The organism is Arenibacter certesii DSM 19833, assembly GCF_000429545.1.
Classification (GTDB): domain Bacteria; phylum Bacteroidota; class Bacteroidia; order Flavobacteriales; family Flavobacteriaceae; genus Arenibacter; species Arenibacter certesii.
This window is the reverse complement of the sequence record NZ_AUCB01000010.1, coordinates 115343-165493: the sequence shown is the minus strand read 5'-3', so window position 1 is coordinate 165493 and position 50151 is coordinate 115343. Positions and strand designations below refer to the sequence as shown.

The following is a 50151-nucleotide window of genomic DNA, read 5'->3' as shown; positions in this document are numbered from 1 at the left end:
CCACCAGCTCCCAATCTCTTTGCACGGCTTGCCCCGTGGCCTTGTCCAGCCAACGGCGGCGCTTAATGTGGAGAAAGACTGATTTTCCCCGTAATGGGAAATCCTGGACGACGATCTCCTTATGAAAGCCATGGCCTATTAAAATGCGGTGTTGTTCCTCTTTAGGGCTATCCTCTTTTTCTTCAAAATATAAATGAAGGGTACCCTCTTCTGTTTTATGGGAGACAAGATTAAAGTGGGTTATTAAAAGTTCCGGCAGTATAAGCTTTAATAGGTCGATAGATAATTCCAATGCTGTTCGTTTTACTGCAAATATCGAACTCCTATTTCAATTCACACACAACTTTTGAGCTTGATCCCTTTTGTTTTGTAGGAGCTTCCACGTGCCCTGTTTTTGTTGCTGTCCCATTCCCTTAAAAGTGTACACCTTTTTAAACTGATCTCTGAACGTTTTTGATTGACGGTGATACGGGCAAAAATATTCAATTGCTCCGCATTGCTTCGTGATTTCCTAGTATAGAAAATCACGGCAAAGGTAGTGTTTGTCTGCATTGTTGATGTCTTTGGTTAAACAAAAATGTTTTAAAGACAAAAGTCAAATCGTTTTTAAAGTCCTTTAAATCTACGACAATTTTGGTAAGAAAGTGCACACCTGATTGTACACCTTTTAGTTGTTATTATATGATATCAAGTGATACCATTAAAAACAAAAAAACACTGATAATCATACGATTAACAGTGTTTTAGTTTGTCCTATTGCTAGGTTTGTCGGGGTGGCAGGATTCGAACCTGCGACCTCCTGCTCCCAAAGCAGGCGCGATGACCGGGCTACGCTACACCCCGAAATGGTCACCCATTATGATTCTTCAAAAAAAGCGGAGAGACAGGGACTCGAACCCTGGCGACAGTTACCCGTCGACAGATTAGCAATCTGCTCCGTTACCACTCCGGCACCTCTCCCATAATCTTCAAGATCGTGCATCAAAATGCGGTTGCAAATGTATGGGTTCATTTAGGATTAACCAACTATTTTTGAAACTTTTTTTTAAAAATTTTTTATTCGGGATATTCTACCCTCAAATGATAAATGTTTATCAGCTTCTGTTTCAGCACTTTCTTAATGGTTTCTATCTCTTTGAAGGTAATATTGGCATTTAAAAATTGATTCTCCGCAATCTGCCCATTCACTATTTTTTCCACAAAATCGTTAATTACAAGAAAAGAAGGGTTCTTTAAACTCTTGGAAGCCGCTTCCACAGAATCTGCCATCATCAAAATTGCAGTTTCTCTTGAAAAGGGCGCAGGACCAGGATACCTAAAATCCTCTTCGTTTACCTCTCCCCCTATTTCCTCTTGTAGCGCTTTTTGCTTTTTATAAAAATAATACACCATAGATGTTCCATGATGCGTCCGTATAAAGTCGATTACACGATCTGGGACGTTGTTTTTACGCGCTATCTCTATTCCTTGGATGACATGGTCTATAATTATTTTGCCCGACTCTAAAGGGTCTAAATCGTCGTGAGGATTTACATTGGTAATCTGGTTCTCTGTAAAATAGGTGGGATTATTCATTTTACCTATATCGTGGTAAAGCGCACCTACCCTAACCAACATGGCATTGGCCCCAATTTCATTGGCAGCAGCTTCAGCTAAATTAGCCACCTGCAATGAATGATGAAAAGTTCCTGGAGCCCTATTAGACAGTTCTTTCAGTAATTTGGAATTGGTATCCGACATTTCTAATAAGGATACATCAGAGACCAAACCAAATATTTTTTCAAAAACGTAAATCAAGGGTTGTACAAATAAGGTAATCATTCCGTTCAACAGAAAAAATCCAAATGCCATCCATTGAATATTATCTATATTCCCTTCATGGATCATATGAAATGCAAAGTATCCTACTATATAAATTAATGTAATCTGGCCTACGGATATAAATAGATTGGCCCTTTTATACAATTCAGACACCGATAAAATGGTGACAATCCCTGCTAAAGTTTGAAGGAAAATATATTCAAAACTATTAGGCACCACAAACCCTAAAATTAAAACGGTAAGCACATGTACAAACAGCCCTAACCTTGCATCAAAAAAGGTTTTTAAGATTAATGGCAAAATACATAACGGAACCACAAATACTAATCCTTCATTGTATTTCACAATTATGGTTGTCGCAAAAACCATCAAAAGGATATTTACAACAATAAATGTAATTTTGGTGTTGTCCTGAAAAACCTCGAGTCGATATTTTTTGAGGAACAGGAAAAGCATGGTTAATACCATAGCCACCAAAATAGTATACCCAATTAGCACATAATATTGATTGTTCTTACCCCACAATTTAGATTCATATTCGCTTTTTAAGGACTCTAACACCCTTAAATCCTCTTCTTCTACCACCTCCCCTTTGGCAATAATTAGTTTTCCTTCATCTATATTCCCCAAACTATAGGAAATTTTGGAGAATTCTGCCTCTAATTCTTTATTGGATAGGTCTTCGTTAAAACTTAGATTGGGCTTTATTGCATTGAAAAATAACTGCTGAAATTCCGGTTCAAATTTGGTAAGCTTCTTTTTTGCCAAAGTATTCTCCACCACCAGACTTACATCAGACAACTTATAGATGTTATTGATCCGTAATTTTTTGGCCTCGTTATTTTTCAGTAGATATAGACTGTTTCTATTGCTTGGACGTCCCACTTTAGAGAGGATACCATTATTATAAAGCTCCTCAACCATTTCCTTTGCAACCTGTTGAAATTGCCTTATTTGGAGATCGGAGAAATCAACGTCATCAAAAATTTGGGTAATCTCTATTTGAATGATACTATCTACCTCCTTGGCAACCTTTGTATCATAATCATAGTAGTCCACTCTACCAGCCCTAATTTTTTCTTTTTCACTATTAATTTCAGCTTCGCCCTTATTTATAGAAAAATCGAAAGGGGCGTAAAAATTATCGTACTGCCAGGGCTTACCCTTTTGAAACTCGTATTTAAATTTACCACCACGTGGAAAGAAAAACACAATAACAAATACCGTGAAAAAATAAAGAAAGTATTTATAAACCAGAGATTGGTTTTTATAAAGGCGATCTAGAAACTTGCGCATACCAAAAGTATATATTGTCAAAAATAGAGAATAATAAGTTAAATCTACACTTTCCGCGTATTACTCTCTTACTGGTGTTAATTATCTTTCTCATGATAAAGTTAAAAATTAACCACAAAGGATCTCCAGTTTACACCACAACATTAAATCATAAAAAATTAGATTATTACACGGTTGGCCATCTCATTGCGCATTATTTTATTAAATTCGCAAAGAACAAAAAATCTGAACTCAATGAAAGATGTTGTGATTGTTTCTCTGGCCAGAACCCCTATTGGAAGCTTTATGGGGTCATTATCCTCCATCCCAGCTCCAAAGCTTGGTGCTGTTGCTATTAAAGGCGCCTTGGATAAAATAAAATTAGACCCTTCTTTGGTAGAAGAGGTGATAATGGGGAACGTGGTGCAGGCAGGTGTAGGTCAGGCCCCAGCCAGACAAGCAGCACTTTTCGCAGGCATACCAGATACCGTACCCTGTACTACAGTGAACAAGGTGTGCGCCTCCGGTATGAAAGCAGTTATGCAAGCTGCCCAATCTATAGCACTGGGTGACAATGAGATAGTTGTAGCTGGAGGTATGGAAAACATGAGCATGGTCCCGCATTATATTCATTTAAGAAACGGACAAAAATTTGGGTCTGCCAGTCTAGAGGACGGATTACAAAAAGATGGTCTCGTAGATGCATATGATCAGAATGCTATGGGCACTTGTGCAGACGCCTGTGCTACGGAATACAAGTTTAGCAGGGAAGATCAGGATAATTTCGCTATACAATCTTACCAAAGATCTTCGGATGCTTGGAATAAAGGAAAATTTAGCAACGAAGTAGTTCCCGTAGAGGTACCTCAAAGAAGAGGTGAACCTATTTTGGTGGCAGAGGATGAGGAGTTTAAAAATGTAAAAATCGACAAGATACCGAGCTTACGTCCTGCATTCTCAACAGATGGAACGGTTACTGCTGCCAATGCTTCTACCATTAATGACGGTGCCGCGGCACTTATACTGATGAGCGCGGAAAAAGCAAAAGAATTGGGAATACCCCCACTAGCCACTATAAAGAGCTATGCAGATGCAGCACATGAACCAAAATGGTTTACTACTGCACCAGCAAAAGCACTCCCAAAAGCAATTACTAAAGCGGGAATTACTCTGGATGACGTTGATTTCTTCGAATTTAATGAGGCATTCTCCGTAGTTGGACTCGCTAATATGAAAATTTTGGGCCTAACTGACGACAATGTAAACGTTAACGGTGGTGCGGTATCTTTGGGACACCCCCTTGGCTGCTCTGGCGCCAGAATCATCATTACATTACTGAGTGTTCTGGAACAAAACAATGGAAAAATAGGAGCAGCTGCCATATGTAATGGTGGTGGAGGTGCTTCAGCAATAATCATAGAAAAAAATTAATAAGTTCTTGTAAAGCAAATCAATGCAGTACGGTATTTGCCACCTCAGTCTTGTCCCTGTACGTTCCATTCCTGACGATACTGGGGAAATGAAAACCCAATTGTTGTACGGGGAACATTTTAAAATCCTAGAACAACGTAAAAAATGGAGCAGGATCCGTATAGCGTTCGACAAATATGAAGGCTGGGTCAATAATCAGCAGTTTGTTCTTATTAACGAACGGCAGTATTTAGATATAGAGAACGCTGAAGACCCTAAAGTTTCATCTGATTTAATTTCATTTATTGAAACCGATAATAGCGTCCTACTGCCTATTGTTCTGGGTTCAACTATACTAAAACCCAACGTTTTAAACCATTATTTTGAAGGCTCTTGCTCTAATGGACTACAGGATAGAGGACAATTAATAGAAACGGCTTTGTTGTACCTTAACGCGCCCTTCTTATGGGGCGGTAAAAGCGCATTTGGAATAGATTCTTCCGGTCTTGCCCAAATGGTGTATAAAATAAACGGCTTCCGACTTCTAAGGGATGCCCAACAACAATCCACACAAGGGGAAGCATTAAGCTTTATAGAAGAGAGCGAACCAGGAGATTTGGCCTTTTTCGACAATGATGAGGGGGTTATAGACCATGTAGGAATTATTATGGACAACAACTATATTATCCATTCCCACGGAAAGGTAAGGTTGGACAGACTGGACCATGCCGGAATTTTCAGTTCAGAAGCCAACACCTACACTCATAGCCTAAGGGTAATAAAAAAGGTTATATAAATAAAAAGGCCGTCATTTTAAAATGACGGCCTTTTTTAGGTAATTTTCTTTGCGGTAATTACTCGCCCAATAGCTTTTTCACACGCATAAAATTCTCATTATCTCCTAATGCTCCATAAATATTTTTAAGTTGCGTTAAGATACCTTGATTATCAGGAGTTTCTTTAATAGCATCTTCTAATATAATGGCACCATCGCGGAACAAGCTATCTTTTTGTTCTTTTAGCTCGTCATATCTAGCGATATCCTTTTTAGAGTTACCAAGAGAATTCATCTCATCAATTAAACTATTCCCTTCATTTACATAAGTCGTAGAAAGGTTTAATTGAGCATTTACATAACCAGGGTTAATTTCAATAGCTCTCTTATAAGCTGCTCTTGCTTCCTCTATATTCCCTTGTTCCATATTAATTACTCCAATATTGTAGAAAAGGTCGGGATTGTCTGGAGCCACTTGCGCAGCCTCGGCCATTAAGGATTTAAATTGCTCCTTATCACCCATTTTATAATATAAATTGGCCTCGTTCAAAATTAGGTTAACATCTTTTGGATCTTTTGCTCTAGCATCTTTGTATGCATCTAAGGCTTTGTCATCCTGACCTAATTGGGTATAAATCAACGCAACATTCTTAACGATTTCCGTAGTCTTGGAAGGTGTTTTTTCGTCAATAGGATCTTTATAAGCTCCCGACTTCACCATAAGCTCTCTTTGAGTCTTATCCATTTCCTCAACCTCGCCTGTCTCTACATTGGTAGCCTTATAAACTATTCCGCTCCCGTCATAGTTAAGTTCTTTCAACTCGTTGTAATACTCAAGAGCCTGCTCAAAATGTCCACCATTCACTGCACTACTTGCTGCATAATAAAGGTAAACTGTATCCTTAGGGCTTAATTGGTATCCTAAATAGAGCTTTTCTGCTCCTTCTTTAAACTTTTCGTTGTTATTATCCTCTACGGCGGAATTTACCAAATCTACGGTCATAGTAGAAAGCTTTTCATTAGCCTCTTCAGTGTATTTGGCTTTTCCACTTGCTTTTTCAATCTCACCTACTTTTCTAAGTGAAGATATAGCTACGTCAAAGGCATCAGCTTCTCCTTTTTTTGCCAACTCTGAATACGCTTTACCCTTTAATAAATAATATTGGGCCTGCATTCTTTCGTCTGCACCTGCTATTAGAGATGAGGCACTTTCCAAAGCTGCTTTCGCTGCTGTTGCATCACCGGACTTTAAAGCCCTATCAGCGGTCTTTATTTCGCTTTTCTGAGAAAATCCTACTACGCTGCAAAACATAGCGGATAGTATTATAATGTTTGTTTTCATTTCAAAAATGTATTTATAGTAGTGTTTATAGTTATTCTTTTTGTTCCTCATTATTATCAAGAGTCGTGCCATCCTCGTCTTTAATGTCAACATCCAAGCCTTCTATATCTTCCAACTCTTCCTCGTCTTTCATCACTTTTGCTACTGCAGCAATGGAATCTTTCCCTTTTATATTTATGAGTCGAACTCCCTGAGTAGCGCGCCCCATAACCCTTAAATCCTCTACGCTCATCCTAATGGCGATGCCAGATTTATTGATAATCATAAGGTCATCCGAATCAGAAACGTTTTTAATGGCTACCAAGTCTCCTGTTTTTTCGGTAACAGAGATAGTTTTAACGCCTTTTCCGCCTCTATTGGTAATTCTATAATCCTCAATACTGGAACGTTTTCCATAGCCATTTTCGGAAACAACCAATATCTCCTCGTCAAAATTATGGACTGCAACCATACCTATCACCTCATCTTTATCACTGTCTAAGGTTATTCCCCTTACACCAGAGGCATTTCTACCCATCGGTCTAGTCTTACTTTCCTCGAACCTAATGGCCTTTCCAGATTTTAATCCTAAAAATATCTGACTGGCACCAGTTGTAAGTTTAGCTTCTAATAGCTCATCACCTTCCCTGATTCCAATTGCATTGATACCATTTTGTCTTGGCCTTGAATACTGCTCCAAAGAGGTCTTTTTAACAACTCCTTTTTTAGTAGCCATAATCACATAATGACTATTTACATATTCCTCATCCTTTAAGTCCTTAGTAGAAATGAAGGCTTTTACAGTATCGTCATTTTCTATGTTAATCAGGTTTTGAATAGCACGCCCTTTTGAAGTTTTGGTTCCTTCAGGAATCTCGTACACCCGCATCCAAAAGCACTTACCATTTTTAGTAAAGAATAACATGTATTGGTGGTTAGTACTTACAAACAGGTGCTCCAAGAAATCTTCGTTCCTGGTAGAAGAGGCTTTTTGGCCAACCCCACCTCTATTTTGCGTTTTGTATTCTGATAAAGGAGTCCTTTTAATATAACCCGCATGGGAAATGGTGATTACCACTTGCTCATCTGGAATCATATCTTCCATACTTAAATCCCCACCTGCAATATTTATTTCGGAACGTCTCTCATCCCCATATTTATTCTTTATCTCAAGAAGCTCTTCTTTAATGATCTCCATTCTACGCTCCTTCCTGGCCAAAATATCCTTTAATTCCGCTATGAGGGAAATTATTTCGTCATACTCGGTTCTCAGTTTATCCTGCTCCAGTCCGGTTAATTGACGTAACCTCATCTCTACGATGGCCTTCGCCTGAATCTCACTAAGCTTAAAGCGCTCCATTAATCTCTCTCTTGCTTCATCCGCATTGGAAGACCCTCTAATAATGGCGATCACTTCATCAATATTATCCGAAGCTATGATAAGTCCCTCCAAAATATGGGCTCTATCTTCCGCTTTCTTCAGCTCAAATTCGGTACGGCGTACAACTACCTCATGACGGTGCTCCACAAAATGATAAATCATCTCCTTAATGTTCAACAGCTGTGGCCTTCCTTTAACCAGGGCAATATTGTTTACACTAAACGAAGATTGCAATGCAGTAAACTTATATAAGGTATTAAGTACAATATTAGGTATCGCATCTCTTTTTAGTATATAGACGATACGCATCCCGTTCCTGTCAGACTCATCTCTTATAGAAGCAATTCCCTCAATTTTTTTATCGTTTACAAGATCTGCCGTCTTCTTGATCATGTCGGCCTTGTTTACTAGATAAGGAATTTCCGTAACTATGATACATTCCCTCCCTTGCACTTCCTCAAATTCTGCTTTTGCACGCATCATCACACGTCCCCGTCCAGTATGGAAGGCTTCCTTGACCCCATCATATCCATAAATGATACCGCCAGTTGGAAAATCTGGTGCTTTAATATGAGTGATAATTTCGTCTATAGAAATATCATGGTTATCAATATATGCAATAGTACCATCCACTACCTCTGAAAGGTTGTGAGGTGGCATATTCGTAGCCATCCCTACCGCAATACCAGATGCTCCGTTAATCAAAAGATTCGGAACTCTTGTCGGTAATACGGTTGGCTCTTTTAGCGAATCATCAAAATTCAGCTGATGATCAACCGTATCTTTTTCTATATCTATCAACATGTCATCCGCAATCTTACGCATACGGGCTTCCGTATAACGCATTGCTGCCGGACTATCACCATCTATAGACCCAAAGTTACCTTGACCATCTACCAACATATAACGCAAACTCCATTCTTGTGCCATTCGCACCATGGAATCATATACAGAGGTATCACCGTGGGGGTGGTACTTACCTAGCACCTCACCAACTATACGTGCCGATTTCTTATGAGCACTATTAGACCGAACACCCAACTCGTGCATACCGAACAAAACCCTTCTATGTACTGGCTTTAAACCATCCCTGACATCTGGCAGGGCACGTGACACAATGACGGACATTGAATAATCAATGTACGCAGATTTCATTTCATCTTCAATGTTAACCGAAATTAATTTTTCTCTTTCTGCCATTTAAAATCTTCTCTATATTTAGTTAAAAAAAGCACGACAATATACACAAAATCGACACTATCATCGCAATAAAGCTATACTTTTGTAAAGTATTTATCAACACTTGTGAGCAAAGATAAGATTAACAAATTCTAAGTTGAAAATTTTCTGAGAATTGATTTATTTTATCTCTTAAAGGAGTTTATTTAATATTAGGTACAGTATTTGCCATAGTTTAATATAGATTTACTATTTTTAAAGCAGAAAGGATATTTTATGGATGACAATTTTTCCCCTAGAGTTAAAGACGTTATTGCTTACAGTAAAGAAGAGGCCCTAAGATTGGGGCACGACTTTATTGGAACAGAGCATCTAATGTTAGGACTACTTAGGGATGGCAACGGGAAAGCCATCAGCATTTTAGATGCCTTGGACGTAGACTTGGACCACCTTAGGAGAAAAGTGGAAATTCTAAGTCCAGCAAACCCCAATTCTGGCAGTGTGCAAAAGGATAAGAAAAACCTGCACCTTACCAGACAAGCAGAACGTGCGCTAAAAACAACATTTTTAGAGGCAAAGCTTTTTCAAAGTTCCTCTATTAATACCGCACATTTACTGCTTTGTATTTTACGCAATGAAAATGACCCCACAACAAAATTACTACATAAATTAAAGGTAGATTATGATGGGGTAAAAGATCAATTTAAATCTATGATTACAAGTGATGATGATTTTATAGACTCCCCAACATCGGAATCCTTCCCTAGTGATTCAGGTGATTCCCACGAGGAGAAAGAAAGCACATTTGGCTCTAGCGGCCCAAAAGGAAACAAGAAATCCAAAACTCCGGTTTTGGACAATTTTGGACGTGACCTGACCAGAATGGCAGAAGAGAATAAACTGGATCCGGTAGTGGGACGGGAAAAAGAAATTGAAAGAGTATCTCAGATTCTCAGTAGAAGAAAAAAGAACAATCCCTTACTAATTGGTGAGCCTGGAGTAGGTAAAAGTGCCATAGCAGAAGGGTTGGCCCTTAGAATTATCAATAAAAAGGTTTCTAGGATTTTATATAATAAAAGAGTAGTTACCTTAGATCTCGCCTCATTAGTGGCTGGCACAAAATATCGTGGCCAATTTGAGGAACGCATGAAAGCGGTGATGAACGAATTGGAAAAAAATGATGATGTTATCCTATTTATCGATGAGATTCATACCATCGTTGGTGCTGGTGGGGCTACAGGTAGCCTTGACGCTTCCAATATGTTCAAACCTGCCTTGGCAAGAGGTGAGATTCAATGTATTGGCGCTACAACTCTAGACGAATTTCGTCAATATATTGAGAAAGATGGCGCTTTAGAAAGAAGGTTCCAAAAAGTATTAGTAGAACCTACTACCGTAGAAGAAACTATTGAGATTCTAAAGAATATTAAAGGCAAGTATGAAGAACACCACAATGTTATTTATACTGATGAAGCCATTACCGCCTGTGTACGACTTACAAACCGTTATATGACGGACAGGTATCTTCCCGATAAGGCTATTGATGCACTTGATGAATCGGGCTCTAGGGTACATATAGTTAATATGGATGTCCCCAAACAAATTTTAGAACTGGAAAAAAAGCTGGAAGATGTTCGGGAACTAAAAAACACAGTCGTTAAGAAGCAGAAGTATGAAGAGGCTGCCAAGCTTAGGGACGATGAGAAACGGATTGAAAAAGATTTGGCCATTGCCCAAGAACGCTGGGAAGAGGATAGTAAACTTCATAAGGAAACAGTTACCGAAGACAATGTCGCCGATGTTGTTTCCATGATGAGTGGCATTCCAGTAAATAGAATTGCACAGACCGAAAGCAATAAACTGGCTAAATTACCCGAATTAATTAAGGCAAATGTTATAGGCCAAGATGACGCTGTTTCCAAAGTAGCAAAAGCTATCCAAAGAAACCGTGCCGGATTAAAAGATCCCAATAAACCTATTGGATCCTTTATTTTCTTGGGCCAAACAGGGGTTGGAAAAACGCAACTCGCCAAGGTTCTCGCGAAAGAACTATTCGATTCTGAAGACGGCTTAATACGGGTGGACATGAGCGAGTACATGGAGAAATTTGCTATTTCTAGACTAGTAGGAGCACCTCCGGGATATGTTGGTTACGAAGAAGGGGGACAGCTTACTGAAAAAGTACGCCGTAAGCCTTACTCTGTAATCCTATTAGACGAGATAGAGAAGGCTCACCCTGATGTGTTTAATATGCTATTACAGGTATTGGACGACGGATTCCTGACCGATAGTTTAGGCAGGAAAATTGATTTTAGAAATACAGTCATTATTATGACATCTAACATTGGTGCCAGACAACTAAAAGACTTCGGTCAAGGAGTTGGTTTTGGAACCTCAGCAAAAAAAGCTCAGGCAGATACGCACCAAAAAAGTGTAATCGAAAATGCCCTTAAAAAAGCATTTGCACCGGAATTCTTAAATAGAATAGATGATGTTGTAGTATTTAATGCCTTGGAAAGAGAGCATATACATAAGATTATTGATATTGAACTTAAAAAGCTGTTTGCTAGAATAAAGGATATTGGATACAACCTTATCCTTTCCGAAAAAGCGAAGGACTATATTGCCGAAAAAGGTTTCGACAAACAATATGGGGCAAGACCTTTAAAACGGGCTATTCAAAAATATATTGAAGACGCCTTAGCAGAGGAAATAGTTAACTCCAAACTGGAAGAAGGCGACACTATAAATATGGAGCTTGATGAGGAGAAGCAAGAACTGACAATTAAGATCAATAAGGCAGAAAAATCTTCCAAAACTTAATGGCGCTAGAAAACAAAATGAAAACATAGCCTTGTGTCATTTTAGTATAGCTAAACATTTGGAATAGTATAAGTATCAAAAGGAGTAGCAAAATTTGCTACTCCTTTTTCGTTTTTACCCATCCCCTTTTCTCCCACACCAGCCATATGATAACCCTTAATTACAAACTCCTATTTTAACTGTACATTGTAGGAATTTAATCACAAATCATTTCTTTATTTTCCATATAAACGATTATTAAGTCTTTAGTCTAATACTTTTTAAAATGGAGTGCCTTAATTATACATTCGCTGCAGAGACACTATATAAACTACCATAAATGAAAGTCGAAAGACCGAAGAAAACTATTATCGTTAGAGAATACCAGTTGGAAATTGGAAAAATACAAGTTTTTGACGATTATATGATCTCTATTTTTGACGAGGGCACCACCGTTAATGGAGAGCAGTTATTTCAAATCCTTGGGATTATTGAAATCCATTTTAGAGATAAGAATTTCGGATTTATAAGCTTACGAAAATATTCCTATGCTATAGATCCTATGATTTACAATCAACTTAGAGAAATAGAGAATCTAAAAGCACTTGCAGTTGTTTCCCTAAAGGAAATAGACATGCATAATTTTAATATTGAAAAGCTATTTTACAAAAAAAACATGAAGTTTTTTATCGATTTAGACAATGCGCTAGCTTGGGTAAAAAGAAGAATACGTTAATAAGACATATTGTAATTCTTGGACCTATACTTTAACCATTTAAATTACGAATTACCATTTTATTGAACCCCCTGCTACTACTAATCCCTATAACCAATAATCTCCAACCAAACCGACTACGTCCTAGGCAACTTATAGGGTTACTTACCCTAATAGATTCAGATACGCCTTCCCTATATACGTTGCAATATCTGTTGCTATTAAAGCTTGTAATCCACACTCTTTAACAGCAATGTCTCCTGCACTCCCGTGAAGATACACCCCAAGAATAGCTGCATCCAATGGCGGATATTCCTGAGCTATTAGACCCGTTATAACCCCCGTAAGGACATCTCCACTGCCTCCTGTGGCCATCCCTGGGTTTCCGGTAGCGTTCACATACCCTTTATTCTTATAAACGGTGATAGTATGGGCTCCTTTAATAACTACAACACAATCATATTTTTTAGAAAACTCCTTTACTCTTTCCAATTTGTCAAAATCGTTCCTCCATTTTCCCAAGATTCGCTCCAATTCCTTGGGGTGTGGTGTAAGTACCGTTTGTGGAGGCAATAAATTAAGTAAGTCTAGATTCCGAGAAAGGATATTTAACCCGTCTGCATCTATAACTAAAGAAGTCTTGTTGTTTTTCAAAAAACGAGAGAATGCCTTTACAGTTTTCGGTGCAGTACCCATTCCTACCCCAATTCCAATGACAGATGGCACTAAATCAAACATAATATTTTGAATTTCCGTTTCGTATTCATCAGTTAGCACCATGAGCTCCGGAAATGAAGTTTGCATCGGAATATACCCACATTTAGGGACAAAGGCCGTTACTAGCCCACTCCCAGAATATAGACACCCCTTGGAGGCCAGTATTACGGCCCCAATTTTCCCATAACTCCCACCAATAATCAAGGTATGTCCGTAGGTGCCTTTATGTGAATATTTTTGCCTAGGGCGATATAGAGAGAACGCCTCCGCCTTATCTATATATAAAAAATTAGATGGTGCATGAAGCAAAAACTCTTTATCCAAGCCTATATCCAAAAGCTCCCAACGCTCCAAAAACACCCCCGTTCCTGGTAGAAAAAATAAAAGCTTCGGCACTTGAAAACTCAATAAGTAATTACACTTAATAGCCTCATTAGCATCTGGAACTTTATGATCCATAAAGACACCCGAAGGAATATCAACGTATAAAACAAATGAATTAGACTTATTAATTTCCTGAAAAATCTTGATGATCCATGGATCTACATCTCTTTTAAGTCCAATTCCAAATATTGCGTCAACAATTATTCCCCCCTCTTCCAATTGGGGTAAACTGGAGTTTTCCTCCATAAAATTAAGATTCAAATTTAGCTCCTTTAACCTATCTAAATTCATTGAAAACTCTTTGGACCTATTCCCACTAAAGTTAACGATATGAACAGCTACCCTATATCCATACTGTATTAAATGCCGTGCAAGCACCAAGCCATCTCCGCCATTATTACCTACTCCACAGAAAATATAAATAGGGGATGTAGAGCCTTTCAGATAATTATGCAACCATTTAAAAATCTGAAGAGCAGCTCTTTCCATAAGAACGTCAGCACTTATCTGCTCCCTTTCTAATGTGATTTTATCAGCATCGTATATTTCTTTGGCGTTAAAAATCTTCATTTAACAAGAATATTTTAAAAAGTTTATCAATTTCATAAAAATTTGATTAAAGATTTGATAGAACAATCAAAAATACTACATTTGATTCTTTAATAATATCATGACCTTGATAAAATCGGACATCATTTTAAGCATTTCACCATTAATCAATGGTTCTATTGCTATTACCGTTATCGGTACTACTACCCCATTGGGGTAAGCTACTACATATACGTCCGTTTTTCATTTTTCTCACGAATCAGTTTTATTTTTTAATCCAAACGAACCATGAAAGTTCTAAAATTCGGGGGCACTTCTGTTGCCAATGCCAAGAATATCAATTTAGTAAAAAATATAATTGCTAACGAGCAGTCAGACAATATTATTGTGGTGGTCTCTGCCCTTGGCGGTATAACCGATCTTTTATTAAAGTCGGCGGCTTTGGCATGCACTCAAGACATCTCCTATAAAGCCACTTTTAAAGAAATTGAAAATAGGCATTTAAGCACTATAAAAGAGTTGATACCGATCCACTCCCAGAGTAAAATGCTCAGCAAGGTAAAAAGCGAACTAAATACATTGGAGACTTTGTTAGAAGGCGCTTATTTAATCGGGGAAATAACGCCTAAACTCTCCGATAAAATTGTGAGCTACGGAGAATTACTCTCCTCCTATATTATTAGCGAACATTTTATTGCAGAAGGAATAGATGCCGCCTATATTGACAGCAGAGAGCTGATAAAGACCAATTCAACTCATGGTAAAACAACGGTAAACTTTCAACTTACCAACAGCAATTGCGTGGAAGCCTTAAAAAGCCATGAAAACACAGTCCTCGTTATGGGAGGTTTTATTGCATCATCGGTTTCTGGGGATTCCACTACCTTAGGACGTGGTGGTTCAGATTATTCCGCTGCTATTGTAGCCAATGCCCTGGATGCAGAAATTCTGCAGGTCTGGACAGATGTGAGCGGCATGTACACAGCAAACCCCAAAATAGTGAAGCAGGCCATGTCCATTCCCCATATTTCCTATGAGGAAGCTATGGAACTCTCCCACTTTGGAGCAAAGGTACTATTCCCCCCCACTATACAGCCGGTGCTTTCCAAAGGCATTCCAATTGTTATTAAAAATACATTTAAGCCAGAAGATCAAGGTACCTTAATTTCTAGAAATACAAATGGCCTCGGGAAAACTGTAAGAGGAATCAGCCATGTTGAGGAAGTGGCATTACTATCTTTAGAAGGGTCTGGCATGGTAGGTATTCCTGGAATATCAAAGCGTTTTTTTGAAGTGCTATCCAATGCCGATATCAGTGTAGTTCTAATTACCCAAGCTTCTTCTGAACACTCCATTTGCGTAGGGATTTCCAATCAGGATACACAAAAAGCAGTGTCTATCATTAACGAAGCCTTCGATTTTGAAATTTCCCGTGGTAAGATTAAACCGGTAATAGCGGAAAAAGACCTTGCCATTGTTGCCTTGGTCGGTGATAATATGAAAAGTCACCAAGGATTAAGTGGAAAAATGTTCAGTACATTAGGTAAGAACAATGTAAACATTAGAGCCATTGCCCAAGGAGCTTCAGAACGAAATATTTCCGCAGTAATCTTAAAATCAGACGTTAAGAAAGCCCTTAACAGCCTGCATGAAGCGTTTTTTGAAGAGAATGTAAAGCAGCTAAACCTATTTGTTATGGGGGTTGGAAACGTTGGAGCGAAGTTTTTAAATCAGATTCAACAACAAAAGAAATATTTAAAAGAGAAACTAAAGCTCAATATCCGTGTAATTGGCATGTCTAACTCTAGAACTATGGTCTTTGATGAGGACGGGATATCTTTAAAAAATTGGGAGGCTTTATTAGCCGCAGGAGAAAAAGCCGACAAAGGCCTCTTTTATGACAAGGTAATGAAGCTAAATTACAGGAATAGTATTTTTGTGGACAATACTGCCAGTGAAGAAGTATCTAACACCTATCATTCTTATTTACAGAATAGCATTTCTGTAGTTACCTGTAATAAAATAGCCTGTTCTTCCCCATTCAGCAACTATCAGGAATTAAAAGATCTGGCACGGAAATACAATGCACCTTTTTTGTTCGAAACCAACGTTGGCGCAGGATTACCAATAATAGATACCTTAAAGCATTTGGTTGCCTCTGGGGATAAAATATTGAAAATACAGGCTGTACTTTCCGGGAGTTTAAATTTTGTATTTAATAACTTTAACGATGGGACTACTTTTCATGATATCGTGAAAAAAGCACAACAAGAAGGATATACCGAGCCAGATCCAAAAATTGATCTTAGCGGGGTAGATGTAATGAGGAAAATTCTCATCCTCGCCCGTGAAAGTGGCAATGTTTTGGATATAGAAGATATTGAAAATCAATCATTCTTACCAAAAGTGAGCCTAGAAACAAATAACTACGAAGATTTTTTCCGAACGCTAAAGGAACATGAAGCCTCCTTCCAGGAAATGTATCAGCAAACAGTTGCGGAGGACAGTAAATTAAAGTATGTAGCTCAATTTGAGAATGGCAAAGCAAGTGTAGGGCTTCAACGAATTCCAAAAGGACACGACTTTTATAATTTAGAAGGAAGTGACAATATTGTATTGTTCTATACCGAACGCTACCCTAATCAGCCCATGATCATTAAAGGAGCAGGAGCAGGAGCAGACGTTACTGCCTCTGGTATATTTGCCGATATTATCCGAGTGGGTAATTTTTAGCTTACGATCAAGCACTGCCATTTTTTATAGTTTTTCATAGAAACGGGCTACCTTTAATTATTTTCAATTCAGAAGACAATGAGTATAAAAGAAATAAAGATATTTTCGCCTGCTACAATCGCTAACATTTCCTGTGGTTTTGACGTATTGGGCTTGGCACTAGAAGCGGTAGGTGACGAAATGGTAATTAGAAAAACTTCGGAAAAAGGAATAAAAATCACTAAACTTACCGGACAAGATCTTCCTACCGAAACTCTTCAAAATGTAGCTGGAGTTGCTGGTTTGGCACTACTGGCCGAAAGCAATTACGACGGCGGTTTTGAAATTGAAATATATAAAAAAATAAAAGCTGGAAGCGGAATTGGCAGTAGTGCTGCTAGTGCTGCAGGAGCTGTATGGGCCATGAATGAGCTTTTAGACCGACCTTTTTCCAATTTGCAACTAGTAAAATTTGCCATGGAAGGAGAACGCTTAGCGAGCGGGGTAGCCCATGCAGATAATGTAGCCCCGGCCCTATTTGGCGGCTTTACCTTGGTACGCAGTTATAGTCCGCTAGATATCATTAAAGTACCAACCCCACCAGAACTCTATGCTACCGTAATCCATCCACAAATAGAAGTAAAGACCTCTGATTCTAGACGGATATTAAAAACAAATATATCTTTAGAGGATGGAATTAAACAGTGGGGCAATGTAGGCGGATTGATCGCCGGGCTATACACCAATGATTATGAACTTATTGGGAGATCCCTTGTAGACCATATTGTAGAACCTATACGCTCTATACTTATTCCTGGCTTTGATAAGGTTAAGGAGGATGCGTTGGATGCCGGTGCATTGGGATGCGGAATTTCAGGCTCTGGTCCTTCCATTTTTGCTTTGAGCAAAGGAGAAGAAATTGCCAGATCGGTGGCCAGTGCTATGAAGAAGGTATATCAAAAAATAGGAGTTGACTATGATGTGCACGTTTCAAAAATAAATACAGAAGGAATCAAGATCATATAAATTAACTTCCTGTTTCCCAAAAACCAACAATTGAAGAATAAAATACCTTGGCAAATGAAGTATTACAGTCTAAATAAAAAAGCACCTATGGTCTCCTTTAAAGAGGCCGTAATAAAAGGAATTGCTCCGGATAGGGGATTATATTTTCCTGAAGAGATCCACCCCCTTCCCGCTTCGTTTTTTGATAGTTTGGAAACATTATCCAATCAAGAAATTGCCTTTAGGGCTATTCAACAGTTTGTCGGTGATGCGATTCCCGAGAAGGTATTGAGCGATATTTTAGAAGACGTATTGGATTTTGATTTTCCAGTAGTCCCAATAACTGATAATATAGCTACTTTAGAACTTTTTCACGGCCCTACTATGGCCTTTAAAGATGTAGGCGCAAGATTCATGGCCCGTTGTTTAGGTTATTTCTCTAACGAAAAAAGTGCTGAAATTACCGTGCTAGTAGCCACTTCTGGTGATACGGGCGGGGCAGTTGCAAATGGATTTCTAGGAGTCCCGGGAGTAAAAGTGGTAATTCTTTACCCAAGTGGTAAAGTGAGTGATATTCAGGAAAAGCAGTTGACTACCTTGGGCAAAAACATCACCGCCTTGGAAGTAGATGGCACCTTTGATGATTGTCAGGAAATGGTAAAATCGGCCTTCCTAGACGAAAAACTGACACAAAAAATGCAGTTGACCTCTGCCAACAGCATTAATGTTGCCCGGTGGCTTCCCCAAATGTTCTACTTTCTGTTCGCCTATAAACATGCCAAGTCTTTAAGCAAAGAAATTGTCTTTTCAGTACCAAGTGGAAATTTTGGCAATATCTGTGCAGGCATCATGGCGCAGAAATTAGGAATGCCGTGTAAACATTTTATCGCCTCCACCAATGTGAACGATATTGTTCCCAACTTTATGGCCACCGGATCCTATATTCCAAAAGCCTCTATTGCCACAATTTCTAATGCAATGGACGTGGGAGATCCCAGCAACTTTATTCGGATCAGACATTTATACAAAGATAATTTCGAAGAACTGTCCAATAACTTAAGCTCTTATTCCTTTACCGATGAGGAGACCAAGGAAGCTATGCTTGCCCTTTATAATGATTTTAACTATGTAGCAGATCCACACGGCGCGGTAGGGTATCTAGGTCTAAAAAAATATCTGGAACAGCATCCAGAATATTATGGTATATTTTTGGAAACGGCCCACCCCGTAAAATTTTTAGAGGTGGTAGAGGATACTATTCAAGAAAATATTGAAATGCCCGATAGCATAGCGAAACTCTTAAACAAAAAGAAAAAATCTATACTTATCTCCAACTATCAAGAGGTGAAGGACTTTTTATGTGAGTAAATTTTTATTCCGATTTTAAAAAACTAATCTTGCTGCTACCATCCCTTATAATTATTTATAGGGGATATAGCATATGTAATACTTTTGCACACCTATTTTACTCGCAGCTATTACTAAACAATAATCATTGAGGTATGGAAATTCACCTGCCACGATGCCCGCTTGCAGTACCATCTAATTCCCCTATTTTCTGTTCTAAAGACCCTATAGGTGTCAATTCTCCTTTCATTAACACTAAATTGTGAAAACAAAAATCTGCTTGCATTTTCACATCGATTAATTTTCGATACTTTTACCTTTTAAACGAATTAAATGAAAAATACAGCCTTAACAAAAACCCATGAGGCATTGGGAGCTAAAATGGTTCCTTTTGCAGGATATAATATGCCCGTTTCCTATGAAGGAGTAAACGCAGAACACGAAACCGTTAGAAATGGCGTAGGCGTGTTTGATGTGTCGCATATGGGAGAATTTCTGATTAGTGGTCCAAAAGCGTTAGACCTTATCCAAAAGGTTTGTTCAAATGATGCTTCCAAACTAACTATTGGAAAGGCTCAGTACAGTTGCCTTCCCAATGAGACTGGAGGTATTGTAGACGACCTTATCATTTACAAAATGAAAGAGGAGCAGTATTTATTGGTGGTAAACGCAAGCAACATAGACAAAGACTGGGAACATATTAGTAAATATAATAAAGAAATTGGCGCAGAAATGCGCAATATTTCTGAGGACTATTCGCTATTGGCCATTCAAGGACCCAAAGCTGTAGAGGCCATGCAGAAACTGACTTCGGTAAACCTATCGGCATTAAAATTTTACACCTTTGAAGTAGCTGATTTTGCCGACATGCCGCATGTTATCATTTCAGCGACCGGATATACTGGATCGGGCGGATTTGAAATTTATTGCAAGAATGAAGAAGTACAGCAGATTTGGGAAAAGGTGTTTGAAGCTGGAGCCGATTACGGGATAAAACCTATTGGCTTGGCCGCAAGGGATACATTAAGGTTAGAAATGGGTTTCTGCCTGTACGGCAATGATATAGATGATACTACCTCTCCTTTAGAAACAGGTTTAGGATGGATTACTAAATTCACCAAAGATTTTGTTAATAGTGAAGCACTGGCCAAAGAAAAAGAAGTTGGACCAAAACGAAAGCTTATTGGATTTGAACTGACCGAAAAAGGAATTCCAAGACAAGGATATGACATTGTAGACAAAGATGGTACCATAATAGGAAAGGTAACCTCTGGAACCATGTCTCCCTCGCTGTCCAAAGGAATTGGTCTTGGATTTGTGCCAACGGAAGTATCAAGTATCGGTAATACCATTTATATCCAGATTAGAAAAAAGGCGGTACCAGCAGTAATTGTTAAGCCTCCTTTCTATAAAGTATAAACCATTACATATTTGTGTGAGGGAAAGGAGATGACCGGATGAATAAAATACTTATTTTAGGAGCCAGTGGCTTTATTGGCAATGCTATTTACCGGGAATTAAATTCTTATTTTGATACCTATGGAACTTATTATTCAGCTAGAAGAAGTTTTGAAAATAATCATCAGTTCCATAGGTATGATTTAGAAGAGGATGACATTGTCCGAATCTTGGATAGAATTAAACCTGATCTCATTATCTCTGCCGTAAGAGGCAACTTTCAGGCACAGGTAATCGCCCATCAGCACATCATAGAATATATCCTCAAGAATAATTCTAAGCTATTTTTTATATCCTCTGCCAATGTTTTTGACGCCTATAGTAAATTTCCCTCTTATGAATATGATAAGACCTTTTCCGAGAGCATATATGGACGGTTAAAAATTAAAATAGAAAATATGCTGTTAAGGATCCCAAAATCCCAAATGGCTATTTTAAGGGTTCCTATGGTCTTTGGAAGTAACTCTCCAAGAATAAAATCCATAAAAAATTCGCTAGAGGTTAATGAACCTTTAGAAGTTTTCCCTAATTTAATTATGAACGTCACTAGTGACGACAAGCTTACCCAACAGATTCATTATATAATTAACAGGGACCTGTCAGGAGTGTTCCACTTAGGCTCCGAAGATCTGATCCATCATGAAGATTTCATAATTGAAATTGTAAATCGAATGGAGAAATTTCGTCCAATTTATAAAAGGGTATACACCACCAACGATGATAGATATCTAGCAGTGTTGCCAAAATACAATTTGCTTCCACAAAATCTACACTTTAATTATCAAAACATTATAGACGAGCATATCTTTACGGAATAGTCCGTAATAGGGAATGGTAATTTTATTAACTTTAAAAAAATCAACGATATGAGCACATTATCAAAAGAACAAATAGAAAAAAGATTAGAACAATTAGACGGCTGGGAATATGTAGAGGGTGCCTTGGAAACATCTTTCGAATTTAAGAATTTTAAGGAAGCCTTCTCAGTTATGACCAGAATTGCATTTGAATGTGAGGCGCAGAACCATCATCCAGAATGGAGCAACGTTTATAACTCCTTAAATATTAGACTTAATACCCATGATGCAAATGGGGTAACCGAAAAGGATTTTAAACTGGCACATAAGATTGAAGAAATAATTGATAGCGAATAGACATAACACTTGTTGCAGTTTTAAAAATTGTTAAATTTGTTTCCGTAATCTAAATAAAACCGAATAATGGGAAGAGCTTTTGAGTTTAGAAAAGCGCGTAAGATGAAAAGATGGTCTGCCATGTCCAAAGCCTTTACAAGAATAGGCAAGGATATTGTAATGGCGGTAAAAGAAGGCGGTCCGGATCCTGCTTCCAATGCAAGGTTAAGAGCTGTTATCCAGAATGCCAAAGCAGTAAATATGCCTAAAGACAATGTAGAAAGGGCCATAAAAAGAGCTTCGGATAAAAATCTGGGGGACTATAAGGAGGTCCTTTTTGAAGGCTATGCCCCACACGGTATTGCTATTCTGGTTGAAACTGCAACGGATAATAATACCAGAACAGTCGCCAATATCAGAAGCTATTTTAATAAATGTAACGGGAGTTTAGGCACATCGGGCTCGGTAGAATTTATGTTTGACCATACCTGTAACTTTAGAATTCCTGCCGAAGGGATAGACCCTGAGGAATTGGAACTGGAAATGATCGACTTTGGAGCCGAAGAGGTTTTCGCTGATGAGGATGGCATCTTGATATATGCTCCCTTTGAAAGTTTTGGGGCTATACAAAAGGAGTTGGAAAACCGAGAGATAGAGATTCTATCTTCTGGCTTTGACCGTATTCCACAGGTTACTAAAGAGTTAACTGAGGAGGAAGCCGCAGATGTTGAAAAATTACTGGAGAAGATCGAAGAGGATGATGATGTACAGAACGTATATCATACTATGCAGGAATAGGCCTTAGAAAAAAATAGTTAAAGCTATTCTCAGGAACCTTTCCTACCCCCCTTATAAAAATTTTTATAAGTAGCATAGTCCTTATCATTATTTATACCTTTGATTGAGTAGTGAAAAACACTTCAAAAAATTAAATGTATTTCAGTGTTCAGGGTAACATTCATAATCTAAAATACGTTATATATAAAAATAGCACCAGGAAAAACCTGGTGCTATTTTTATATACAATAACCTTTATTTTATAATCCAGAAGGCACTTCGCCCACCTCATTAAAATTAGTTGCCATCAGTGAGAAATCTTCTAATCCTATGGTACCATCACCGTTAAAATCAGCTCTAGCATTATAATTGGTATCCCCAACGCTAAGATTAAAAGTATTTACCAGTAGTGAATAATCTTCCAGTGACACGGTATTGTCATTATTTGCATCCCCTACCCTCAATTCACCTATATTTAAATCATTATCTCCCGCCACTAAAGTTAGCGTTGCTACTTTTTGTAAATGCATATTAGATTTAACTACTATTTCATAGGTGCCGGGTGTTATCCCATTTACAATAGCCTCTCCAAGGGCAGATCCAACAGGAGTGAACTCCAATACAGGTGAAACTGCCCCAATTTCAAATATTGCAACCGATAAATCTATACTATTATCGGTTCTACCCTGTAAGGAGTATGAAATGGTCATATCTGAAACTGCTGTAGACGGATTATATTCCAAAACTATAGTGTTCGATGCAACGCTATTTATTCCATTGTCTCCGGTTATCACAGCAATAAAATGATTAAGACCTCCATTTGGCGTTCCAGAAGCTCCCACCGTTTGCGTTAGGGTAACGGGAATATTAGCCACCCCAGACGCATCCAGTTGAGCTATGTACAACTCTTTAGCCATAGCTTCGTTGGCTTCAAAAGGATCTACATCATATCCAATATTAGGGTTTCCTGCATCTATGTGTAAACGCCCATCTACTCGCAACAAGGCTACCGAGGCATTTGGCGTGCCAGTAATCTGAATAGTTTGATTTGCTTCTGTTACCACTCTGGAGACATTAGATCCTTCAACCAAAATGGAAGGTACCATCAAGCTATTGCCAACTTCATTTACGATTGCATCTGAACCGCCTAGGGAACCCTCATCAAACAAACTCGTACTATATAGGACCCCACTTGCAAATTCTACGGTCACTGTGGCTCCTATCAGTTCAAAGCCCGAAATGGAACCTGCATCACCATTAGGTAAAGCTCCCCTAATACTCGTTGGATTCATTTCAACACCAAAAACATAGGATTCACCTGGATTAAAATCTGTGAAATTCAAAGATAAAACATCATATCCTTCTTCGTTGTTAATTCCATTGTGCGGCTGCTTAAATACACTAACACAATCTTCATTGTCCGAACCTCCATTTCCTGGAACAGTTAAGCCAACAGCACTGGCTGAATTACCCGCATTCCCCGTGGTTAAACACTTTCCTGCACTATCACCCGCAATCCCCACAGGATCGAAAACTACATCCATCATATATCCAGTGGTCGTATTAATAGTTACATTTACAATGTTATCGTTTCCAGTATTATCTATAATAAATGAATTATTTCCAAAGGTAGAAGCCCCTAAATCACTACCCGGAGTAACCTTGACCGTTGCTTCTGGATTGCCTCTAGAGAACAAGTCAACATGCCAAATAAAGTTAATCGCTGTACTTGATGCAGGATTACAAGCATCACTAACCTTCACTACAATATTGTAAGGACTATCTTCTGAAGCTCCAGGAATACCACCCACATTCTGTAGAGATTGTGATCCATTTAATAAAGTATTGTTTACCCCTGCACCCTTGGTATCAATATGAGTTAATGCAATACGATCTATCTTATGGCCTTCTGAACGTTCACGCATGGTAATTGTATAGGTACCAGGGTTTTCAAAATAAGCATAAATAGGGAAAGCGTTGTTATCTATCGTTCGGGTATACCAAGAATTAGCAATTGTATTGGTATATACTTTAAAGTAACCATTGATTCCTGGATTCTCATTACCATGATCTGGCCTGCCTTGGGAATTTCCCTTTGGCCAATATATAGTTTTAGACGTATTTTCAGGATTACTCAATTCATTAAGAAACTCTTGTGTTCCCGTAAGCTCCCCACCTTGAACTGTAAAAAAATGAACGTTTGGCGTGTTATCAATTTTAAACCAAGTATCATTTTTATCACTGGAAGCAGAACCAGTAATGGCCGATTTTACATGGAAGCGGTATACCCCTGGGGTGGTAATTTCAACATCGTAATTAACGGCCTGTCCATTTAGGTTTGAAAAATGGTCCGCACTTGCAACCAAAAATGTGGTACCCGATATGGTTTGTACATTAAACCCACCTGCAGTGTCTACAAAATCGGTTTCTGCCTCTATAATCACCATTCCATCATCTTCTATAAAAGCACCGGCCGTACCGCTACCCGATACACTAGTAATAGTACCTGAAATAATCCCGGTAGAAGAATCTATAGCTAGATTTGGTGGTAAGTTATTTGCTGAAAAAGTCAAAGGCCCACAGGAATTAGGATTTTCATCTGTAGCAACAATCTGAAGATTAACGGTGTCCCCATCCACCGCGTTCTGTGTACCAGGATTAATAACCACTGGCGATAGACTAGTAGGAGGATTTCCAATTACTGCAACTATCTCGATAGCTTTAAGGGAGGGATTCTCTACACCATGAATAAATTGCAGGTCTAAAATACCGTCCGTAACGGTAACCCTATAGGATACCATATAGGCTCCCAGTGCTCCGGCCGCTCCAAATGGATCAATACCCCTGAATACATTAGGTACGGAACCTTCAACAGAAACATCAAACACCCGCTGTCCTGCCGCTGTTATTTGATTGAACAACTCAGCAAAATAGAGTCGCACCTCTATTTCCGTCCCTGAATCCACTGGAAACTGCCAATGCATTTCAGGTGCCCCAGCTGCATCATATCTCTCGCTTTTAAAAATACTACTTGGGGTCCCTGAGGGCAATGATGGATGCGACATATTTATTGGACCTTTATAAGCTGATGCTGCGGATTGATCATATAATCCTGCAGGCGTGGTTGCAGCTACCAAATATGGCGAGTTTCCTGCTGCCCCAAATGCACCTTGATCCAGACTCCAATCTGGATGAGGTGAATCTGTTGCTGTAACTAATTCTCCCCCTGCATTTACACGGTATAACACCGTAGCTGCTGCTTCTCCACTAGTCACTTGAATACTTTTGGTTGCGTTACTTCCATAAGATATGTTTAAAGTTGCAACTTCTCCAGCCTGGAAACCAATATGCTCTATTTGAACTGTCTTACTTGTTCCGGCGGCTATTAAAAAACTTTTAGGATCAATAATTTTAAAATTGGAAGCGTTTGACCCCGTAAGTGTCAAAGACTTAACATATAAACCTTGATTTCCACCGGAAATATTAACTAACACATTTTCTATCCCTCCTTGTGGCACTGTAATGGTTGTTGGAACTAAAATAGCACTGGCGATCACCGGTGTTCCACTAGGATTATCCTCACCATAAACTTCCATTTTAGTCTGATTTCCACCTCCTTGGTTGGGAGAACCGGAAGTAATCCAGATTCCATTACCGGATACAATTGCCTGAGTTCCATGACGCGGATTATTAAGGTCACTTAAAGAGGCCCAAGTATTGGTAGTAACATCCAAGGCATCCGTTTTGGCATACGCCTGCCCACTGCCTTCTCCACCCATTACAACGACTTTTCCATTAAAAGTTACTGTTCCCGAAGCGGCACGGGGGGTTGGCAAATTAGCTGATGAAGGTAACGTTGACCATGTACCAGTGGCAAAATCATAGACATCTACTTCAGGTAGTACAGGTGCAAAAGTGCCTCCAGCACCACCCGTAAGCCTTCCTCCTGCAACATATATTTTATTATCTACAACAGTAGCATGGAAATGGTCACGTGCACGTGGCGCATCTATCAACTTCTTCCACTGTCCTGTAGCAGGATCAAATTCATCGAACCAAGGAATATAACCACCATTATGTCCTTGGGTGTTACCCGCAATTACATAGAACTTATTATTGTACATAACCAATCCGGCAGAACCTCTTTTTCTATCATTTGGTATGGCAGGACCTTGGATCCAAGTGTCAGAGACGGGATCGTACATATATATATAATCACTAGGGGTTTCATTTGGATAAGAATTATTCTGGAAAGATCCAATAACCCAAATTAACCCTTCATAAGCAACAGCCTGAAAGTGATTAAACTCGAATGGTGCTTCTGAGCCTGCCTTAGACCATGTATTTGATTTGTAATCATATATTTCTACTTTTTTGGCATTCTCCCTACCGCCAAACAGATAAAACTTATCACCTACCTGTACAAAGGAATTTTCATGTCTTGGTGTATGCTCAGTTAGGTTCGTAATGTTGGTCCATTCACCACTTGTTGGAGCTCCATTGGAAATAATCTCAATCCCTTTAATATTAGGATTTTCAACTCCCTTAATAAAATCTATATTGAGATTCCCATCATTTACCTCTACTACAAAACTCTCGACTCCTGCAGTGGCATAACCATACGCTGCTGTCTGATCAAAATCTTTCAACACCACCTGACCTTCAATTGCAACATCAAAAACCCTTGATCCTGGAGTTTGTGCTCCATTCCAAACTTCAGCAAATAATAAATTAACCGTATACGTCCCTTGTGAAAGGGGAATATTCCACTGCATATTATTCGGTACTGCTAATGTATTATATCTTTCTGTTGAAAATATACTGTTCGGATAGGACGTATTATTAACAAAAGTTCCCGGAAGCCCAACTCCAAAAGTTTTATCCTCTACCGAGGAATTTACAAACTGGGAAGGCACTCCATTTTGTGTTGCACCATTGAAGCCACTTACGGCATTATCTTCTCCCCAATTCACTGGAGATGAGTCGTTGGAAGCTACTTCATTGCCACCCGCATTAATACGGTGCAATACTGTATTCGCCACATTGGGATTATTAACCGTCCATGCAAAATTTAGATTCGCGGGGGAAGAGGATGGTTTGCTCACTGTAACGGTAACATTATATTGACCTGCATCTTCCACATTGGAAGAAATGGATCCCAAAATAGCTCCTTGCGTAGGTTCTATACTTAACCCTGGAGGTAATCCGGTTACGGTAAATGTAAAATTTTCATTGGGATCCCCTCCACTTGCTGTAATATTCAACGCTGGGATATCACCCGGATTATTTATTTGATTGGCCACAGGATCAATTTGGATTGGCATATCTACTACTCTTCCAGCTCCTAGTATTTCAATGGCATTAATCAACGGATTTTCAGTTTGATGAATAAACTCAATATTCAATACCCCATCGGTGACAGTTACTTGGTAACTTTCCATTGCACCCACCTTATTACCATACTGAGCAGACAGATCCTTATCATTAATGACCAGTGCATCTTCCATTTTAACGTCGAAGATGCGTTCCCCTGCAGCTCCGGTACCATCATATCCATTACCCATATATAGGTTTACAGTAAATGTTCCGTTGCCCGTATTAAAAGTCCATTCCATTTCCGGTAATTCTGCCTGATCCCATCGTTCCTTAGCAAATAACGCTTGTGGCGCATAGGATGGTACGGAGGAATGTCTTCCCGTAATATTGTGGGTGGAACTATTTCCTGTATTAACAGTAAAATTGGTTCCACCGGACGCTCCTATAACACTGTTACTTGTCCAATCAGGATTAGGGCCGTCCAATGCGGCAATAGTTGGTCCACCAGCATTAACCCTAAACAAAACAATTGGTTGTTCAATTAGATTAACAGAAAAAGTTTGTTCTACAAATAACAAATTTGAATCCGTTGCTCTAACGGTTATTAGAGTACTAGCCTCAGTATTGGGATAGGTTAATGTTAAAATATTAGCTTCAATATTTGCACCTATAACCGGATTGGTGTTATTTTCTATAGTATAGGTTATATTTCCAACTCCCTGGTCATCATCAAAATAATCGTTTAAATTAAAATTTTGATCAGGTGAACCGATCAATATGTCCAGGTCTGCCATAGTTTGAGAAACGGTGGGCTGACTTCCTCTAACATTCAGATAATCCCATGTACCCTCTACTTCTTGTCCGGCAGCGTTGGAAGTTCCGATCATTCCTACCGCTAAAATGGTAGAAGATTGTTGAATTGCTGTTTTAATTGTTCCCATTGCAGAAACGGTCCCCAAAGGAATTGGCGTATTATCATCAATACTATACAAAATTTGCACCTCCGCAGTAATTGCATTTACATTGAAAAAAAAGACGATATCATTTAAAGGTCTACTAGTTTCCTCTAGTGTTACACTTAACGGAGCTTGAGGGATATCTTCAATCTCTTGTAATGCTACAATCCCGTTCTTTGTAAGGACCACTTTAATATAATTACTTTGGGTTCCATCACCAATAAATATACCTATTTCGCTATTTGAGGGCGCTAGACTACCGTACAATTGGGTAGGATCCCAGAAATTAAATAAACGGCCTTCAACAAGAAAAGAATTCACGGATTGGTCCACATTTACCCCGTATTGAAATGCTTTATGTTGATTATTGCTATTCCCCAATGCAGTTCCAGAGGTCATCTGCATAGTCATTGCACCTGTAGCTCCTCCCAAAATATCGTTGGGATTTGGTCCATCCCCTGGAACATCAATCCAGTTCAACCAGTTGGGATTGGGATCCCCGTTATTCATAAGACCTGTTAAACCAAGTCCGAAATAGCCTCCCAATTCAAGATTATCAGAAAATAATTCATTAATAACCGGTAAATCAAATCCATCAGAGCCGTTATCCAGTGGATCTCCTAATTGAAATGGATCATCGGCATCCAAAATTCCATCGTTATCATCGTCGTTATCGTTCAAATCTGACACCAGTACCCCACCCGCTGCTTTGTCAAAATCATTAGGTTGTGACCCTCCATTGCAATGATCTGTGCCATTATCAACCTCATCTTGATTGGTATATCCATCTTGGTCCGTATCATCCGTCCCAACAAACAATGGATCGCTAGGATCTAAACATACTACTAAGGGTTGAGGTTCCAGAATCTTTATATTACCATTAAATGTTGCAACCCATATAGTTCCAGGAAAAGGATCGTTATCCCCGTTACAGGCAATTCCCAATGCATTTCCTCCAAGACCGGAGGCAAAGTTGCTGGTTAATTTTTTCAGGCTTCCATCCGGATTTAACTGAACTCGTCTCAAGATTCCGTTATTATGCCCTGCAATTAGATCACCCACCATACTTTCTGAACCTGTAAATATGGTAGAGGTATATTCATCAATCCCGTTAGTATTGGTTCCCCATATGGTAACAATATCGTCATCGGGACCATCTGGATTAGGAGTAGATGGCCCTCTCCAATCTCCTTGAGCCGCATCGGCCATACTTACAGGAACTGGTGGCCAATCTACGGGCAACGCTATACTTTTATCATTAGTATAACCTGCGCCTTTTAATCCGGTCGGATCGTAAATTAAGGTTCTAAAAACCGCACCATTGGTATTATTTACCGATGGGTTGGTATATAGACCTGCGGATAATGGGTTTGCTCTAATTGGTGTAGGATGGCCCCCATAAAAAGAACCGAAGGAATACCCATGAACATTCTTGGTGATCAAATGCAAATGATCTTCATTATCTACTTTTTCACCACCAATAGTGGTATTACTCCCAGGTTCATTTGGATCATACTCATTGGTTACGTTACCCGTACCTTCATTTACTGGAAATCCTCCCCAACCTCCATTGGCCCCGTTGTCTGTAACGTAGACTGCACCTGAAGCTGTAAGCACCAAATCATAGGCATTCCTATAACCAGGTGAAAATATCTGTACCGGACCTCCTATTACAATTTTAGCTTGATTCAATCCATCGTTACCCCCCCATGGATCATTTAGGTCAATACCATCATAATCTGGATGATCAGGATCCTCGATACCATTTATATTGTCACGTGTAGGATCATCTAAAGTAGGAATATCATAGATATAAGCTCTCCCATCATTTTTAATGGGCATATTTTCTATAAGATCTAGATTTACAGATAGGACTGCGGCAGATAAAGCATATTCGGTTGTCCAGGCAAAATTGTCTGAAGGAGCACCTGCATTTGTATGACCACCTTGAGTTACAATAAGATATTTAACGCCATTAATACTTGCGAATTCCAACCCGTTGGTCGCGTGGTTTTCTTCAGACCTTGGCAGACCACGAACTATATCCACTACGTTCCATGAACTTCCTGTCCAGGTAAGTCGAGTAATTACACCAGAGTTTGTATCCAAGTTTAAATCACCACTAGGCCCCCCTACCCTAGAATCACTGGAAGTAACATAAATTATTGGATTTGCAGCAGTACCAGCTACCGTAAGACCAGTAGCCTCTCTATTATTTCCAGTGTTCGGGGAACCATCGTCATTATGGTTGGGAATATTCTTAACATGTAACAGTTTCTCCGATCCAGTCACTACGTAATTACTGCTACCGTTCTTTTGCACGGTAAAAATATCGATGGTTCCGTTTAAATTTAGCACGTACAATCTTCCATCTGGACCATACTTTAAAGAGGTGCCTTGCGTAACGCCACCATTACCATTATAATTAAGGTTACTTTGATTAAAAGATTGAGCTTCAATACTATTTATACAAAGTATCATCATCAATAGCAGCATAATGATTGGCCGAAACTTTGTTACATAGGAAATTAGAGGTGTAATAAATGGCTTGTTACATACCATATTCCTGGGGTTTAGGTTTGGATTTATACAAAGGTTTTTCATTCTAAAATACTTTTCAGGTCTAGGTTATCGTTTAATGGCCATTTGTTGTTGTAATTCTTTTCCTTTAGAATCTATGGTTCTAACAAAATATGAACCAGATGGTAATTCTTGAACTCCTAGAAGGTAGGATCCTAAGTCTTTATTTGGATCCATCCTTAATGATTTTACTAGTCTACCGGAAATATCATATACATATATTTGTGTTAACTGCGTTGGTTCGTCAAAAGAAACAGCTACACTTTCATTTGCGGGATTTGGTGATATTACCATTGAATTTACCGACGCCTTAGCCGCAATGACAGGCTGCCCCACGTTGAAGTTAATTATTAACGACTGACCCGCATTCCCAGATGCTCCACCCAAAGTATATGGAGTGGCTTTAAGGGTATAGGCTCCTACTGGTAAGTTTATTGAGGTATAGTCCCCATTTGTATCTCCGAAGAGCGCATAGGGAGCACTTGTCTCAATCCACGTTCTGGTGATTGCTCCTGATAATTCAAATTTTACACTTCCAACAATTTCCGGATCCGTATTCGCCCTGATATTAATATTATTCCCATCAGTAATATTTACATTATTTTCTAGGGCGTGCAACTGAGAATTGTCAATCGCATTTATCAAAGTGAAGCTTACTACCTTATCAACATCGTTGGGATCAACTGCAGTGACTTGAATACTGGTTGTGCCTACACCACCTTTGTCATCCGTAACCGAAAGCGTTACAGTTTTAGGACCTGCAGTACTATACGTATGCGTTGGGTTTTGTAAAGTTGATGAATTGCCATCGCCAAAATTCCAAGAGTATCCTACAACATTCCCATCGGTATCCATTGATCCAGCACTTGAGAAATTAAGTTTAAAGGCAGTGTTGGGATCAGGGTTTCCTGTGGCAACTGCAATCGGATTTGCATTACCTGGAGGCCCGCTAACTACACTAAAATTAACCGTTTGGACTGCTCCTACACTGGGCCTGGCTACCAAGGTGTAATTACCTACCGGGAAAGGTTTTCCCTGTATGTCTATTCCTATATCCCCAAAAAGAGAGTAAGGAGCCGAAGGTCCTTCGGACTTACTTTGGTTTATTGGACCTGTTAGCGTAAAATACACGTATCCAGGATTTAGGTCGGGGTTAAAGATGATGCCCAATGGGGTATTACCGATATCCGTTTTAGAAATCTGTAATCCATTTGTAAGCGTGTATAGTTGAGTATCATTGTTGGCATTCAAAATAAACAAAGCTGCATTGTTATCAGGTTCATTAACCTTAACCTGTACACTTACTATGTCATTAGCACCCTCATCGTCTGTGATGGTGAGAGTACTTACATAGTTACCGGGATTGACATAGGTATGGGATGGATTGGCTTGGGTAGATGTCCCTCCATCTCCAAAATTCCATTCATACGAAACTATGGAACCATCTGCATCACTAGATCCACTGCTTGAAAAAGCAACAATTAATGGAGCAGTACCAATAGCTGGAGTAGCACGGGCCACCGCAATAGGTGCTTGATTAGCTATTGGATCCAATACGGTTATACTTATGTTCTTTATACTTGTAGCATTATCATCATCGGTTAGTGTAAGGGATACGTTATAACTGCCTGGTGTATTGTAAGTATTTGATGGGTATAGTAGACTGGAAGTATTGCCATCTCCAAAATTCCACTCATAAGACACTATAGCACCATCGGCATCATTAGAACCACTACTTGAAAAATTAACCAATAATGGTGCTGCACCAATAGTTGGAGAAGCACTAGCTACTACTATGGGTGGCTGATTTATAGTTGGATCAACAGCGGTAACACTAATACTTTTAGTACTAGTAGCCCCATCATCATCAGTTAGCGTAAGCGAAATGATATAACTGCCACCCACACTATAAGTATGAGATGGATTCTGCTCTGTAGATGTATTTCCGTCACCAAAATCCCAAGAATAACTGGCTATACGACCATCATTATCAGTAGAACCGGCACTTGAAAAATTGATCTTATATGGAACAGCATTATCCGTGTTTCCAACCAAAGATACCACTGGTGGCACATTGGCCGGAGGACCGCTAACTACAGCAAAATTAAATGTCTGCTGAACTCCAGAGGTGGTACTGGTTACCAAAGTATAGTTTCCGATAGGAAAGGGCTTTCCTTGAATATCAATTCCTATATCGCCAAATAAAGAATAAGGTGCAGAAGGTCCTTCAGATTTATTCTGATTAATTGGACCTGTTAACTTAAAAAATACATTGCCCGGATTTAAGTCAGCATTATAAATAATACCCAAAGGAGAATTGCCTATTGTATTCTTATCTATCTGCATTCCATTAGTTAATGGAAACAAGGCCAAATCGGTATTAGCATCCACAACTATTACTGAGGCATTTGCAATTGGACTACCAACTTGTATGGTTTTAGTAGCACTGTTAACGCATCCATTAATATCTTCATAAGTGTAAACAATTGCGTAGATGCCACTTCCAATTGAAGGGTCAAAAATATTCTTGCTAACCCCAGGCCCACTATATACCCCTCCTGAAGGATTACCACCAGATAAAGCAATGGGACTATCTGTAACAAGCACATCTGCAAAAGACGCCAAGGTTACTGATGGTGGTGTTGGTCCGTTTAATGTAATAGATAAATTTTTAGTACAACCATTTACATCGGTCACCGTAACACTATAAGTACCAGCTGCAAGTCCGTTAGCAGTACTTGCGTTTAAATTAGGATTATGGCTCCAATTATAGGTAAGCGGACCTTGAAATCCTACCGTGTTAATCTCTATTGAACCATCGTTAATATTACAACCAGAAGGGTTGGTTGCATTTCCTATGCTTGCATTAAAATTACTACATATTGGATTCTGATTAGTGAATTTAAACGATATCGTCTTAGGCGTTCCCTGACTTCCATTTAATCCTACACTACCATACGGACTGGCGGTAAGACTATAATTCCCTTCTGCGAACAACTCTCCAAAAAAATCATTTGTCGGTAGATTATCACCAAATAATGTAAAAGGCGCTACACTTTCAGTCTGATTCCGGGTTTTATTGCCACTCAACAATAAATGCACACTTCTCACATCAGAAGTGGTATTGGCCTTTATCGCAAGGTTAGTAGTTGCATATGTTGTGGCATTTATCAATTGACCATCGGTCAATGGCATTATATCTTGGTCGGTATCTGCGTTTATTAAAGTAAAACCAGTTATAGCTAGTGTTGTAGGTACACTCTCAATAAAAGTAGCACTTATAGTAGCGGTTCCCTGTACATTTGTGAACTCATAGGCAGTTAAGGGACCAACAGAATTACCATTAACAAAAACATTTTCTACCTGATACCCTGCATTCGGAGTAATAGTAAAAAGTATATTGGCACCTTGATTTACAGTGGTAGTGGAAGGATCAATAGTTCCATTTGGACCTGGATTGGCTGTAATCGTATAGGAATTACCACCAACTTGAGATACATTTACAGTACGTGTTACTTGTAGTGCAGGGTTCCCTGCAGCATCCATAACATCATAGGTTACAATGTATTGCCCAACCGTATTAGTATCAACAAGATCCCCACCTATAGTTACCTTCTCACTAATATCATCATCCGTGTCATCTATTGCGTTAGCACCTAGCTCCGTATAAATATCACCAACACTTAAATTGATGGTATCATCTCCTATCAAAGTTATAATTGGAGCTGTAGTATCTATATCATGTACATTAATTGTAGAGCCAGTTACCCCAGTTAAAATATTATAACCACCAAAAGTTGCTTTTGAGGCAAGTCCATTTATGGGGTCCAAAAATTCCAAATTTGTTTTGCCCAATGCTTTCGCGGTAAATTGTATTTCGAGGAAGACAAAATCTGCATTCGGAAATGAAGAAAATGTACCTCCTGCATAATTGATCACTCCAATAGCGTTGTTAAAATTCGGCTGAATAATAGGCACTGGGAACGGACTAGCCTGCGGTATATTTACACTCGTGACCTCAATTATATTTGAGTCGAAACTCATATGAACTTCAGCCGCATCTACAAATTGACTAGTTTCTACCGCCACAGTTACAGAAAAGGCTTGGTTAAGTTCTACTGATAATGATGTAGGTGAAGTAGAGATTTGTACCTGCCCCGTTAGGGAGGAAGTAAGACTGAAAATTAATATTATTACAACCTTACTTTTCAATTTAATGGATTGTACCAAGTAAATTGGCAAGAGATATCCAGTTAATTTATGTAAAAGCTCCCCCATAATGTGATATTTATAAATTGAATTTGAACCGATTATTTAAATGTATGTTCACAAATTTGATCTTTACCTTTCTGGAAGGTATAAACCATTACGACCTTGAAGAGAAATACATATACATTCAATTTATCAATATCGCCAATACAGAGCAAGGCGTTGATTATGAACTATGTATATATGAAGAAGAAATTACTTGAGTAAAAATTTAATCATAAAAATCTTGTTGGTCATATAAATTATGACCATAACTAAGTGGGTTCCTATGGATTTTGGGGGAAAATCAATATTTAAAAAAAGGGAAAATTTATATTCTCAAAAAAAGAACTTTACAAATCGAATATATTACCATTATATTGACAAAAGATTTAATTCCAGATTTAAATAGATCAAGCAAAAATCAAATATTGAAATTAAAAATTAACATTTTAATAATTCGTCCTCCAATTCGATAATCAGCTCCAAATACTCGACAATTAACCACTTCTCAACACAATAAAATCGAAATTATTATAGCGGTAGAATAAGATTCTTGGGTGTGTAAATTTTAACGGTAAATAACAAATTACATTTAGCGTATAGTCGGAAAAAAATTTATGTAGTAGCCATTGTACATATTGTCGTATAGACTTAAAGATTTTATAGATAGTCTTACCCATCCATTAAAATTATTGGGCAACAAATAAAAGAATATTCTTTTTAGAAACTATTTTCGGGAACCTTTCCTAAAACGCCTTTATAAAAAGCTGTATAAGTAGCAAAGTCCTGTTCTTTATTTTCTGTTGGGAAGTGGGGGGCTGAAAACTTTATCTGTTTTTTACCGAAATCAAAAGCCACCAAGACTATTGGGACGTTGGCTGCTTTTGCTATATAATAAAATCCTGTTCTCCATTCACTCACCTTCTTCCTAGTTCCTTCTGGGGATAAGGCAAGTCTAAACTGTTTTTTTTCTTGAAAAAGTTTGGCCGTAGCACTTACCGTATCCCTATTCTTGCTCCTATCAATAGGTGTACCTCCCATCCAACGGAAATACCATCCAAACGGAGGCTTAAACAAGCTTTTCTTTCCTATAAAATGAATTTCCTCATTTACTACGCGGCGTACTAAAAGACCAAGAAAAAAATCGACCCAACTAGTATGGGGAACTACTATAAAAACGCATTTATCCACTTTAGGGAAGGAACCTATTAGTTTCCACCCCAACACTTTAAAGTATATAAATTTTGCGATGGTATGCATGGCATCTAAGGTATTAAAATCCGATAACCATAGGTCATAATTAGTCTATATTTTTTGATATATTGATCTTAACTTCTCTGGGCTGATGTGTTTTTTCCATTCCACGCCCAAAGCATTTTCCCAAAGAGGTTCTAGACTAAGGGCCACGTTAGTCATTATTTTAAAATCACTATCGGTCAAATCCCTACATACTCCTTTTGGCAACGTGATGTTATGTTTTTCTATCATCTTATTGAACATAGCCACTCCCTTGGGATAAAACTCCTCCAAATATTGAAAAACCAAACAATTCCCTATGCCATGTCTTACTCCTAACAAATAGGAGAGTCCATAACTCATGGCATGGGCAACGCCGACTTGTGAATATGCAATACTCATCCCACCGTGCCAGGACGCCATCATTAACTTATCTCTAGATTCTGAATCTTCCAATTCTCCTAAAAAAACCTCTTTACAAAGTTCTAAGGCCTTTTCTCCATAGCTTTGGCTGAAGGCATTTAAAAAGGTACCATCCAACGATTCTACACAATGAATAAAGCAGTCCATTCCGGTATAAAACCATTGCTCTTTAGAGACGCCTTTGGTAAGGTCTGGGTCTAAGATAACTTGGTCAAAAGTTGTATAGTCCGAGTTTATGCCTAGTTTTTTTTCTGGACCCATTAAAACGGTGGTTCTAGATACCTCAGCACCGGTACCACTAATTGTTGGAATACCAACATGATAAATAGATGGTTTTTTCACCAAGTCCCAACCTTGATATTCCTGCGCCTTACCTTCATTGTTCAACATTATGGCTACCGCTTTTGCCAAATCTAACAAGGTACCCCCCCCTATCCCCACAATACCGGAAGGAATTTCTTTATACTCGCTACGTATCTGTTCTACTAAGAAGTCTACCTGGTCTGTTTTAGGCTCTTCCTCTGCTGAAATAAAGATAATTAGATCGTTAGGGAATAAGGGTATCCGAGAGATAAGTGGAGTTCCCTCAAATACATCATCGATTAAAAAAATAATAGGCGCTTCAACACTTTTCCTTTTTGGCAATAAGATCTCTCCCAACTGACCAAAACATCCATTACCAAATATAACTCTGGGAACCATAGGAAAGTTCCTGTAATTTGTTTTTAAATCTGTACTCGTCTCTACCTCATTTTCTTTATTACTCACTTCCATTGCCATAGTTAAGATATTTTAATAATTCAGTAATGGTGTTTAGGGTTAGATGACCATTCTGATGTTCTTCTAATTTTACTTCCTCGTGTTGCCAAGTAGTATGAAATGGGATATGAATCGCTTTAGCTCCAATATTAATAATGGGAAGGACGTCCGATTTCAGAGAGTTCCCAACCATTAAAAATTCCGACACAGGAATTCTTAAGTGCTCCAAAAGGTTTTTATAGTTTATTTCCTTCTTGTCACTTAATACCTCCACATGGTGAAAATATTTTGATAGACCCGATTTTTCCAATTTCCGTTCCTGATCCAATAGATCCCCTTTAGTTAAAACAATTAAACGATAATGATCCTTTAATTTTCGCAAAACTTCCTCCACTCCATCCAACAATTCTACAGGATGAGACAACATTTCCTTCCCTAGATTAAGAATATCTCCAATGGTTGCTAGAGAAACCTTATTATTTGATAAATCAAGGGCAGATTCTATCATGGATAGCACAAACCCCTTTACTCCATAACCATAAATTTCTAAGTTATTTATTTCGGTTTTAAAGAGCTCTTGGTCTATTTTATTCTTGGTTTCATATTTATCCAAAAGGCTTGCGAACTTTTCCTCGGTATCCCTAAAATAGGTTTCATTTACCCATAAGGTATCGTCTGCATCAAACCCAATTACTTTTATCTTACTATAATCTATTTCCATACACTCTTGGCCTTTTCCAAATCTTCCGGGGTATCTATTTCAATTCCCGTAACATTCGTTTCTACCATTTTTATTTTTTTACCATATTCCAGATACCGTATAGCTTCTATTTTTTCAGTAGCTTCCAGTATTTGCATCGGCAACCTTTGAAAATCCATCAAGGCACTTTTTCTAAAAGCATATATTCCCTTATGCTTATAATAAGGTATATCTAATTCCCTAGCTCTTGGATAAGGAATGGGGGCCCTAGAAAAATAAAGGGCAAAATTCTGTTTATCCACAATTACCTTCACCGTATTGGGGTCATTGATCTCTACCCAATCGGTTATCCTCGTCATTAAGGAAGCAAGGTCTATCTCCTTTTGATGATCGTCCTTAAAAACTTCTATTACACTGACAAGACTCTCACGATCAGTAAAAGGTTCATCACCTTGTACATTAACAATGATATCTACGTCCATATTTTCCACGGCTTCGGCAATACGATCACTCCCACATTCGTGCTCCTTCTTGCTCATTATGGCTTTGCCACCTATCTTAGTAATGCACTCATAAATAACCGGACTATCAGTCACTACGTACACTTCCTGAAACAAGCCCGTATTAAGAGCTGCCTCATAGGTTCTTTGTATAACTGGTTTCCCTTGCAAGTCTTGCATTAACTTCCCAGGAAATCTAGAAGCGGCATAACGAGCGGGTATCATTGCGATGATTTTCATATATTATTATTTATTAATTTTTAACGGTCAAATGTAATACGCATACCTTCATTCGTATTTTGCTACCAGATTTGGGAAATACTGATTTCACATGAAAATTATATAAAATTAATTTGGATTAGATTTAGATCTTAGTTTCTTATATATCTTAAAAAGAACAAACAATATAATAACTACAAGGATAACGGCCAGTATGGGTACAAAAATGGCCAATACGGTCATTACTACCGCTACCACTGTTTCCACCAGACCAATTATTGGATTTGCTATTCCCCCTGTAGTTGCCAATGAGGCAACCCTTCCAGTAGCAGAAGTACTTTTAATGGCCGTTGCCGTACCACCACCTGCAATTATAGCTAATGTCCAAGTGACAATGGGATCCAGATCTGCTACAGTAGAAACCATAACTGCTGTTCCGGCAATAGCGACCAAAGGCACTGCAAAACCGTCAAGTAAATTATCTACCCATGGAATAAAGTAAGCGAAAATTTCGACTACGGTAGCTACGCCTAGCGTTATCAAAGCTGGGATACTCCCAATCCATTCCCAACTATTATTTAATTCCCATACATTAAAATAAGCAGCTAAGCTTAAGGCAAACAAGGGTAGAAAAATTCTAAAGCCAACCGATGCAGCAAGCCCTATTCCTAGAAAAATACTTAAAATGGTCTCAAAAGCCATGTGCTTTTAGTTTAATGCGAAATTAGGCTATTCAGAATCAACAAAAAAATCGTTCTTAAATCCTATTAAGTACAATTTATCCTTGGCTCTAGTGATGGCGGTATAAAGCCACCTCATGTATTCCTTATCTACCCCATTCGGAAGATAGGGCTGTTCTACAAAAACAGTATTCCATTGTCCACCTTGCGATTTATGACAGGTAATCGCATAAGAGAATTTCACCTGAAGGGCATTGAAAAAAGGATTATTCTTAACAGCAAGAAACTTTTTATATTTAGAAGTTTCCTCTTCATAATCCCGCATTACCTCCTGATATAATCGGTTCCCATCTTCATAGGTCAAAGATGGGGTCTCTGCCATTATGGTATCTAATAATAGTACGGTTTCAAAAGGTTCCTGTTTGGGATAATCCACCATTTTTACTTTTACTTCCGCAAATTTAAACCCGTATAATTCCTTAATAGCAAAGATTTCCAAAACTTCTATAATATCCCCATTGGCAATAAAACCAGCTTCTGAAGTGGGTTTAAGCCAAAAATAGTTATTCTTAACTACCATCATATAATCCCCAACGGACAACTCGTTTTCTAGGTAAAGAATTCTATTCCTTATATTTTCATTGTATAGATTGGCACGTTTGTTAGAACGAACAATGATTGCCGTTTCTTCTTTTCCATTTTGTGAATAGGATTCATCTATTGCCTCTTGAATATCGTGACCATCTATTAACCGAACTATATCGGTAAAAGGGGAAACCGAGAATTTAAAATCGTCATAAAACTCGCTCTGCAATTGCTCCCTAAGATTAGTGGCATTTGCAAGTATTCCAGAATCCTCTGCCTGCCTCACTACTTCATCCATTTCCATCTTTATCACTTCCTTATTATAATGTAAAGATAACTGTCCCTCATCTAGTGCGGGACTTAGATTTAAATGAACAGGAGGCAGCTGGGCAGTATCCCCAATTAAAATCAGCTTACAATTATGACCAGAATAAACATAGGTCATTAAATCATCTAATAAAGAGCCATTTTCCAATAGTTTGGAATCTGTAGGATTATCGGAAATCATGGAAGCCTCATCTACAATAAATAGTGTATTTCTATGCTTATTAGGAGACAGCACAAATTGCACTCCTCCTCCTCTTTGTTTTTTAGGGAAGTATATTTTTCTATGAATAGTGAATGCCTGGGTACCGGAATAATTGGACATTACCTTGGCCGCCCTTCCTGTAGGAGCCATCAGTACCGCCTTCATGGTAGTTTTCCATAAATTGGTAACAATGGTACCAACAATTGTGGTTTTCCCAGTTCCTGCAAATCCCTTCAAAAGAAAAACAGTGTCCTTTTCTTTTGATAGCGCAAAACTTGCAAGTTGCTGTAATGCAACCGACTGTTTGAGCGTAGGCTCATGTGGAAATTTCTCTTTTAGTAGATTATAAAAACGTGTGTCAGTTATAATATTCATAGGTCTTCAAAGATAATCAGTATTTTTAAGGCCAAATGCTTTTGGCATTAAAAAAAAATTGTAGATTTGTGACAACCACTAAATATAATAACACATAAGAAATGAAGACCATTTTACAAATTTTTCTTTGGCTGGTAAGTATTGGATTAGCATTTATGATTTATAAATCTGTCAATGGCCCTATTGAGTTTAACAAAGTTAAACAAGAGCGTTTCACTAAGGTAATAGCCAGTCTTAAGGATATTAGAAATTCCCAAGAAGCTTATAAGACCGTAAATGGGAGATATGCCAAAGATTTTAATTCCTTGATAAAATTTGTGGACACTGGAAAATACATTATTACACAACAAAGAGATTCCTCTTATTTGGAGTATGACAAGCATTTTGGCATCGACATGCTGAAAGAAGTAAAGATTGTTGACACTCTTGGTTTTGTATCAGTGAAGGATTCCTTATTTAAAAAAGATACTCGTTATAAGAGCATGATGAATGTTCCTTATGCAAAAAACAATGAGCAATTTGAGATGAAATCTGGAATTGTTGAAAAAGGAGGCTATAAAGCTCCTGTATTTGAAGTCCTAATTAGTAAAGATATTGTGCTTCATGACCAACCCAAAGAATTGTTGGCAAGGGAAAACGCTCAGATCAACGTTGATGAAGTTAATGGTAGCGTAATCAAAGTAGGATCCATGACCGAGGTAAGCACCAGTGGAAATTGGCCATCTATCTATGACAAACGAAACGACCAGTAAGATTTCAGAAGATTCTAAATCAGCATATTATAAATTGTCCATTCAAGTTAGCTTGAATGGACTTTCTTTTTGTGTATTGGACACACTTTCCAATACGGTTATCAGTTCGGAAAGAATTAGCTTCGAAGGCGAACTGACCCCTTATGCTCTACAAAAAGAGGTAAAACAACTTTTTGAGGATCATAAAATTCATAAAACCAATTTCACTGAAGTCGTTGTTATTCATAGGAATAATTTATTCTGTTTAGTTCCCAACGCCCTATTTAATAAGGATGAATTGGCAAATTACCTTAAATTCAATGCGAAAATATTAGCTAACGACCACATCGTATACGATGAGATCGCTAATATGGACATGGTAAATGTATACGTGCCCTTTATGAACATAAACAATTACATCTTCGATCTATTTGGGGATTTTGAATTTATGCACAATGGAACTGTTTTGATAAAAAATCTGATAAATAGCCACGGAAACACCAATGAACCCATCTGCTATGTACACTTAATGGAGGGACATATGGATATAACCGTTATCCAAAATAAAAAGCTTCTGCTTTACAATAACTTTAGTTTTACGGCGAAAGAAGATTTTATCTATTATTTACTATTTACCCTAGAGCAACTAAAATTAGATACGGAAACCACAAAACTAAAACTATTCGGCGCTGTGGAGGAAGGGGATTCCCTTTATCAACTCTGCCATACCTACATAAAGGATATATCGATTTTTATACCTTCTCATGCCAATCACTTTCATCTTGGGGATCTGGAACGGGAAACGATAGATTTTACACTTTTAAATTCCCTTTAACCCATGCGAATTATTTCTGGTACTAAAAAGGGCCTGCGCTTAACCGCCCCAAAAAAGCTTCCTGTTCGCCCAACTACTGATATGGCAAAGGAAGCCTTATTCAATATTCTTAACAATCAATATTATTTTGAAGACCTTAAGGTTCTAGATCTTTTTTCTGGAACTGGAAATATTAGCTACGAATTTGCCTCTAGGGGTACTGAACATATAACTGCAGTAGATGCCCACCAAGGATGTGTGCAATACATCTCGGAAACATCAGAAAAAAATGAATTTCCAATAGAAGTTATTAAAAGAGATGTTTATGAGTATTTGGAAACCAATCCCATATCAGCACATATAATCTTTGCAGATCCCCCATACGACTTTCCGTTGGATGATTTTTCCCAAATTGTAAAACTAGTATTCGAAAAGGAACTGCTATTAGAAAATGGCGTCTTGATTATTGAACACCCCAAACATACCGACCTATCCCAATTAACTCATTTCACCAATCAAAGAAGATACGGAAGCAGTATTTTTAGTTTTTTTGAATGGATAGGGGAAACCAAAACTAATTAACAAGTTAGTTGTATTGCCAATTTAAAAGCCTTAAGGTCAATAACCACACCTCAACATAGCACTCACCACAACTCAAATTATAAAAAAAGCAGGTCATAAGCCGGATTCTGTAGCCCATAATTAATTATGGACTTCCTTATCATTTATCTAGGTTATTGATTGCTCAACAACTCTAACCGCCTACCCTTCAGCTTGAGCGTGCAGCCCTCGAACACTGATTTACATGGCGTTGCACCGTATAGAGTTTACCTGCTTTCACTACAGCATTACCTGTACCTTCTCTCTGTTGCACTTGTCCTCGCCTCTCGACGGACGGGCGTTACCCGCTATACTGCACTATGGTGTCCGGACTTTCCTCTGACCCAAAAAGATTGGAAACAGCGATAAGGCGACCTGCTGAGGCAAAGATAGCTCAATTGTTGATAAATAAAATGCTAAACTTGGTTAAATAGGGACTATAATTGAAAGCTATTTTTATATTTGTACCATATCTATCGACCTCCATATTAGAGGTCACTTATAAGTTTAAACTCTTGGAACCTTTTATAGTATCTGCTCGGAAATATAGACCTAAAACATTCAAGGATGTAGTGGGGCAGCAGGCTATTACCAATACTTTAACGAACGCCATTGAAAACAATCATTTGGCGCAGGCATTATTATTTACCGGTCCTAGAGGGGTAGGAAAAACTACCTGTGCTAGAATCTTGGCAAAACAGATCAATCAGCAAGGAGAAGCATCAGAAGATGAGGACTTTGCTTTCAATATTTTTGAACTGGATGCCGCATCCAATAACTCGGTAGACGATATTAGAGAGCTTACTAGCCAAGTACGGATTCCACCGCAAGTAGGGAAGTACAAAGTATATATTATTGATGAGGTCCACATGCTGTCCCAAGCGGCATTTAACGCCTTTTTAAAGACGTTGGAAGAACCGCCAGCCCATGCCATTTTTATTTTGGCCACCACTGAAAAGCACAAGATAATCCCTACTATTCTATCTCGCTGTCAGATTTTTGATTTTAAACGAATTACAGTAAAGGATACAGCAGAATATTTAAGATATATTGCCGAAAGTCAACAGATAAATGCTGAAGACGACGCCTTGCACATTATTGCTCAAAAAGCAGATGGCGCTATGCGCGACGCCCTTTCGATATTTGATAGGGTTGTTAGTTTTTCTGGTAAAAACTTAACCAGAAAAGCGGTGACCGAGAATTTAAACGTTTTAGATTACGACACCTATTTTAAGGCTACCGATCTTATTTTGGCACGGGATATTCCAGGTCTTTTAGTCTTGTTCAACGAAACATTGGCCCAAGGCTTTGATGGCCATCATTTTATTGTTGGATTAGCTTCCCATTTTAGGGATTTAATGGTGTGCAAGCATCAAAATACCATTCCACTATTAGAGGTTGGTGAGGAAGCAAAAAAACAATACTTAGAGCAATCACAAAAACCATCGGGCTCATTCCTTTTGGAAGCTATAGACCTTGCCAATGACTGCGACATAAAATACAAGAGCAGTAAGCATCAGCGATTACTAGTAGAACTGACCCTAATGAAATTAGCCTCCATCGACTTTGATGGAGAAAAAAAAAAGTCTAAACACTTAGGACCTGGTAGAGGTCGTCCAGATTTTATAATTCCTGCTTCTTTTTACCGAGTTAACCATAATAAGGTCACAGAGCCAAAGGCGCCTACAAATCAAAAATCCGCTGAAGGAAATGCTCCACAAATTGCTCCAACCCAGAAAGCGAAGCCACAAAGTATACAAACAGCGAGTGCTTCCACATCTGCCCCTGCCCCTACTCTAACAGAAGAACATACGGCACAAAGCAGTATAGCAAAGCCTCAGGAAACTCAGGATGCTGAGACTAAAAGAATTCAGATCGACTTAAAGGCAGGTAAAAAAAGGGTATCTGGTCTTAGTTTGTCTAGCCTAAAGGCCAAAAAGGAACATCAACTCAATAAAAAAGAAGAGATAATAGATGAAAGTAGTTTGCCAAATTCGGTTTTCACCGAACAGGAACTGCGAAAGCATTGGGCCGAATTTGTTGACATAATAGATAAAGAAGGACGTAAAATACTGGCATCCAATTTAAATGCCGATCTCCCTAAATTAAAAGAAAACTTTGTAATTTGGATTGAATTGCCCAATGACACAATGAAAAAGGAAGTGGAGCGGGAAAAGTATGACTTAATGGAATACTTAAAATTAAAGCTTCACAACCACTTTATCACTTTAGATATAACGGTAAACGAAACTACAGCTAAAAAATTCGCATTTACCCCTGAGGAAAAGTACCTTAAACTACGGGAGAAGAACCCAGCAATTGACTTGCTAAGAAAAGAGTTTGATCTAGATATTTAAGCTTTTCTACTTAATTTGATTCGCCACGCATAGAAAAGCATTACCATAGCACTTATCAAAAGCCCTAGAGACTCCCTTGCACGCTCAATATTATTTATATCTCCACCTCCTATAGACACACCTTCGTATTTTTCTGGCCAAAAAATATAACTACTTATCAAATACAAAAAGGAGAGGAACACTCCTATCGATAAAAGCAATCTATCAAAAACAAAGAATATAGAGGCCAGTGCAGCACTACCATAGATAGCATACCATAACCATGCATCCTGATCATTATATTGTAGAACGGCTGACCAAATAAAGAGGAAGGCAAATATAAATGCGAATATTTTTGAAAAAAGCTTCATATTAGCTATCTAAAATATGACTTTCTATTATACCATAAACTTCTGTTGCCAATATAGCGTCCGCAATTTCTTTTCCAGCCTTATTATTGCTAATGAGAATAGGAAGATCATTACTGTCTTCAGGAATTCTGCCGTGAGAACCTTTTACTAAGGTGGCATCCAATGGAATAATATCCAATACAGTCCTAAAGCCTAATTTCTTTTTCAATAATTTCCACGCTACCTTGGGCATCAATAGTTTATCATTAGGATCTGTCAACATCTCAACAGGATCGTAGCCAGGCTTCTTATGAATATCTACCATCCTGGCATAATCTGGAGCTTTCTTATCATCTAACCAAAAATAATAGGTAAACCAAGAATTCTTATCGGCCACTACGATGATATCTCCACTTCGTTCGTGATCTAAATGAATTCCTTTAATTTCATCCCCAGACAACACTTGCTCTACCCCTTTCACTTTTTTAAGCAGGTCTTTAATCTTATCAATATTACTATGGTCTTTTACATAAATATGTGCCAACTGGTGATCTGCAACTGCAAAAGCATCACTAGCTCCAGCATCAAGTAGTTCTAAACCACGCTCCACTCTAACGTTTATATAGCCTTCTCTTCTCAATATCCTATTTAGATGTACCGGATTATTAACGTTGGTTATTCCGTATTCTGATAGCAAAATAATATTGGCGGACTTACTTTCGTAATGGGTCACCAATTGCTGGACTACTGCATCTATTTCTTCTAAATCCTTATTTATTTTTGAAAAATCGTTACCATGGCGCTGCAAATTATAATCCAAATGTGGTAGGTATACCAAACTAAGCGTGGGATTGTGCATCATATCGGTTTTTATAGCTGCATCGGCTATCCACTGACTGGATTTTATAGAGGTTTTTGGACCCCAAAAATGAAACAATGGAAAATCTCCCAATTCGTCCCTAAGTTTATCTCGTAGTTCTGCAGGATGAGAATAAAAATCAGGGATTTTTCTTCCATCTGCTAAATAGTTAGGCCGGGGAGTAGCACTAAAATCGGCATTGGAATACATATTATACCACCAAAATAGATTGGCGCAGGTAAAATTGGGATTCTTTTTCTTTAATTTGTCCCATATTTTATCCGATTGTATTAAAGTATTGGATTGTCGCCAAAACTTAATCTCATGTTCTTCTTTAAAGTACCATCCATTGGCTACTATTCCATGTTCTGCTGGTGTTTTACCCGTTAGATATGTAGCTTGCGCCGCACAGGTAACAGCAGGTAATTGCGGGGTAATTGCTCCCCAACTTCCTTTATCTAAGAATGATTTAATAAATGGGGTATGCTCACCAATTAATCCCCTCGTCAATCCAACAACATTTATAACAACGGTCTTCTTCATTATTTACAACTTATTCTTTAACCAATTTATTTCGCGAACTATAGATGCTGATAGTTCCATTTTCAATTCTTTAGGTAATACGTCCCACGTATAGGTCTCTATTTCCAAGTGATCTGAAAACGGGTCTATTTTAAGCCGCTCCAGCACTTTTAGAATTTGATCTTGTGTAGAAAATAAAGATTCGTATTGCTCCATAAATATAGGCACATGAAAGTGTGCACGCAACTCTGTAAAGTCTCCTTTTTTAGCGAATAGCTCCGGTAAATCCCTGTATGTAATTACCTTATCACCCTTCATATGAGTAACTTGATGCAGATAAGTAGGTTCGTTAAACCTTTCCAGGGATTGCCAAATGGCTTCATTATTGTCTTTATTAAAAAGTATCTTTAGCGCAGAACTAACTTGTATTTTTCCAACCTCTATTCCGGCGTCCTTAAATTTCTTCAAAGTATATTGAGGTTCCTCATAGGCAAGGGAGAAATGGCATACATCATAACAGATCATAATATGTCTCAATATCAACTCCTTGGCTTTATCGGCAGTACAACCCAAATTATCTATCAAAACCTGGGTTCCGATCGGAATTAGATACCTCTCATAAAACTCCAATACTTCATCACTATTTTCCAACATTCCATCTGGTTCCGGCTCAATATCCAAATGTAAATGTTTCCCTGTCTTCTCTTCTATGTCTATTAATTGCAATGCCACAGCTATCATGTTGGTAGCTCCGGTAATAAATGCCTTATCACTAGTTTTATCGGAATTATGCCAAAACTTATAACTAATGGGAGAAGTAGAGATTCCCCCTGTTATGCCATTGGGCAGAAGAAAAGCGAGTTGGTTAAAAAGTCTCTGAGTATACTCTAATCGCTCTGGCGTAGTCCAGTCTGGCGCATGCACCATATCTTTTACTCTTTCATTGTGAAAATTCCCATAGGGGAATCCATTCATAGTAAAGACATATAAATCGTTTTTATCTAGCCATTCTTTAAATTCCTGCAATCGGTTTTTCTGTTGCAATTCTAAGCTAGCTATATTAGAAAGACGTAACCCCACACCAAAGGGTTGTGATGGGGATACTTGTTGTTTTATCTTTGGCAGGTATACCTCTAAATTTTCCCAAGTCTGCTTCCAGTCTTCGCCAGGGTGTATATTAGTACAATAACTAAGGTGAAATTTATCTTTTATCCGCACTATTGTATTGAGATTTTAGGTTGATATTTATTATTTAGCCACATTATAGCATTCTTCATAACTTCTCTATCAATAACATGGACATCGTGCTTAGCACCTATTTCAGAAATTAAGGTAATGGTTAGTTCTCCTCCCAAATGCTCTCTAAATTCTTCTATACCGTTTAGCAGTTCCTCTATTTCATTTTTTTCCGTTAAGGGTATATGTATATCGAACCCAATATTTTGAAGCACGTCCAAGATTCTTTCCAGAGTACTTTTATTTATCAATCCACTTAAGTGGGCATAGGTGATATCTAACGCCATACCTATTGCTACGGCTTCTCCGTGACGTAATTGGTAATTGGTCATGAACTCCAGTTTATGGGCCGCCCAATGTCCAAAATCCAACGGTCTTGAAGATCCGCTTTCAAATGGATCTCCTCCTTGGGCAATATGCTCCATGTGCATTTCGGCGCATCTATAGATAAGGTATTGCATAGCTGACATATCCCTATCTCTAAGTTTAATACTATTCTCTTCTAGGAACTCAAAAAACTTGTCATCCTTAATGAGGGCTACTTTAATGGCCTCCGAAATCCCCGATATCCAGTCGCGCTGTTCTAAGGTAGTCAAGAAAAAAGGATCATTTATAATAGCATAAGGAGGGGCAAAGGTGCCCAAGAAGTTTTTCTTCCCCAAGATATTAATGCTATTCTTAACACCGACCGCTGAATCATTCTGTGATAAAACAGTAGTTGGAATACGAATTAGTTTTACCCCTCTATGAGCGATCGCAGCGGCATATCCAACCATATCTATTACAGCACCACCTCCTATAGCCACCACAAAAGAATGCCTACATATTTTGTT

General features: G+C 38.4%; 35 protein-coding genes, 2 tRNA genes and 1 other RNA gene (1 of these 38 running past the window's edge). 16 read left to right on the top strand and 22 right to left on the bottom strand.

Going from position 1 to position 50151, the window contains the following annotated elements; genetic code table 11:
• The 5 genes from G466_RS0106580 to G466_RS0106560 all read right to left on the bottom strand — a co-directional run.
• The coding region (locus tag G466_RS0106580) for an ISAon1 family transposase N-terminal region protein (RefSeq protein WP_026812951.1) at positions 1-292 on the bottom strand (292 nt) is incomplete at its 3' end.
• Positions 293-333: 41 nt separating this feature from the next.
• Positions 334-552: a hypothetical protein gene (locus G466_RS0106575; protein ID WP_026812950.1), complete on the bottom strand. Its 219-nt coding sequence runs from the start codon at positions 550-552 to the stop codon at positions 334-336.
• Positions 553-768: 216 nt separating this feature from the next.
• Positions 769-843: transfer RNA gene (locus G466_RS0106570), tRNA-Pro, on the bottom strand.
• Between the two features lie 33 nt (positions 844-876).
• Positions 877-960: transfer RNA gene (locus tag G466_RS0106565), tRNA-Ser, on the bottom strand.
• Positions 961-1056: 96 nt separating this feature from the next.
• Entirely contained in the window at positions 1057-3117 is a 2061-nt protein-coding gene (locus tag G466_RS0106560; protein ID WP_026812949.1) for an HD family phosphohydrolase, read from the bottom strand.
• 234 nt (positions 3118-3351) lie between these two features.
• Between G466_RS0106560 and G466_RS0106555 the strand changes: the two genes are divergently transcribed.
• Positions 3352-4527 (top strand): acetyl-CoA C-acyltransferase, encoded by a 1176-nt coding sequence (locus G466_RS0106555; protein WP_026812948.1) that lies wholly within the window; start codon positions 3352-3354, stop codon positions 4525-4527.
• Between the two features lie 22 nt (positions 4528-4549).
• Complete coding sequence (locus G466_RS0106550; RefSeq protein WP_026812947.1) at positions 4550-5302, top strand: C40 family peptidase; 753 nt, start codon at positions 4550-4552, stop codon at positions 5300-5302.
• Between the two features lie 58 nt (positions 5303-5360).
• Here the strand turns inward: G466_RS0106550 and G466_RS0106545 are convergent, their stop codons facing one another.
• On the bottom strand, positions 5361-6623 hold the full coding sequence (locus G466_RS0106545; protein ID WP_026812946.1) for a tetratricopeptide repeat protein: 1263 nt from the start codon (positions 6621-6623) through the stop codon (positions 5361-5363).
• 31 nt (positions 6624-6654) lie between these two features.
• A complete protein-coding gene (gene gyrA / locus G466_RS0106540) occupies positions 6655-9183 on the bottom strand; it encodes a DNA gyrase subunit A (RefSeq protein WP_026812945.1) in 2529 nt (842 codons plus the stop codon).
• 255 nt (positions 9184-9438) lie between these two features.
• On the opposite strand from gyrA, the gene G466_RS0106535 reads away from it, so the two are divergent.
• Positions 9439-11985 (top strand): ATP-dependent Clp protease ATP-binding subunit, encoded by a 2547-nt coding sequence (locus tag G466_RS0106535; RefSeq protein WP_026812944.1) that lies wholly within the window; start codon positions 9439-9441, stop codon positions 11983-11985.
• Positions 11986-12304: 319 nt separating this feature from the next.
• Positions 12305-12700: a hypothetical protein gene (locus tag G466_RS0106525; protein ID WP_026812943.1), complete on the top strand. Its 396-nt coding sequence runs from the start codon at positions 12305-12307 to the stop codon at positions 12698-12700.
• 144 nt (positions 12701-12844) lie between these two features.
• Here G466_RS0106525 and G466_RS21550 read toward each other — a convergent pair whose 3' ends face one another.
• Positions 12845-14350 (bottom strand): bifunctional ADP-dependent NAD(P)H-hydrate dehydratase/NAD(P)H-hydrate epimerase, encoded by a 1506-nt coding sequence (locus tag G466_RS21550; protein WP_034234840.1) that lies wholly within the window; start codon positions 14348-14350, stop codon positions 12845-12847.
• A 267-nt stretch (positions 14351-14617) separates the two neighbouring features.
• Between G466_RS21550 and thrA the strand changes: the two genes are divergently transcribed.
• The 3 genes from thrA (at position 14618) to thrC (ending at position 19414) form a co-directional block, all read left to right on the top strand.
• Positions 14618-17062 carry a bifunctional aspartate kinase/homoserine dehydrogenase I gene (gene thrA / locus G466_RS0106515; RefSeq protein WP_026812942.1) on the top strand — a complete coding sequence of 815 codons (2445 nt, stop codon included), beginning with the start codon at positions 14618-14620 and terminating at the stop codon, positions 17060-17062.
• A gap of 84 nt (positions 17063-17146) precedes the next feature.
• Positions 17147-18067, top strand: a complete 921-nt coding sequence (locus G466_RS0106510; RefSeq protein ID WP_026812941.1) for a homoserine kinase — start codon at positions 17147-17149, stop codon at positions 18065-18067.
• A 54-nt stretch (positions 18068-18121) separates the two neighbouring features.
• Positions 18122-19414: a threonine synthase gene (gene thrC, locus G466_RS0106505; RefSeq protein ID WP_026812940.1), complete on the top strand. Its 1293-nt coding sequence runs from the start codon at positions 18122-18124 to the stop codon at positions 19412-19414.
• A gap of 142 nt (positions 19415-19556) precedes the next feature.
• Here the strand turns inward: thrC and G466_RS24590 are convergent, their stop codons facing one another.
• Positions 19557-19679, bottom strand: coding sequence for a hypothetical protein (locus G466_RS24590; protein ID WP_262482315.1), 123 nt, complete (start codon positions 19677-19679; stop codon positions 19557-19559).
• Between the two features lie 47 nt (positions 19680-19726).
• Between G466_RS24590 and gcvT the strand changes: the two genes are divergently transcribed.
• From gcvT to G466_RS0106480, 4 genes are all read left to right on the top strand, one after another.
• Positions 19727-20812, top strand: coding sequence for a glycine cleavage system aminomethyltransferase GcvT (gene gcvT, locus G466_RS0106495; RefSeq protein ID WP_026812939.1), 1086 nt, complete (start codon positions 19727-19729; stop codon positions 20810-20812).
• A 38-nt stretch (positions 20813-20850) separates the two neighbouring features.
• Positions 20851-21669, top strand: coding sequence for a sugar nucleotide-binding protein (locus G466_RS0106490; protein ID WP_026812938.1), 819 nt, complete (start codon positions 20851-20853; stop codon positions 21667-21669).
• A 48-nt stretch (positions 21670-21717) separates the two neighbouring features.
• On the top strand, positions 21718-22005 hold the full coding sequence (locus G466_RS0106485; RefSeq protein WP_026812937.1) for a 4a-hydroxytetrahydrobiopterin dehydratase: 288 nt from the start codon (positions 21718-21720) through the stop codon (positions 22003-22005).
• A 66-nt stretch (positions 22006-22071) separates the two neighbouring features.
• Positions 22072-22782: a YebC/PmpR family DNA-binding transcriptional regulator gene (locus G466_RS0106480; RefSeq protein ID WP_026812936.1), complete on the top strand. Its 711-nt coding sequence runs from the start codon at positions 22072-22074 to the stop codon at positions 22780-22782.
• A 239-nt stretch (positions 22783-23021) separates the two neighbouring features.
• Here G466_RS0106480 and G466_RS21545 read toward each other — a convergent pair whose 3' ends face one another.
• Positions 23022-31517, bottom strand: a complete 8496-nt coding sequence (locus G466_RS21545; RefSeq protein ID WP_229797176.1) for a malectin domain-containing carbohydrate-binding protein — start codon at positions 31515-31517, stop codon at positions 23022-23024.
• 144 nt (positions 31518-31661) lie between these two features.
• Positions 31662-35891 carry a PKD domain-containing protein gene (locus G466_RS0106470; RefSeq protein WP_026812935.1) on the bottom strand — a complete coding sequence of 1410 codons (4230 nt, stop codon included), beginning with the start codon at positions 35889-35891 and terminating at the stop codon, positions 31662-31664.
• Positions 35892-35935: 44 nt separating this feature from the next.
• Here G466_RS0106470 and G466_RS23790 point away from each other — a divergent pair, with 44 nt between their 5' ends.
• Complete coding sequence (locus tag G466_RS23790) at positions 35936-36085, top strand: hypothetical protein (protein WP_157373820.1); 150 nt, start codon at positions 35936-35938, stop codon at positions 36083-36085.
• A 499-nt stretch (positions 36086-36584) separates the two neighbouring features.
• Here the strand turns inward: G466_RS23790 and G466_RS0106455 are convergent, their stop codons facing one another.
• The 6 genes from G466_RS0106455 to G466_RS0106430 form a co-directional block, all read right to left on the bottom strand.
• On the bottom strand, positions 36585-37124 hold the full coding sequence (locus G466_RS0106455) for a 1-acyl-sn-glycerol-3-phosphate acyltransferase (RefSeq protein WP_026812934.1): 540 nt from the start codon (positions 37122-37124) through the stop codon (positions 36585-36587).
• Between the two features lie 45 nt (positions 37125-37169).
• Complete coding sequence (locus G466_RS0106450) at positions 37170-38297, bottom strand: iron-containing alcohol dehydrogenase family protein (protein ID WP_026812933.1); 1128 nt, start codon at positions 38295-38297, stop codon at positions 37170-37172.
• On the bottom strand, positions 38284-39003 hold the full coding sequence (locus G466_RS0106445; RefSeq protein WP_026812932.1) for an HAD family hydrolase: 720 nt from the start codon (positions 39001-39003) through the stop codon (positions 38284-38286). Before G466_RS0106445 ends, G466_RS0106450 begins: the two co-directional genes overlap by 14 nt.
• Positions 38994-39722 carry a 3-deoxy-manno-octulosonate cytidylyltransferase gene (gene kdsB, locus G466_RS0106440; protein ID WP_034234838.1) on the bottom strand — a complete coding sequence of 243 codons (729 nt, stop codon included), beginning with the start codon at positions 39720-39722 and terminating at the stop codon, positions 38994-38996. The genes G466_RS0106445 and kdsB overlap by 10 nt, the downstream gene beginning before the upstream one ends.
• Before the next feature lie 108 nt (positions 39723-39830).
• On the bottom strand, positions 39831-40403 hold the full coding sequence (locus G466_RS0106435) for a DUF4126 domain-containing protein (protein WP_026812930.1): 573 nt from the start codon (positions 40401-40403) through the stop codon (positions 39831-39833).
• A gap of 27 nt (positions 40404-40430) precedes the next feature.
• On the bottom strand, positions 40431-41870 hold the full coding sequence (locus G466_RS0106430) for an ATP-dependent DNA helicase (protein WP_026812929.1): 1440 nt from the start codon (positions 41868-41870) through the stop codon (positions 40431-40433).
• Between the two features lie 101 nt (positions 41871-41971).
• Between G466_RS0106430 and G466_RS0106425 the strand changes: the two genes are divergently transcribed.
• From G466_RS0106425 to G466_RS0106415, 3 genes are read left to right on the top strand one after another with little or no spacing between them, the layout of a single operon-like run.
• The gene (locus tag G466_RS0106425; protein WP_026812928.1) at positions 41972-42622 is read left to right on the top strand and encodes a hypothetical protein; all 651 of its coding nucleotides are present in this window, start codon (positions 41972-41974) and stop codon (positions 42620-42622) included.
• Positions 42600-43436, top strand: coding sequence for a DUF3822 family protein (locus G466_RS0106420; protein WP_026812927.1), 837 nt, complete (start codon positions 42600-42602; stop codon positions 43434-43436). Before G466_RS0106425 ends, G466_RS0106420 begins: the two co-directional genes overlap by 23 nt.
• A 3-nt stretch (positions 43437-43439) precedes the next feature.
• The gene (locus tag G466_RS0106415; protein WP_026812926.1) at positions 43440-43997 is read left to right on the top strand and encodes an RsmD family RNA methyltransferase; all 558 of its coding nucleotides are present in this window, start codon (positions 43440-43442) and stop codon (positions 43995-43997) included.
• Positions 43998-44078: 81 nt separating this feature from the next.
• Here the strand turns inward: G466_RS0106415 and rnpB are convergent.
• Positions 44079-44397, bottom strand: an RNA gene (rnpB, locus tag G466_RS23055) — RNase P RNA component class A.
• 133 nt (positions 44398-44530) lie between these two features.
• On the opposite strand from rnpB, the gene G466_RS0106410 reads away from it, so the two are divergent.
• Positions 44531-46372, top strand: a complete 1842-nt coding sequence (locus tag G466_RS0106410) for a DNA polymerase III subunit gamma/tau (RefSeq protein WP_026812925.1) — start codon at positions 44531-44533, stop codon at positions 46370-46372.
• Here G466_RS0106410 and G466_RS0106405 read toward each other — a convergent pair.
• The 4 genes in view from G466_RS0106405 to G466_RS0106390 are tightly spaced (at most 3 nt apart) and all read right to left on the bottom strand, a layout consistent with a single transcriptional unit that may run on beyond the window.
• Positions 46369-46722 (bottom strand): transmembrane 220 family protein, encoded by a 354-nt coding sequence (locus G466_RS0106405; RefSeq protein ID WP_026812924.1) that lies wholly within the window; start codon positions 46720-46722, stop codon positions 46369-46371. The genes G466_RS0106410 and G466_RS0106405 overlap by 4 nt on opposite strands.
• 1 nt (position 46723) lies before the next feature.
• A complete protein-coding gene (locus tag G466_RS0106400) occupies positions 46724-48103 on the bottom strand; it encodes an alkaline phosphatase family protein (RefSeq protein ID WP_026812923.1) in 1380 nt (459 codons plus the stop codon).
• 3 nt (positions 48104-48106) lie between these two features.
• Complete coding sequence (gene eboE / locus G466_RS0106395; protein ID WP_026812922.1) at positions 48107-49300, bottom strand: metabolite traffic protein EboE; 1194 nt, start codon at positions 49298-49300, stop codon at positions 48107-48109.
• Positions 49300-50151: the 3' portion of a 3-dehydroquinate synthase gene (locus G466_RS0106390; RefSeq protein WP_034234835.1), read on the bottom strand. The gene runs 324 nt beyond the window's last position; only the last 852 of its 1176 coding nucleotides appear in the window; the start codon falls outside the window, past its right edge; its stop codon occupies positions 49300-49302. Before G466_RS0106390 ends, eboE begins: the two co-directional genes overlap by 1 nt.

Coding starts and splice junctions, on each gene's coding strand:
- G466_RS0106435 (WP_026812930.1), bottom strand. CDS start 40,403: ATGGCTTTTGAGACCATTTTAAGTATTTTTCTAGGAATAGGGCTTGCT.
- G466_RS0106555 (WP_026812948.1), top strand. CDS start 3,352: ATGAAAGATGTTGTGATTGTTTCTCTGGCCAGAACCCCTATTGGAAGC.
- gyrA (WP_026812945.1), bottom strand. CDS start 9,183: ATGGCAGAAAGAGAAAAATTAATTTCGGTTAACATTGAAGATGAAATG.
- G466_RS0106560 (WP_026812949.1), bottom strand. CDS start 3,117: ATGCGCAAGTTTCTAGATCGCCTTTATAAAAACCAATCTCTGGTTTAT.
- G466_RS0106400 (WP_026812923.1), bottom strand. CDS start 48,103: ATGAAGAAGACCGTTGTTATAAATGTTGTTGGATTGACGAGGGGATTA.
- G466_RS0106575 (WP_026812950.1), bottom strand. CDS start 552: ATGCAGACAAACACTACCTTTGCCGTGATTTTCTATACTAGGAAATCA.
- G466_RS0106455 (WP_026812934.1), bottom strand. CDS start 37,124: ATGCATACCATCGCAAAATTTATATACTTTAAAGTGTTGGGGTGGAAA.
- kdsB (WP_034234838.1), bottom strand. CDS start 39,722: ATGAAAATCATCGCAATGATACCCGCTCGTTATGCCGCTTCTAGATTT.
- G466_RS21550 (WP_034234840.1), bottom strand. CDS start 14,350: ATGAAGATTTTTAACGCCAAAGAAATATACGATGCTGATAAAATCACA.
- G466_RS0106420 (WP_026812927.1), top strand. CDS start 42,600: ATGACAAACGAAACGACCAGTAAGATTTCAGAAGATTCTAAATCAGCA.
- G466_RS24590 (WP_262482315.1), bottom strand. CDS start 19,679: ATGCAAGCAGATTTTTGTTTTCACAATTTAGTGTTAATGAAAGGAGAA.
- G466_RS0106545 (WP_026812946.1), bottom strand. CDS start 6,623: ATGAAAACAAACATTATAATACTATCCGCTATGTTTTGCAGCGTAGTA.
- thrA (WP_026812942.1), top strand. CDS start 14,618: ATGAAAGTTCTAAAATTCGGGGGCACTTCTGTTGCCAATGCCAAGAAT.
- G466_RS21545 (WP_229797176.1), bottom strand. CDS start 31,517: ATGATGATACTTTGTATAAATAGTATTGAAGCTCAATCTTTTAATCAA.
- G466_RS0106525 (WP_026812943.1), top strand. CDS start 12,305: ATGAAAGTCGAAAGACCGAAGAAAACTATTATCGTTAGAGAATACCAG.
- G466_RS0106485 (WP_026812937.1), top strand. CDS start 21,718: ATGAGCACATTATCAAAAGAACAAATAGAAAAAAGATTAGAACAATTA.
- G466_RS23790 (WP_157373820.1), top strand. CDS start 35,936: ATGTTCACAAATTTGATCTTTACCTTTCTGGAAGGTATAAACCATTAC.
- G466_RS0106490 (WP_026812938.1), top strand. CDS start 20,851: ATGAATAAAATACTTATTTTAGGAGCCAGTGGCTTTATTGGCAATGCT.
- thrC (WP_026812940.1), top strand. CDS start 18,122: ATGAAGTATTACAGTCTAAATAAAAAAGCACCTATGGTCTCCTTTAAA.
- G466_RS0106535 (WP_026812944.1), top strand. CDS start 9,439: ATGGATGACAATTTTTCCCCTAGAGTTAAAGACGTTATTGCTTACAGT.
- G466_RS0106425 (WP_026812928.1), top strand. CDS start 41,972: ATGAAGACCATTTTACAAATTTTTCTTTGGCTGGTAAGTATTGGATTA.
- G466_RS0106415 (WP_026812926.1), top strand. CDS start 43,440: ATGCGAATTATTTCTGGTACTAAAAAGGGCCTGCGCTTAACCGCCCCA.
- G466_RS0106470 (WP_026812935.1), bottom strand. CDS start 35,891: ATGGGGGAGCTTTTACATAAATTAACTGGATATCTCTTGCCAATTTAC.
- G466_RS0106405 (WP_026812924.1), bottom strand. CDS start 46,722: ATGAAGCTTTTTTCAAAAATATTCGCATTTATATTTGCCTTCCTCTTT.
- G466_RS0106450 (WP_026812933.1), bottom strand. CDS start 38,297: ATGGAAGTGAGTAATAAAGAAAATGAGGTAGAGACGAGTACAGATTTA.
- G466_RS0106550 (WP_026812947.1), top strand. CDS start 4,550: ATGCAGTACGGTATTTGCCACCTCAGTCTTGTCCCTGTACGTTCCATT.
- G466_RS0106480 (WP_026812936.1), top strand. CDS start 22,072: ATGGGAAGAGCTTTTGAGTTTAGAAAAGCGCGTAAGATGAAAAGATGG.
- gcvT (WP_026812939.1), top strand. CDS start 19,727: ATGAAAAATACAGCCTTAACAAAAACCCATGAGGCATTGGGAGCTAAA.
- G466_RS0106445 (WP_026812932.1), bottom strand. CDS start 39,003: ATGGAAATAGATTATAGTAAGATAAAAGTAATTGGGTTTGATGCAGAC.
- G466_RS0106430 (WP_026812929.1), bottom strand. CDS start 41,870: ATGAATATTATAACTGACACACGTTTTTATAATCTACTAAAAGAGAAA.